Annotated in this window: 43 protein-coding genes, 1 tRNA gene, 1 pseudogene and 2 riboswitches (1 of these 47 running past the window's edge); of the genes and pseudogenes, 16 read left to right on the forward strand and 29 right to left on the reverse strand. The window is 64.2% G+C overall.

Features of this window, described 5'->3' with window-relative positions; translation table 11 throughout:
• The 5 genes and pseudogenes from BMI01S_RS06430 to BMI01S_RS42895 all read left to right on the forward strand — a co-directional run.
• The coding region (locus BMI01S_RS06430; RefSeq protein WP_218002754.1) for a hypothetical protein at positions 1 to 592 on the forward strand (592 nt) is incomplete at its 5' end.
• Between the two features lie 53 nt (positions 593 to 645).
• Complete coding sequence (locus BMI01S_RS06435) at positions 646 to 3,594, forward strand: DDE-type integrase/transposase/recombinase (protein ID WP_052408426.1); 2,949 nt, start codon at positions 646 to 648, stop codon at positions 3,592 to 3,594.
• Positions 3,591 to 4,676, forward strand: a complete 1,086-nt coding sequence (locus BMI01S_RS06440) for an ATP-binding protein (RefSeq protein ID WP_051381370.1) — start codon at positions 3,591 to 3,593, stop codon at positions 4,674 to 4,676. Before BMI01S_RS06435 ends, BMI01S_RS06440 begins: the two co-directional genes overlap by 4 nt.
• Positions 4,673 to 5,179 (forward strand): annotated as a pseudogene (locus tag BMI01S_RS44020) (TniQ family protein); the annotation flags it as partial. The gene BMI01S_RS06440 and the pseudogene BMI01S_RS44020, both read left to right, overlap by 4 nt.
• A 12-nt stretch (positions 5,180 to 5,191) precedes the next feature.
• The gene (locus BMI01S_RS42895; protein ID WP_244145321.1) at positions 5,192 to 6,076 is read left to right on the forward strand and encodes a hypothetical protein; all 885 of its coding nucleotides are present in this window, start codon (positions 5,192 to 5,194) and stop codon (positions 6,074 to 6,076) included.
• A 117-nt stretch (positions 6,077 to 6,193) separates the two neighbouring features.
• Here the strand turns inward: BMI01S_RS42895 and BMI01S_RS06445 are convergent.
• Positions 6,194 to 6,269 (reverse strand) — tRNA-Arg (locus tag BMI01S_RS06445).
• Between the two features lie 307 nt (positions 6,270 to 6,576).
• Between BMI01S_RS06445 and BMI01S_RS06450 the strand changes: the two genes are divergently transcribed.
• Positions 6,577 to 7,491 (forward strand): c-type cytochrome, encoded by a 915-nt coding sequence (locus tag BMI01S_RS06450; RefSeq protein WP_028213208.1) that lies wholly within the window; start codon positions 6,577 to 6,579, stop codon positions 7,489 to 7,491.
• Between the two features lie 92 nt (positions 7,492 to 7,583).
• On the opposite strand, the gene BMI01S_RS06455 is transcribed toward BMI01S_RS06450, so the two are convergent.
• Both BMI01S_RS06455 and BMI01S_RS06460 read right to left on the reverse strand, forming a co-directional pair.
• Positions 7,584 to 8,159 carry a hypothetical protein gene (locus BMI01S_RS06455; protein WP_028213209.1) on the reverse strand — a complete coding sequence of 192 codons (576 nt, stop codon included), beginning with the start codon at positions 8,157 to 8,159 and terminating at the stop codon, positions 7,584 to 7,586.
• A gap of 81 nt (positions 8,160 to 8,240) precedes the next feature.
• Positions 8,241 to 10,331: a UvrD-helicase domain-containing protein gene (locus BMI01S_RS06460; RefSeq protein WP_028213210.1), complete on the reverse strand. Its 2,091-nt coding sequence runs from the start codon at positions 10,329 to 10,331 to the stop codon at positions 8,241 to 8,243.
• Between the two features lie 345 nt (positions 10,332 to 10,676).
• Between BMI01S_RS06460 and BMI01S_RS06465 the strand changes: the two genes are divergently transcribed.
• The 7 genes from BMI01S_RS06465 to BMI01S_RS06495 all read left to right on the forward strand — a co-directional run bounded on the left by BMI01S_RS06465 (position 10,677) and on the right by BMI01S_RS06495 (position 21,555).
• Positions 10,677 to 11,738, forward strand: a complete 1,062-nt coding sequence (locus BMI01S_RS06465; protein ID WP_036019816.1) for an oxidoreductase — start codon at positions 10,677 to 10,679, stop codon at positions 11,736 to 11,738.
• Between the two features lie 199 nt (positions 11,739 to 11,937).
• Positions 11,938 to 12,038, forward strand: a riboswitch (glycine riboswitch).
• Positions 12,039 to 12,094: 56 nt separating this feature from the next.
• Positions 12,095 to 12,231: riboswitch (glycine riboswitch) on the forward strand.
• Between the two features lie 89 nt (positions 12,232 to 12,320).
• Complete coding sequence (gene gcvT, locus BMI01S_RS06470; RefSeq protein ID WP_028213212.1) at positions 12,321 to 13,439, forward strand: glycine cleavage system aminomethyltransferase GcvT; 1,119 nt, start codon at positions 12,321 to 12,323, stop codon at positions 13,437 to 13,439.
• Positions 13,440 to 13,526: 87 nt separating this feature from the next.
• The gene (gene gcvH / locus BMI01S_RS06475; protein ID WP_028213213.1) at positions 13,527 to 13,907 is read left to right on the forward strand and encodes a glycine cleavage system protein GcvH; all 381 of its coding nucleotides are present in this window, start codon (positions 13,527 to 13,529) and stop codon (positions 13,905 to 13,907) included.
• A gap of 67 nt (positions 13,908 to 13,974) precedes the next feature.
• Entirely contained in the window at positions 13,975 to 16,935 is a 2,961-nt protein-coding gene (gene gcvP / locus BMI01S_RS06480) for an aminomethyl-transferring glycine dehydrogenase (protein WP_028230511.1), read from the forward strand.
• Between the two features lie 340 nt (positions 16,936 to 17,275).
• Positions 17,276 to 18,277, forward strand: a complete 1,002-nt coding sequence (locus BMI01S_RS06485; RefSeq protein ID WP_238327965.1) for an alginate lyase family protein — start codon at positions 17,276 to 17,278, stop codon at positions 18,275 to 18,277.
• Positions 18,278 to 18,373: 96 nt separating this feature from the next.
• On the forward strand, positions 18,374 to 19,762 hold the full coding sequence (locus tag BMI01S_RS06490; RefSeq protein WP_028213216.1) for an L-serine ammonia-lyase: 1,389 nt from the start codon (positions 18,374 to 18,376) through the stop codon (positions 19,760 to 19,762).
• 86 nt (positions 19,763 to 19,848) lie between these two features.
• Positions 19,849 to 21,555, forward strand: a complete 1,707-nt coding sequence (locus BMI01S_RS06495; RefSeq protein WP_028230509.1) for a thiamine pyrophosphate-binding protein — start codon at positions 19,849 to 19,851, stop codon at positions 21,553 to 21,555.
• Positions 21,556 to 21,679: 124 nt separating this feature from the next.
• Here the strand turns inward: BMI01S_RS06495 and BMI01S_RS06500 are convergent, their stop codons facing one another.
• Together BMI01S_RS06500 and putA are read right to left on the reverse strand one after the other, a co-directional pair.
• Positions 21,680 to 22,828, reverse strand: coding sequence for a branched-chain amino acid ABC transporter substrate-binding protein (locus BMI01S_RS06500; protein WP_028213218.1), 1,149 nt, complete (start codon positions 22,826 to 22,828; stop codon positions 21,680 to 21,682).
• 96 nt (positions 22,829 to 22,924) lie between these two features.
• Positions 22,925 to 26,860 carry a trifunctional transcriptional regulator/proline dehydrogenase/L-glutamate gamma-semialdehyde dehydrogenase gene (putA, locus tag BMI01S_RS06505; protein ID WP_028213219.1) on the reverse strand — a complete coding sequence of 1,312 codons (3,936 nt, stop codon included), beginning with the start codon at positions 26,858 to 26,860 and terminating at the stop codon, positions 22,925 to 22,927.
• A gap of 290 nt (positions 26,861 to 27,150) precedes the next feature.
• Between putA and BMI01S_RS41860 the strand changes: the two genes are divergently transcribed.
• Positions 27,151 to 27,300, forward strand: coding sequence for a hypothetical protein (locus tag BMI01S_RS41860; protein WP_167334411.1), 150 nt, complete (start codon positions 27,151 to 27,153; stop codon positions 27,298 to 27,300).
• 198 nt (positions 27,301 to 27,498) lie between these two features.
• On the opposite strand, the gene BMI01S_RS06510 is transcribed toward BMI01S_RS41860, so the two are convergent.
• Both BMI01S_RS06510 and hemE read right to left on the reverse strand, forming a co-directional pair.
• Complete coding sequence (locus tag BMI01S_RS06510; protein ID WP_028213220.1) at positions 27,499 to 29,763, reverse strand: primosomal protein N'; 2,265 nt, start codon at positions 29,761 to 29,763, stop codon at positions 27,499 to 27,501.
• A gap of 417 nt (positions 29,764 to 30,180) precedes the next feature.
• Positions 30,181 to 31,272 (reverse strand): uroporphyrinogen decarboxylase, encoded by a 1,092-nt coding sequence (hemE, locus tag BMI01S_RS06515; protein WP_028230508.1) that lies wholly within the window; start codon positions 31,270 to 31,272, stop codon positions 30,181 to 30,183.
• A 222-nt stretch (positions 31,273 to 31,494) separates the two neighbouring features.
• On the opposite strand from hemE, the gene BMI01S_RS06520 reads away from it, so the two are divergent.
• Positions 31,495 to 32,292, forward strand: coding sequence for a transporter substrate-binding domain-containing protein (locus BMI01S_RS06520; RefSeq protein WP_028213222.1), 798 nt, complete (start codon positions 31,495 to 31,497; stop codon positions 32,290 to 32,292).
• A 780-nt stretch (positions 32,293 to 33,072) separates the two neighbouring features.
• On the opposite strand, the gene BMI01S_RS06525 is transcribed toward BMI01S_RS06520, so the two are convergent.
• From BMI01S_RS06525 to BMI01S_RS06615, 19 genes are all read right to left on the reverse strand, one after another.
• Entirely contained in the window at positions 33,073 to 34,833 is a 1,761-nt protein-coding gene (locus BMI01S_RS06525; RefSeq protein ID WP_042288686.1) for an AMP-binding protein, read from the reverse strand.
• 357 nt (positions 34,834 to 35,190) lie between these two features.
• The gene (locus BMI01S_RS06530; RefSeq protein ID WP_028213224.1) at positions 35,191 to 35,616 is read right to left on the reverse strand and encodes a F0F1 ATP synthase subunit epsilon; all 426 of its coding nucleotides are present in this window, start codon (positions 35,614 to 35,616) and stop codon (positions 35,191 to 35,193) included.
• A 131-nt stretch (positions 35,617 to 35,747) separates the two neighbouring features.
• The gene (atpD, locus tag BMI01S_RS06535) at positions 35,748 to 37,142 is read right to left on the reverse strand and encodes a F0F1 ATP synthase subunit beta (RefSeq protein ID WP_028213225.1); all 1,395 of its coding nucleotides are present in this window, start codon (positions 37,140 to 37,142) and stop codon (positions 35,748 to 35,750) included.
• A gap of 99 nt (positions 37,143 to 37,241) precedes the next feature.
• A complete protein-coding gene (gene atpG, locus BMI01S_RS06540) occupies positions 37,242 to 38,123 on the reverse strand; it encodes a F0F1 ATP synthase subunit gamma (protein ID WP_028213226.1) in 882 nt (293 codons plus the stop codon).
• An 83-nt stretch (positions 38,124 to 38,206) separates the two neighbouring features.
• Complete coding sequence (atpA, locus tag BMI01S_RS06545) at positions 38,207 to 39,748, reverse strand: F0F1 ATP synthase subunit alpha (protein ID WP_028213227.1); 1,542 nt, start codon at positions 39,746 to 39,748, stop codon at positions 38,207 to 38,209.
• A 68-nt stretch (positions 39,749 to 39,816) separates the two neighbouring features.
• Positions 39,817 to 40,356: a F0F1 ATP synthase subunit delta gene (locus tag BMI01S_RS06550; protein WP_028213228.1), complete on the reverse strand. Its 540-nt coding sequence runs from the start codon at positions 40,354 to 40,356 to the stop codon at positions 39,817 to 39,819.
• Positions 40,357 to 40,358: 2 nt separating this feature from the next.
• Positions 40,359 to 40,829 carry a F0F1 ATP synthase subunit B gene (locus BMI01S_RS06555; RefSeq protein WP_028213229.1) on the reverse strand — a complete coding sequence of 157 codons (471 nt, stop codon included), beginning with the start codon at positions 40,827 to 40,829 and terminating at the stop codon, positions 40,359 to 40,361.
• Positions 40,830 to 40,968: 139 nt separating this feature from the next.
• The gene (gene atpE / locus BMI01S_RS06560) at positions 40,969 to 41,238 is read right to left on the reverse strand and encodes a F0F1 ATP synthase subunit C (RefSeq protein WP_028203308.1); all 270 of its coding nucleotides are present in this window, start codon (positions 41,236 to 41,238) and stop codon (positions 40,969 to 40,971) included.
• Positions 41,239 to 41,304: 66 nt separating this feature from the next.
• Complete coding sequence (gene atpB, locus BMI01S_RS06565) at positions 41,305 to 42,156, reverse strand: F0F1 ATP synthase subunit A (RefSeq protein WP_028213230.1); 852 nt, start codon at positions 42,154 to 42,156, stop codon at positions 41,305 to 41,307.
• Positions 42,157 to 42,327: 171 nt separating this feature from the next.
• Positions 42,328 to 42,906, reverse strand: coding sequence for an ATP synthase subunit I (locus BMI01S_RS06570; protein ID WP_081716113.1), 579 nt, complete (start codon positions 42,904 to 42,906; stop codon positions 42,328 to 42,330).
• A gap of 273 nt (positions 42,907 to 43,179) precedes the next feature.
• Complete coding sequence (locus tag BMI01S_RS06575) at positions 43,180 to 44,328, reverse strand: SLC13 family permease (RefSeq protein WP_154671187.1); 1,149 nt, start codon at positions 44,326 to 44,328, stop codon at positions 43,180 to 43,182.
• 38 nt (positions 44,329 to 44,366) lie between these two features.
• A complete protein-coding gene (locus BMI01S_RS06580) occupies positions 44,367 to 45,254 on the reverse strand; it encodes a ParB/RepB/Spo0J family partition protein (RefSeq protein WP_028213232.1) in 888 nt (295 codons plus the stop codon).
• A 20-nt stretch (positions 45,255 to 45,274) separates the two neighbouring features.
• The gene (locus BMI01S_RS06585) at positions 45,275 to 46,045 is read right to left on the reverse strand and encodes a ParA family protein (RefSeq protein ID WP_028213233.1); all 771 of its coding nucleotides are present in this window, start codon (positions 46,043 to 46,045) and stop codon (positions 45,275 to 45,277) included.
• A gap of 97 nt (positions 46,046 to 46,142) precedes the next feature.
• Complete coding sequence (gene rsmG / locus BMI01S_RS06590) at positions 46,143 to 46,841, reverse strand: 16S rRNA (guanine(527)-N(7))-methyltransferase RsmG (protein ID WP_028213234.1); 699 nt, start codon at positions 46,839 to 46,841, stop codon at positions 46,143 to 46,145.
• The gene (mnmG, locus tag BMI01S_RS06595) at positions 46,838 to 48,805 is read right to left on the reverse strand and encodes a tRNA uridine-5-carboxymethylaminomethyl(34) synthesis enzyme MnmG (protein WP_028213235.1); all 1,968 of its coding nucleotides are present in this window, start codon (positions 48,803 to 48,805) and stop codon (positions 46,838 to 46,840) included. Before mnmG ends, rsmG begins: the two co-directional genes overlap by 4 nt.
• A 195-nt stretch (positions 48,806 to 49,000) precedes the next feature.
• Positions 49,001 to 49,750, reverse strand: coding sequence for an ABC transporter ATP-binding protein (locus tag BMI01S_RS06600; protein ID WP_028213236.1), 750 nt, complete (start codon positions 49,748 to 49,750; stop codon positions 49,001 to 49,003).
• Complete coding sequence (locus BMI01S_RS06605) at positions 49,747 to 51,534, reverse strand: branched-chain amino acid ABC transporter ATP-binding protein/permease (protein WP_051381369.1); 1,788 nt, start codon at positions 51,532 to 51,534, stop codon at positions 49,747 to 49,749. Before BMI01S_RS06605 ends, BMI01S_RS06600 begins: the two co-directional genes overlap by 4 nt.
• Before the next feature lie 4 nt (positions 51,535 to 51,538).
• The gene (locus tag BMI01S_RS06610) at positions 51,539 to 52,594 is read right to left on the reverse strand and encodes a branched-chain amino acid ABC transporter permease (RefSeq protein ID WP_028213238.1); all 1,056 of its coding nucleotides are present in this window, start codon (positions 52,592 to 52,594) and stop codon (positions 51,539 to 51,541) included.
• A gap of 247 nt (positions 52,595 to 52,841) precedes the next feature.
• The gene (locus BMI01S_RS06615; RefSeq protein WP_028213239.1) at positions 52,842 to 54,011 is read right to left on the reverse strand and encodes an ABC transporter substrate-binding protein; all 1,170 of its coding nucleotides are present in this window, start codon (positions 54,009 to 54,011) and stop codon (positions 52,842 to 52,844) included.
• A gap of 85 nt (positions 54,012 to 54,096) precedes the next feature.
• Here BMI01S_RS06615 and BMI01S_RS06620 point away from each other — a divergent pair, with 85 nt between their 5' ends.
• On the forward strand, positions 54,097 to 54,564 hold the full coding sequence (locus BMI01S_RS06620) for a hypothetical protein (protein ID WP_154671186.1): 468 nt from the start codon (positions 54,097 to 54,099) through the stop codon (positions 54,562 to 54,564).
• Between the two features lie 628 nt (positions 54,565 to 55,192).
• On the opposite strand, the gene BMI01S_RS06625 is transcribed toward BMI01S_RS06620, so the two are convergent.
• From BMI01S_RS06625 to BMI01S_RS06635, 3 genes are all read right to left on the reverse strand, one after another.
• Positions 55,193 to 56,164: a branched-chain amino acid ABC transporter permease gene (locus BMI01S_RS06625; RefSeq protein WP_028213241.1), complete on the reverse strand. Its 972-nt coding sequence runs from the start codon at positions 56,162 to 56,164 to the stop codon at positions 55,193 to 55,195.
• Positions 56,164 to 57,048: a branched-chain amino acid ABC transporter permease gene (locus BMI01S_RS06630; protein WP_028213242.1), complete on the reverse strand. Its 885-nt coding sequence runs from the start codon at positions 57,046 to 57,048 to the stop codon at positions 56,164 to 56,166. The genes BMI01S_RS06625 and BMI01S_RS06630 overlap by 1 nt, the downstream gene beginning before the upstream one ends.
• Before the next feature lie 114 nt (positions 57,049 to 57,162).
• A protein-coding gene (locus tag BMI01S_RS06635) for an ABC transporter substrate-binding protein (protein WP_028213243.1) crosses the window boundary here: on the reverse strand, positions 57,163 to 57,671 show its final stretch. The gene runs 709 nt beyond the window's last position; the window shows 509 of its 1,218 coding nt (coding positions 710–1,218); its start codon lies off the right edge, out of view — the gene reads right to left on this strand; it ends in the stop codon at positions 57,163 to 57,165.

Consider the following 57,671-nt stretch of genomic DNA (forward strand, 5'->3'; position numbering starts at 1 on the left):
CCGCCCACCAAATGTGCAAGTCGTCAAGCGCCAACGCCGGCAAATCGAGATTCCGATGAGCATTCGGCGGCTTTGCACGAAGAGCGTCATAGCCGCTCAGCTGGATGCGCCGGCGCCTGAAGATGCCCGAGCAATAGGGCCCTATGACGACTTCGACGGGAGTGAGCCTCTGCTCGTTCGACACGTCGAGACGGATACGGTATTCGAAGCCATTGTCGCTACGACGCCTTCGATTGCCAGCGGACTCTATCTCCGAGAGCCGGGAGACGAACTCAAGCTGTGGGCGCCCCTCTTTCGTCCCAATGGCCACTACCTGCTCGCGAGCTCGACGGAGAGCATTGAACGCGTAGTTGCTCATGTCAGGGCGCTGTCCCACGAGCAGTTGCAGGGCATCCTGGATACGTGGCTACACGCTTCACTCTGGCAGCTTCTCCGGCCATGGGACGACCAACGTGCGACGGAACTGAAAGCGCTTGTTCGCTACCGTTATACCGTCGGCGAGTTGCCGGTGCTCCTGCGCAGGCAACGCGAGCCGCGTCTAGATGCGCCGTCCACTGAGCACAACGGCAGACCTATCCTTCGGGCGCGTTGAATTCGTGTTCACTCGGCACAGTGAATCAGATTCGGTGATTCGAGGAGGTGCAAATGGAGAATCAGCATTTTCCCGCTGTACGTCTTCCAACTCAGGTTCCGGCACTCACGAGATGGCAACGCCTCGAAAGGCACTGGGCAGAGGAGGCTCCACTCGGAGCGCCAATTGGCCCGCTCAGTGACGATGAACTGATTCAAAGCTTCGTCAAATGGGGCACGCCGTCTGGCGGGCAAACCTATGTAAACGATGCGCGTGAGAACTCGCCCTCGCGCAAAGTGCAATCCAAAATCGGCAACGTCATCACACGCTACACCTCGCGGAAGATGAACCGAAGACTCGCGACCGAAAGCCGGCGTCCAGAGTTCGGCGCAGTGCTCCGCTACGATTTTGACGGCGTGACGCACGAGATTTACTGCCAACCGCCCGAGGTCCGCTTGAGCGTGCCGACAGAGCGCAAGCTGGCCGACGGCACCATCACTATCTACTCGGCGCCGCAAAAATACACCCCCGACATCCTCCGTCTCACCGCGTACGGGATATTTATAGACGAATGGAAGACTCCGCGCGACCTTGAGCTTCTACAAACAAAATATCCAGGTCGCTTTTTCCAGGAGAAAGACGGCACGTGGCGATGTCCCGAGCGTGAAGCTCACTTCGGCAGCCTCGGCATTACCTACTGCATGCGGTCTAGCGATGAAAACAATCCGACGTTCGTTTCGAACGTCGAGTTCCTGAGTGATTTCCTCTGCGACAGGGCAGCGCCCCTGACCGATTCAGCGTGGCGTGCGATAGAGACGATTACAGGCAAGAACTGCCCGATGACGCTTGGCCTTCTCCTGACTCAGGCGTACCCGGACCGCACACCATGGAACCAAGACATCATCGTCGACACGCCGCCGGGAGCATTCGTTGTCGATGACGTCTACAAAGCCATAGCCGAACAGCGGCTCTTCGTCGACCTTGATTTCGACGACCTATCTGAGACCGAAGACGTCATCGTCTGTTCGTCGCGTGCCCAGTTGGACGCAGTCGTCTTTAGCCGTGCTGCGCCAAGGGCGACGAGTGACGAAATTCTGCTCAATGTCGACATCGGCACGGAGTTTACGTTTCGAGACCGCACGGAGACTTTCGAGGTCTCGATGGTCAACGGCGAAACGGTTCACTTTTTTGACAAGCAATCGCGCGCTGGCACTCTGATGCCGGTCCACCTGTTCGAGCAAGCGCTGTATCGGCGCGACATTACTCTGCTTTCAACGACGCGTTCCATCGACGATGTGCTCGGTCATATCGAGGGGCTCACGGACATACAGATTATCGAAGGAAAGAATCGCCTTCTGATGGTAAAGGCAATTGAGGAAGGCAAGACTGTCCGTACCAATCTGAGCAAACGACAACGTCAACGCATAGTGAAGAGCGTGAGGGAGGCTGGCGACTCCATTGCCGCACAACGTTGGGCAGCAACACCGAAGCGGCGAAGTGGTGGGCGCGTTCAGATTTCAGAAAAGCAGCTCGCGCTCATTCGGAAGGTTATTGAAGAAGGGAACAACCCGACCAATGCGGGCGGTAGTGCCAACTACAAGCGATATGTCCGACTGAGTGGTGAGCAAGACGTTCATCCCGCTTCGCGGAAGACGTTCACGCTGCATGCGAAAGAATTTGTCGACAAGAAGGCGCGCCGTGGCAGCAGAGTCGTCTACGCCGAAGCTCCACTGGTTTGGTATCTGCACTTGACCGATAAGGTACACGGTGGCCGACCTTTCCATCGCGTGCACATTGACCACACCAAGCTGGACGTGTTCGTCACTATCCGAGGTCGCGGTGGCCGGATATTCCGGCGTCGACCGTGGCTAACCCTTGCAATCGACGCGGAGACACGCGCCGTATTAGGGTTCTACCTTTCCCTACATGCACCGAGCACGGTAAGTTGCATGATGGTCCTTAGGGCGATAGTGAAGGTACACAAACGAGTCCCTTTCTATATCGTCGTCGATAACGGCAAGGAATTTCACTCGTCCGCCTTCGACGCGCTGTGCGATTGGCTTGACGTTACCCTGCAGTTCCGCCCAGCGCACGAAGCACGGTTTGGGAATGTTATGGAGCGGCTCTTCGGGACTACAAACACCGAGCTTATCCACAACCTCGTAGGTAATACAAAAGCTCTCCAGAACGTGCGAACGGTGACCAAGTCGGTCAATCCGTTAAACGGCAAGCTCATGACGTTTCCGGAACTTCATGGCCTGCTCGACCACTACTTCTTCCAGGATTACAACCAGCGTGTGCATCCAGCTCATGACCACACCCCCATCGAATACATGAATCGCCGGCTCGGGCAAACGGGACGCCGCCTCGCTCGCCGCGTCCCATTTGATGGGCAGTTTTACATCCGAACGTGTATCGCTCCCTCGACGCATGGTTCCACACGAGTACTCGACAAGCAACGGGGAATCAAGATTGGGCACATCTGGTACACGTGCCGAGAGTTTGCGGACAGTTCGCTTCGCAACGGCCAAAAGCTCGGCGTGCTTGTCGACATGTGGGACGTCAGCATCGCCTACGCGAAGGTCAAGGGCGACTGGATTCGCTGTACCTCTCAATTGCTCATGAGATACCGAAGGCTGACGACGGTCGAATGGCGATATGTCATCTACGAAGTGCGTCTTCGTAGTCGAGGTGTGGACGATGAGGGAATGGAGCACGTGCTCCAGTCTGTCCTCCAAGACAATTGCGTGCCCGACGCCGCTGCATTGACCGAGGCCACACGGCAGGTTTATGGAGATGCACGGCTAATTGAAGACCAGTCCCAGCTCACCACCGACCAAATTATCTCGATGCCCGTCGCGCTCGCCATGGCCGAAGTGGCTGAAGACACGCCGGCGCCCGTTTTCCGCAATCCCGTGCCCGCCCCACGGCGGGATGCCGTCAATGCATCGCAGGATATTTTCAGCATTGACTACGACAAGTTGCCTACGAGAGGACGTATCCAAACCGGAGGAAGGGTATGAACAAGCGTCTTAGTTTGGAGGAAGCGCGTCTGCACGCACGAGCAGTGCGTGGGAGCCCCGACGACAAGTTCGAGTATTTGCGTTCGCTACGATTCACTCATCCAAATCTCGAAGCCGTACGAAAGCAAGTTCGCCAGAATACGACCCCGCACAGCGAGCTCTCGATAACGATTGTGACCGGACCTGCTGGTGTGGGAAAGTCAACCTTCGCGAACCTCTTGATGGAGGAGCTACTGAAAATCTACGAGGTTGAGATAAAAGAAGACCCCGGCTCGATACCTGTCGTCTACAACGAAATTGATGCTGCCGACGGCAAGCTGATTAATTGGCAGCTGTTCTACAAGAACTTGCTGCAAGACCTCCTTACGATAGTACCTGAGCCTCTACTCAATAAGGGGAGTTCAGCCCAAAGCACAAACACCGCAATCAAGAACAGCCGGATGCTGCTCGACGACGCACTCCGCAACCGGAAAGTTCGATACATCATCCTCGATGAGGTTGTCCACCTGACTGATAGCCGAACACCGCCTCTTCAGTACGGCAACCTGCTGAAATCTCTGGCGAACCGCGCGGGACTAAACCTTATCCTCGTCGGAGCCTACGGCTCTGAGCGACTCATGGAGGCAAGTGGTCAGTTGACGCGTCGGGTCGATGTGGTGCACTACGCGCGCTATCGTTCTACGAAGAAGGATTTCGCGGCATTCGCAACGTTCCTGAAGGAGTTTCAAAATTTCATCCCGCTTCCTTTCGAAATTCCCCTCAGTAAATACATTGAACCACTCTTTCGTGCTCATGTAGGACTGTCCGGCTACGCATCGCAGACCATAGCTAAGGCCGTCCGCACATGTGCGTACGAGGGAGCAAATCGATGGCACGACGACTATATGTGGAGTGCTTTTCCTGCCCCTGCCGCGCACGAGAAGATTGCATTGGAGACAATGGCAGGGGAAAAGGCCGTCGAACGGTATTTGAAATCGCCAGGCGAAAAAGCTTACCCGAGCGAAGCTGAAATGCTGGCAAGGCTCACCGCGGGACAAACAAAAGGTGGCTCGCGGTCGTCTCACGAAGGGAATCAAAGATGAGCCGCGTGCCGTCGCTTACTCGACCCGGTGGATGGCCGGAAGACTCCCCTCCCAGGTCCGTCCTATTCAACATCATCCCATACGGCTCCTGTGGAGCAGACCGGGAAGACCTCTGCAATTTTCTCTCTCGGTTAGCAGCCGAGCACCGAGTCAGTCGAGGCTCGCTGACGAGGCGCATTATCGGACCTGCCGCGTTCGAGCTTTTCAAGGTCCATCCAGACCAACTGACGTCCGAGATTGGTTGTACCAATTTTGCAGCCGGCGTCTGCGGAGTTACTGCCCAAGCGGCACGCTGGGCCCAGACTCTTAACCACCTCACACAACGTGAGGACCTTGAGTTATGCACCCTGCTCCCATTTAAAAACTTCGTATCGCCGTTCAAGCTGCAGGCTCTAAGCAGGAGGTGCTGCCCAGCTTGTTACGATGACGATATCTCGTCCGGTCGCACAATGTATGACCGACTATTGTGGCGCGTAGGCGCGGTCAATGCGTGTCCGGTTCACGGGCTTCAACTGATGCGGCTGCCAAAGCAACCCGTCGGCGTGAATCGGCCAGAGCAAGTAACTGACAATCGCGAAGTTACAGTACAAAGATTTCTCGAGTCGAGACCAACGAGAATCATCGCCTCGAAAGATGAAACCGACGACGCGCGGCTTGTTGCAAATCTTATCGACGACTCAGCATCGTTCCTAACGATGACGTATTCGCTGTCGTCACAGCGAGCGTTTCTGGAGCATGTCATCGACACCTTCTTCGAGGGCAAGTCTGCACATCTTGCTATGCAACTGGGCGTGGACAAGAGTCAACTTCACGGCTGGACGCATGGACGAGTGCGGATGAGCCTGCCTCGCTTAGTCTCGGTAGCCCGATGCTGTTGCTGCGAAATTGCCGACATACTGCTCGGTGAGCAAGTTGCAAAGCATTTTCACCCTCTACCCGAAGGCCAGCGCTCCCGAATTGTCAGTCAAGTACGTCGGGGCGCAGAAACGCCGTTAACCGAGATTAGGAAACGACTTCGAAAGCTAATTGAAACCAAAGAGGTTAGCGATGCGAGCGCAGCATCAAATGCACTCAATATTTCGCGGAAATTCTTGAGGAAGCATTTCCGCGAAGAAAATGCCCTGCTTGTCAAGCGAGGAGAGGAAACTCGGCGCGCATCTCGACGCGAGACAACTGAAGCGTTCGCTCGAGCATATCTGGTTGAGCACCAAGCCCTTGTCGATGACGGAATCTACCCAACACGACGTCTGGTCCTAGCGCGAGTCGACGTCGAAGTGCATGGTCGGCTCAAGCACCGAAAAGTACAGCTAGCCAAGCGGGAAGCACACTTGGCTACAGGCACGCCAATCGCGCTGCATGGCGATACGCCGATTTTGCGTCCACGTGTAGACAAAAAGTAGGAATCACTCCGGAACCGGACAATCTGTAACAGGTGCTATTACCTACTGCTGTCGTTAACGACATCTGTAGAGTAAAGCCACACAGAAGAAGAAATTCGCTGAAAGCCTTATCAGACTTGGCGCGCCCGGCTGGGATCGAACCAGCAACCCCTGCCTTCGGAGGGCAGTACTCTATCCATTGAGCTACGGGCGCCTTGACTTGCAGGCACGGCCATCGATCGAAGAACACGAGGAAGGCAGTGCCGGAGAGAGACCGAGAGAATAACCGGTTTCGGTCAAACCGTCCACCGCGCGGCTTATCCGGCGCCATATCGGCACGAAGCATGACAAGACACGCCATCAGGCCCTCGCGCTCCGGGTAAACGCCCGCTGAACTCCGCCCGCGGGCGCCCACCAGCCGCAAAACCTTCCGTCTATAATCGTCCGTGTTTGATCCGCCGCATGGCCATTGCCGTCCTGCTGTACCGCTCACCAAAAAACCAACGGGAGTCGAGACAAGCATGAGCGAAGCACCTCACGGAGCCCCGATCAAAACGCCCGGCCAGTTGATCGCCGCTGTCATCGCCGGGTTTGCCGTCCCCATCGTCATCATCATTTTGCTCGCCTATTACGTCGACAATACGACGCGCACCGGCGCGGGCACCGAAGAACTTTCCACCCAGCAGGTCGCCGCGCGCATCGCGCCGGTCGCCCAGGTGAACGTGCGCGACGCGAATGCGCCGCGCGTCTTCAAGACGGGCGAGCAGGTGTACCAGGCCGTCTGCTCGGCGTGTCACGCCTCGGGCACAGCCGGCGCGCCGAAGTTCGGCAACTCGGGCGATTGGGCCCCCCGCATCGCACAAGGCTACGACACGCTCTGGAAAACGGCGCTCTCCGGCAAGGGCGCAATGCCCCCGCGCGGCGGCACGAGCCCCGACGACTACAGCGATTACGAAATCGGCCTCGCCGTCGCCTATATGGCGAACCACGGCGGCGCAAACTTCCAGGATCCGCCCAAGCCCGCACCTGGCGCGGCCAATGCAGCGAACGCAGCTTCGGGCACGGCCGCCGCTGCCCCGGCCTCGGGCGCCGACGCAAACGCCGCCCAGGCCCAATCTGCCGCGGCGGCGATCGCTGCCATTCCGCAAGCCTCGTCCGCACCTGCGGCAGGCGGCGGCGAGCAGAGCGCGGACGCTTCGCAGGCCGGCAAGGCGCTCTATCAGCAGGTCTGCCAGGCGTGTCACGCGGCGGGCGTGCTCAATGCGCCGAAGTTCGGCAACAAGGCCGACTGGGCGCCGCGCCTCAAGGATCCGATGGACACGATCTACAACTACGCGCTGCACGGCAAGGGCACGATGCCGCCCAAGGGCGGTTCCAACGCATCCGACGCCGACGTGAAGGCCGCCGTCGATTACATGGTGAGCGCAGCGAAGTAAGTCGTCGCACGCGCCAGCACGCGTAAGATCCCCGCCCGTAGCGATACGCGCGGGGATTTTTTCATCCGTCGAGGGCAAGACAGTGTCGCGCGTCAGCCCACGGGACGCGCAAATTCGCGGACAAAGGCGAACGAACCTGAATCTTCCCCGGCGAGCGCACCGTAACGCGCGGCCAGATCGTCCGGGGCGAGCCACGGATAGCTCAAGCCTTCTTGCAGCCGCGCGAGCCGCTCTCCGTCCGGATCGTCGATGACATCCATCCGGGCAATGTGGATGTGGAACTGCGAAACGCGCGGCGCGAGATCGTTCTCATCGAACGTCCAGCGATACGTGCCGTGGCCGATCCGTAGGGCGCCCGCCGCGGCCTCGCGCATCACGACCAGCCACGGCAGTGTCTCGATCACGCCATGTTGCACGACGAGCGCGTCGGCTTCGCAGAGGTAGTACGTGCGGCAGCGCGAATAGCGCGCGCCAAAATCGCTGACCAGCGTCCTCGCGATCGCCTCGGCGCCATCGCTACGCGCAGGAAACGCGATGTTCGGCGTCGCTAGAGAGAACGTCAGCACGGCATCCGGCGCGAACGCTTCTTGGATGCGTACCGGCTTCGTGTTGTCCTTGGCGTCGATATAGACTTCAAGCGCGCGGCGATAGAGCGTTGTTTCGTTCATGGGTGGCGCAGAAAGATGAGGTCGTCCAATTTACCGCCCGGCCGATCTCAAAATTACAAACACCTCCCGGGCACGGGGGCATCAACCCTTCTGCAACAACGCCTTGAGACTCGCCAGCCGGTCCTTCGGCGTCATCGGCGCTTCCTCGGCCGTTGGAGGCGGCGCGTCGTCCAGCCCCATCTCCGGGATGAAGCGCGACGCTTCGCACACCACCGTCTCGCGCGCCCGCTTGCGCTTCTTGCACCAGTTCAGGTGCAGGCTGCGCTGCGCGCGCGTGATCGCCACGTACATGAGGCGGCGCTCTTCCTCGATGCGTGCGTCGTCGATGACGTCGTCCTCCGAGCCGCCGCGGTGCGGCATGATCCCCTCCTCGACGCCCACCAGGAACACGTGCGGATACTCCAGCCCCTTCGAGGCATGCACGGTCGAAAGACGAACCGCGTCCGGGTCGTCTTCCTTGCCTTCGAGCATCGACATCAGCGCTACGGTCTGGATAAGGCCCATGAGGTTCTTGCCGGTGTCCGCGAGGCCGTCGGCGTTGTCATAGCCGGTCGCTTCGCTGTCCTCGCCGGGCTCCTGCTCAGGCTTCGTGCCCTTGCGCTTGAGCCACTCCAGGAATTCGAGCACGTTCTGCCACTTCGACTGCGCCTGGCGCTCGTCGAAGGCGTCGTAGAGATATGCCTCGTAATGGATCGCGTCCATCAGATCGTCGAGCACGACGGTCGCCGGCTCCTTCAGCGCGCGCTCGGCGAGGCGCTGCATGAAGTCGCAGAACACGCGCATCGGCTCCACCTGGCGCGCCGAAAGCCGCGCCTCGATGCCGCCCATGTACACGGCCTCGAACAGCGACACCTTCGCCTGCCCCGCGAACGAGCCCAGCGCTTCGAGCGTGGTGTTGCCCACGCCGCGCCGCGGCGTGGTGATCGCACGGATGAACGCGGGGTCGTCGTCGTGGTTGGCGATCAGGCGCAGATACGCGCAGATGTCCTTGATCTCGGCCTTGTCGAAGAACGACTGGCCGCCCGAGAGCACATAGGGAATGCGCTCGCGGCGCAGCACCTGCTCGAATATGCGCGCCTGGAAGTTGCCGCGATAAAGGATCGCGTAGTCGCGAAACTGCGCGCGACGCTCGAACTTGTGCGCCGAGAGGCGAAACACGACCGATTCGGCTTCGTGCTCTTCGTCGTTGCAGGGCGTGACCGTGATCGTGTCGCCCATGCCGTGCTCGGACCACAGCTTCTTTTCGAACAGCTTCGGGTTGTTCGCAATGACGTTGTTCGCCGCCGTGAGAATCCGCACGGTCGAGCGGTAGTTCTGCTCGAGCTTGATGACGTGCAGCTTCGGGTAGTCCTTGCCGAGCTGCGCGAGATTCTCGATCGTGGCCCCGCGCCAGCCGTAGATCGCCTGGTCGTCGTCGCCCACGGCCGTGAACGCGGCGCGTGGGCCCGCCAGCAGCTTGAGCAGTTCGTACTGGCAGGTATTGGTGTCCTGGTACTCGTCGATCAGCAGATAGCGCAGCTTGTTCTGCCAGCGCTCGCGCACCGGCTCGTTTTTCGCGAACAGCTCGGTCGGCAGGCGGATCAGGTCGTCGAAATCGACGGCCTGGTAGGCGTGCAGCGTCGCTACGTAGTTGCGATAGACGATGGCGGCCTGGTGCTCGTCCTCGTTCGACGCGCTCGCGAGCGCCTGCTCCGGCATCACGAGGCCGTTCTTCCAGAGCGAAATGATCGACTGGATCTTGCGGATGAAACCCTTGTCGGTCGAACCCACCTGCTCCTGGATCATGGCGAAGCAGTCGTCCGAGTCCATGATCGAGAACTGGGGCTTGAGCCCCAGGTGCTCGGCTTCCTGGCGCAGGATCTGCACGCCCAGCGAGTGGAACGTGCAGACCGTCAGCTGGTTGGTCGGCACCTTGCGGCCTTCCTTGCCGGGCGTCGTGAGCGTCTTGCCTTCGAGCAGCTTGCCCACGCGCTCGCGCATTTCGGCGGCGGCCTTGTTGGTGAACGTGACGGCCGCGATATGGCGCGGCTCGAAGCCTTTCGCTTCGATGAGGTGCGCGATTTTTTGCGTGATGACGCGCGTCTTGCCGCTGCCCGCGCCGGCGAGCACGAGACAGGGACCGTCGAGATAGCGCACCGCTTCGCTTTGGGCGGGATTCAGGCCTGCGGACATCGTTGCTGGATTGGAAAAACGGGTGGTACGGCTGGGACGCGTGCGTATTTTCGTGGCGCTGCGGCGTCGGCTGAGAACGCCGACGCCCGGCAATCCGCACGGCGCGAGGCATGCGGACATCTCGCCCTCGCGCGGGAGGTGCGATGTTAACACGGCGCGGCGCTGCGCCGATGTCGCCCCCGATCTTCACGCGCCTCGTGGCTCATCCGTCCCTCGCCTCACCCCGCTCCCGCGGGCGCGCCGTGCCACAATAACGCCCTTCCGTCACCCACGGCCGTGGCTCGCGCCGCGCCGCTCATTCAGCGGGGCCCTCCGGTTCCGTCGCTGAAAAAGAGGAAGCGCCAAATGACTGCAACGCAGACTGCACCGCTGCAAATCGGCCTGATGGGCTACGGCTTCGCCGGCCAGACCTTCCACGCCCCCGTGATCGCCCATAGCGGCGCGGCGCAGCTTGCCGCCATCGCGACGAGCCAGGGCGAGCGCGCCCAGGCCGACTACCCCGGCGCCGCGATCGTCCCCGACCTCGACGCCCTGCTCTCGATCGACGCGATCGAGTGCGTCGTGATCGCCACGCCCAACGACACGCACTACGACCTCGCACGCCGCACGCTCGAGCGCGGCAAACATGTGCTCGTCGACAAGCCGGTCACGCTCACGGCCGAAGAAGCGCGCACGCTGGCGGCCATCGCGAAGCAGCGCGGCCTCGTGTTCGCGCCGTTCCACAACCGCCGCTGGGACGGCGATTTCCTCACCGTGCGCGAGTTGATCGCGAGCGGCAAGCTCGGGCGCGTCACGCACTACGAATCGCACTTCGACCGCTTCCGCCCGCAAGTGAAACAGCGCTGGCGCGAAGACGCCACGCGCGGCGGCGGCCTGCTCTACGACCTCGGGCCGCATCTGGTCGACCAGACGCTCGCGCTCTTCGGCGCGCCCGAATCGATCACCGCCTTCGTCCACACGCGCCGGGACAACGCGAGCGCGCCGGATTACGCGCACCTCGTGCTGCGCTACCCCCACCACGACGCCGTGCTGCACGCCAGCGCGCTCGCCGCGTACGCGCCGCGCTTCGCGATTCACGGCACACGCGGCAGCTATCTGAAGAACGGCCTCGACACCCAGGAGGATCAGCTCAAGGACGGGCTGCGCCCGGGGCAGCCGGGGTTCGGCGCGGGCAACGAGGCGGGCCGGCTGCACGTGCTGCGCGACGACGGCCAGGAAGCCGATCTCGAGGTGCCCAACGCGGCCGGCAACTACGCGGATCTGTACCGCGCGCTCGCCGCTGCGATTCGCGAGGGCAAGGCGTTCCCGGTGAGCCCTCAGGACGCCATCGACGTCATGGCGCTCATCGAGCTTGCAATGCAAAGCGCGCAAGAAGGCCGCACGCTAGCGTTCGTGCGCGAGTCCTGAGCGCCGCCGCGCGGGTCGAGACGCCGCCTCGCTCGCGTTCGGTTCGCCCCAGCCGGACCGCCCCCGTTTTTCGCCGCCGCCGCGCGGGTCGCACCGCCGATCTGCGCGAGCCAATGCCCGCAAAGCTTCCAGCGGTTTCGCCGCGCCGCGCGCCGAATTTTTCCGCATTGACACAGCCCCGACGCGTCGCGCACAATCGCTGCGCGCGCCGGGAGAGCGCGCCGTTTGCCTTCACTAGTGCAACCGGCGCCGCCGAAGGGGCAACCCACAAACTCTCAGGCAAAAGGACCGTGCGCGCCGGACCGCTGCTTCGCCGCTTCTGCGCTTTCTGCGCGAAGCCAACGAAGCAGCAGAAGGTCCGCAACTCTGGAGAGCGGCAGTAGAACGGGCGGTGGCGCAAAACTAACCGCCCCGCGTTCAGGCTGCCCACCGAAGGGGCGCGCGCCGCAATAAAGGGCGCAATCTCTCAGGTACCGAGGACAGAGGGGCCATGCAAGAATCGACCACGGGCATCGTGCCTGCGGCGCTTCCTGCATGGCCTTTTTCGTTTTCGCGCGATTTTTCGCGACTGCCCGAGGCCCCATGACCGAACTCAAACGCACCCCGCTGAACGACACTCACCGCGCGCTCAACGCCCGCATGGTCGATTTCGGCGGCTGGGACATGCCCGTCAACTACGGCTCGCAGATCGACGAGCATCGCGCCGTGCGCACCGACGCGGGCATGTTCGACGTCTCGCACATGTGCGTCGTCGACTTTTCGGGCCCGAAGGCACGCGAATTCTTCTCGCGCGTGCTCGCCAACAACGTCGCCAAACTCACCACGCCGGGCAAGGCGCTCTACTCCTGCATGCTGAACCCCGAAGGCGGCGTGATCGACGACCTGATCGTCTACTACTTCGCCGACGACCAGTTCCGCACCGTCGTGAACGCGGGCACGGCCGAAAAGGACATCGCCTGGTTCGAGAAGCTCAACGCCGAAGGCGGCTTCGGCCTCGCCATCACGCCGCGCCGCGATCTCGCGATCGTCGCCGTGCAGGGCCCGAACGCGCGCGAAAAGGTCTGGCAGGTCGCACCCTCCTCGCGCAGCGCCACGGAAGTTCTCAAACCCTTCAACGCCGCGAAGATCGAGGCGACGCCGTTCGGCCAGCTAATGATCGCGCGCACCGGTTACACCGGCGAAGACGGCTTCGAAGTCGTGCTGCCCGCCACCGCCGTGTGCGAGTTCTGGGACGCCCTCCAGCGCCAGGGCGTGAAGCCCTGCGGCCTCGGCGCGCGCGACACGCTGCGCCTCGAAGCGGGCATGAACCTCTACGGCCAGGACATGGACGACGCCGTCTCGCCGCTCGACGCGGGCCTCGCGTGGACCGTCGACATGAAAGAGCCGCGCGACTTCGTCGGCCGCCCGGCGCTGGAGGCGAACGGCTCGCGCATGGCCTTCGTCGGCCTGATCCTGCAGAAGGAAAACGGCAAGGCGGGCGGCGTGCTGCGCGCGCACCAGAAGGTGCTCACGCCGCACGGCGAGGGCGAGATCACGAGCGGCACGTTCTCGCCGACCATGCAGGAATCCATCGCCTTCGCGCGCGTGCCGAAGGGCGTGCAGCCGGGCGACGTCGTGCAGGTGCAGATCCGTGACAAGGCCCTTCCCGCAAGCGTGGTAAAACTGCCGTTCGTGCGCAACGGCAAGGTGCTCGTCGCCTGATCCGCAAGGATTTAAGCCGCGCACGCCCTCCCCTTTTTCAAGCAACAAGCGAACCAAAATTCGCCGAACCACGCACTGGAGCAACCCATGAGCATCCCGGCCGATCTGAAATACACCGAATCGCACGAGTGGATCCGCACCGAAGCCGACGGCACGCTGACCGTCGGCATTACCGACCATGCGCAGGAAGCGCTGGGCGACATCGTCTTCCTCGAGCTGCCTGACGCGGGCCGCGCGGTCGCCGCCGGCGACGCCGTCGCCGTGATCGAGTCGGTCAAGGCCGCCTCGGACATCTACGCGCCGGTCGCAGGCGAGATCATCGAGTCGAATACGTCGCTCGTCGATACGCCCGACCAGGTCAACGGTGCGCCGTACGAATCGTGGCTCTTCAAGATCAAGCCCGCCGCCGACGCCAAGCTCGATGCGCTGATCGACGCCGCAGCCTACGAAAAGGCCATCGGCGCTTAACTCCCGTAACCGCAACGGCGCGGCGGCGCGCTCGCCACGCGCACCGCCCGCGCCCGCAGGAACCCCCATGAAGCTCGAACACCCGGATCGTCTGATGAACTCCCCGCTCTCGCTTGCTGCGCTCGAAGCGCACGACGCTTTCGCCGCCCGCCACATCGGCCCTGACACGGCCGACCAGCAGGCGATGCTAGACGCGCTCGGCTTCGCCTCGCGCGCCGCGCTGATCGATGCGGTGATTCCGGCGAAGATCCGCCGCAACCAGACGCTCCCGCTCGGGCCGTTCTCGCAGCCGCGCTCGGAAGCCGAGGCGCTCGCCGCCCTGCGCGCGCTCGCGGACAAGAACCAGGTGTTCCGCTCGTACATCGGGCAGGGCTACTACGACACGCACACGCCGGCCGTCATCCTGCGCAACGTGCTCGAAAACCCGGCGTGGTACACCGCGTACACGCCGTACCAGCCGGAAATCTCGCAGGGCCGCCTCGAAGCCCTCCTGAACTTCCAGCAGATGATCACCGACCTCACGGGCCTCGCGATCTCGAACGCCTCGCTGCTCGACGAAGCCACCGCCGCCGCCGAAGCCATGACGCTCGTGCAGCGCGTGGGCAAGTCGAAGTCGAACGTGTTCTTCGTCGCCGACGACGTGCTGGCGCAGACGATCGAGGTCGTCAAGACGCGCGCGAAGCCGATCGGCATCGAGGTGAAGGTCGGTCCCGCCGCTGAGGCCCCCAGTGCAGGCGCCTTTGGCGTGCTGCTGCAATATCCGGGCGTGAACGGCGACGTGCGCGACTACCGCGCGCTCGCGCAAGCCGTGCATGCAGCCGGCGGCTCGGTGATCGCCGCCGCCGACCTGCTCGCCCTCACCGTGCTCACGCCCCCGGGCGAATGGGGCGCAGATGTGGCCGTGGGCAATTCGCAGCGTTTCGGCGTGCCGATGGGCTTCGGCGGCCCACACGCCGCGTATCTCGCGGTGAAGGACGAATTCAAGCGCCAGATGCCGGGGCGCCTCGTCGGCGTGACCGTCGATGCGCAAGGCAACCCGGCGCTGCGCCTCGCGCTGCAAACGCGCGAACAGCACATCCGCCGCGAGAAGGCCACCTCGAACGTCTGCACGGCGCAGGCGCTGCTCGCGATCATGGCGAGCATGTACGCCGTCTATCACGGCCCGCAAGGCCTCAAGCGCATCGCGCAGCGCGTGAACCGCGTCGCCGCGATCCTCGCCGCCGGTGCGAAGCAGCTGGGCTACACGCTCGTCAACGAGTCGTTCTTCGACACGCTCACGTTCGAAGCCGGCCCGCGCACCCAGGCGCTGCACGACGCCGCCCTCGCGCGCGGCATGAACCTGCGCCACGTGAGCGAGACGCGCGTGGGCGTGTCCGTCGACGAAACCACCACGCGCGCCGATCTCGCCGATCTGCTCGCCGTGTTCGCGCAAGGCGCGTTCGCGGAGGAAGCGCCCTCGATCGACAAGCTCGACGCCGAACTCGCCGCGAGCGCCACGGCAACGTTCCCGGCCGCGCTCGTGCGCGAAAGCGCATACCTCACGCATCCGGTCTTCAACCGTCATCATTCGGAAACGGAAATGCTGCGCTACCTGCGCAGCCTCTCCGACAAGGATCTCGCGCTCGACCGCTCGATGATCCCGCTCGGCTCGTGCACGATGAAGCTGAACGCGACCTCGGAAATGCTGCCGGTCACGTGGCCCGAGTTCGGCCGCATCCACCCGTTCGCGCCCGCCGAGCAGACCGTCGGCTACCGTGAGATGGTCGACCAGCTCGAACAGATGCTCGTGGCCGCGACCGGTTACGCCGCCGTCTCGCTGCAGCCCAACGCGGGCTCCCAGGGCGAGTACGCAGGCCTGCTCATCATCCATGCGTACCATGCCTCGCGCGGCGAAGGCGATCGCAACGTCTGCCTGATCCCCGCTTCGGCGCACGGCACGAACCCCGCATCGGCGCAAATGGCCGGCATGCAGGTCGTGGTCGTGGCGTGCGACGCACAAGGCAACATCGACCTCGCCGACCTCAAGGCCAAGGCCGAACAACACGCGGCGAAGCTCGCGGCGATCATGATCACGTACCCGTCCACGCACGGCGTGTTCGAAGAGAACGTCCGCGAAGTCTGCGAGATCGTGCACGCGCACGGCGGCCAGGTTTATGTCGACGGCGCGAACATGAACGCGATGGTCGGCCTCGCGGCCCCGGGCCAGTTCGGCGGCGACGTCTCGCACCTGAACCTGCACAAGACCTTCTGCATTCCGCACGGCGGCGGCGGCCCGGGCGTCGGTCCCGTTGCCGTGGGCGCGCACCTCGCGCAGTTCCTGCCGAACCAGCTTTCGTCGGGCTACAAGCGCGACGATCACGGCATCGGCGCGGTGAGCGCGGCGCCTTACGGCTCGGCCTCGATCCTGCCGATCTCGTGGATGTACATCGCGATGATGGGCGCGGCCAACCTCACCGCCGCGACCGAAAACGCGATCCTCAATGCGAACTACGTGGCGAAGAAGCTCGCGCCGCATTATCCGGTGCTCTACAGCGGCCCGGGCGGGCTCGTGGCGCACGAATGCATTCTCGATCTGCGCCCCATCAAGGATGCAAGCGGCATCACCGTGGACGACGTCGCCAAGCGCCTGATGGACTACGGTTTCCACGCGCCCACCATGAGCTTCCCGGTGCCGGGCACGCTGATGGTCGAGCCGACCGAGTCGGAGTCGAAGGAGGAGCTGGACCGCTTCGTCGACGCGATGGTTGCAATCCGTGAGGAAATTCGCGCCGTGGAAGAAGGCCGCGCGGACAAGGAGGACAACCCGCTGCGCCACGCGCCGCACACGGCCGCCGTCGTGGTCGCCGACGACTGGAAGCACGCCTACTCGCGCGAGCAGGCCGCCTACCCGGTCGCGTCGCTCGTCGCGCGCAAGTACTGGCCGCCGGTCGGCCGCGCCGACAACGCTTATGGCGACCGCAACCTGTTCTGCTCGTGCGTGCCAATGGCCGAATACGCGGATCAGGACAACCAGGCCGCCGGCGAATAAGCCACGCGAGGCCGCTGCGTGATCTTCCGGCTCACGCAGCGGCGGTCTTCCCCCTCACATTTGCCGCCGCAAACCGCTAACATCACACACCTGTCAGCCTTGAATCAGGGAGTCGCGCATGGCGCGGAAGGTGGGAATGGATTCACTGCGGGATTCACTGCGGGAGTCACGGCGGAAATCACTGCGGGACGCACTGCGGGTCTCGACGCGCAACGCGATCTGCCAGCCCGCGCGAACCACGAGCCGGCAGGCGCGCGGCCTCGCGCGTCGCGGCCCGCAGCGCCTCGCGGCCGCGCTGGCGCTCGCCTGCGCCACCTTCGGCGGCACGGCCCATGCGGCCATGAACTTCTGCGCGGCTCCCGCGCTGCAATCGAGCGAACGGACCAACGCCGACCCGGGCGTGAAGGCACTCGTGGCCGAGGTACTCGCGCATGTCAACGACGTGCCGCATCCGCCCGCGCGCCTGCATACCGAGGGCACGCTGCCGCACGAGGGCATCTACGACCAGAGCGTCGAGGCCGCGAAGGAGCTCGACCTCATGCGCAACGCGGCGCTCGCGTGGCGCGCGACGAGCGACGAGCGCTTCCTGAAGCTCGTGGACCGGTTTCTCTTTGCATGGGTCACCACCTACAAACCCAGCTTCAATCCCATCGACGAAACGCGCTTCGAGGGGCTGATCCTCGCCTACGACATGACCGCGAGCGCGCTGCCCGTGAAAACGCGCAACGCGACGATGCAATTCCTGAACAGCTTCGCGAACGGCTATATCGCGCAGATCGACGCGCAGCCGCGCCCGCTCAAGGGCAATTTCGCGAACAACTGGCAGAGCCATCGGGTCAAACTGGTAGCGATGATCGCGTTCACGCTCGACAACCGGAAGATGATCGCGACGGCGCAGCGGCTCTTCGTGGAGCATATCGGCGACAACGTGGCCCCCGACGGCTCCACGCTCGACTTCACCGAACGCGACGCGCTGCACTACGTGACCTACGATCTGCAGCCGCTCGTGACCGCCGCGCTCGCCGCACGGCGCCACAACCGCAACTGGCTGACCGAGCGCGCGGCCAACGGCGCCACGCTCGCCGCCGCGCTCGACTGGCTCACGCCTTTCGCGCTCGGCCAGAAAACGCACGAGGAATTCGTGCACTCGAACGTGCCGTTCGACGCGACGCGGCGCGAAGCGGGCCTGCCCGGCTACACCGGGGAGTGGGACCCGAAAAACGCCGCGGAACTCTTTCACCTGGCGGCGCGGCTCGACGGCCGCTTTGCACGAGTCGCCCTGCAACTCGCGCCCACGCCGCCCGCGTGGCTCGCCGTCTGTCTGCCGTTGCCGGCGCGCTAAACGCGCCCGAGGGCGGCGGCGGCGGCACGCAAGCAACGATGCCGCGATAGCGCCGCATCCTTACCAACCAACGTCAGACAAGCAGGAGCAGCACCCATGGCAGTAAGCGTTTTCGATCTGTTCAAAGTCGGCATCGGGCCTTCCAGCTCCCACACGGTCGGGCCCATGCGCGCGGCATTGATGTTCGCCGAAGGACTCGAGCGCGACGGACTGCTCGCGAGCACCGCCGCCGTGAAAGTCGAGCTGTACGGCTCGCTCGGCGCCACCGGCAAGGGCCACGGCACCGACCGCGGCGTCATGCTCGGCCTGATGGGCGATGCGCCCGACACCGTCGATCCCGACACCATCAACGAGCGCCTCGAAGCCGTGCGCAGCTCGCGCCAGCTCGCGCTACTCGGGCGCCACCCCATTGCGTTCGTGCCGAAGGAGCACGTGGCGTTCTATCGCCAGGCGCTGCCCGAGCACCCCAACGGCATGAAGCTGCGCGCGCTGGACGCCGGCGGCGAAACCCTGCGCGAAAGCACCTATCTCTCGGTGGGCGGCGGCTTCGTCGTCACGGCCGGCGCGCCGAACACCAAGGTGCTCGCCGCCGCGCAGCAACTGCCACATCCGTTCCGCACGGGCGCGGAAATGCTCGCGCAGTGCGCCGCGACGGGCAAGAGCATCGCCCAGATGATGCTCGAAAACGAGCGCGTCTGGCACAGCGACGAGCAGATTCGCTCCGGTCTCCTGCGCATCTGGGACGTGATGCAGTCGTGCGTCTCGCGTGGTTGCGGCATCAACAATCCCGACGCCGACGGCACCTTGCCCGGCCCGTTCGCCGTGAAGCGCCGCGCGTCGCAGCTCTATCGCGCGCTCACCGGCAACCCCGAGCGCGCGCTGCAGGACCCGCTCTCGATGATCGACTGGATCAACCTCTATGCGATCGCCGTGAACGAGGAGAACGCCGCAGGCGGGCGCGTCGTGACCGCGCCGACCAACGGCGCGGCCGGCATCATCCCCGCCGTGCTCCACTACTACGTGCGCTTCACGCCCGGCGCGAACGAGCAAGGTGTGATCGACTTCCTGCTCACCGCCGCCGCCATCGGCATTCTCTATAAGCTCAACGCGTCGATTTCCGGCGCGGAAGTGGGCTGCCAGGGCGAAGTGGGCGTGGCCTGCTCGATGGCCGCGGGCGCGCTCGCCGCCGTGCTGGGCGGCACGCCCCAGCAGGTCGAGAACGCCGCCGAAATCGGCATGGAGCACAACCTCGGCCTCACCTGCGACCCCGTGGGCGGCATGGTGCAGATTCCCTGCATCGAGCGCAACGCCATGGCCTCGGTGAAGGCCGTGAACGCCGCGCGCATGGCGCTGCGCGGCGACGGCGCGCACTATGTTTCGCTCGACTCCGTCATCAAGACGATGCGCGAGACTGGCGCCGACATGAAGACGAAGTACAAGGAGACCTCGCGCGGCGGCCTCGCGGTGAATATCGTGGAGTGCTGATCGTTTGATGCGGTGTCGCCTTGCCCGACGCGTTGCCCGAAGTATCCGGACGGACTCACGTAACGATTGAAGGAGACTTGAACGCCATGCAGCAGCCGAACGATTCCGCCACCACCACCGGGGCTCGCCTCCTCGTCGATACGCTCGTTGCCAATGGCGTCGAGCGCGTTTTCTGCGTACCCGGCGAGAGCTATCTCGCTGTGCTCGATTCGTTGTCCGACGAAACCGCGCGCATCGAGACCGTGGTCTGCCGTCACGAAGCGGCCGCGGCGAACATGGCGGAGGCGATCGGCAAACTCACGGGCAAGCCCGGCATCGCGCTCGTCACGCGCGGGCCGGGCGCCACCCACGCGTCGATCGGCGTGCACACGGCGTTCCAGGACTCCACGCCGATGATCCTGCTGATCGGCCAGGTCGCGCGCGACCAGACGGACCGCGAGGCGTTCCAGGAGATCGACTATCGCCGCATGTTCGGCCAGATGGCGAAGTGGGTCGCGCAGATCGACGATGCGCGCCGCGTGCCGGAGTACATGAGCCACGCGTTCCACGTCGCAATGTCGGGCCGGCCGGGTCCGGTCGTGCTCGCGCTGCCCGAGGACATGCTGAGCGGCGCGATTCCCGCAGCCGAAGCGCAGCCCATCGCGCCACCCGCGCAGCGTGTGCAGGCCTCGCCTTCCACGGCCCAGATGGCGCGGCTGCGCGAACTGCTCGCGGGCGCGAAGAAGCCGTTCGTGATCGCGGGCGGAAACGGCTGGAACACCCAGGCCTGCGCGGACTTTCAGCGCTTCGTCGAAAACTGGCAATTGCCCGTGGGTCTCGCGTTCCGCTTTCAGGACACGCTCAACAACGACCACCCGAACTACGCGGGCGACGTGGGCCTCGGCGTGAATCCCGCGTTGGCCAAACGCATTCGCGAAGCCGATGTGCTGCTCGCGCTCGGGCCGCGTCTGGGCGAAGCCACGACGGGCGGCTACACGCTCCTGGACATCCCCAAAACGAAACAGACGCTCATTCACGTGCACCAGGGCGCGGAAGAACTGGGGCGCGTGTATGCGGCCGACCTGCCCATCGTCTCCGGTCTCGCGGAAATCGCGGCGCTGCTCGCCGGGCTTCCCGCACCCGCCCAACCTGCGTGGGCCGGGAGCGCCGCGCAGGCGCACGAGGCGTGGCAGGCATGGCGCAAGCCGCTGCCGATGCCCGGCGACGTGCAACTGGGCGAAGTGATGGAGCAACTGCGCGCCCGTTTGCCCGACGACGCGATCGTCACGAACGGCGCAGGCAACTACGCGATCTGGCTGCACCGGCACTTCGCGTACCGCCACTTCCGCTCGCAGCTCGCGCCCACGAGCGGCGCCATGGGCTACGGCGTGCCCTCCGCGATCGCCGCGAAGTCGCTCTATCCGTCGCGCACCGTGGTCGCGCTCGCGGGCGACGGCTGTTTCATGATGGCCTCATCGGAACTCGCGACGGCGATGCGGTACGGCCTCAATGTCGTTTTTATCGTCGTGAACAACGCGCACTACGGCACGATCCGCATGCACCAGGAGCGCCACTATCCGAACCGCGTGCACGGCACACAGCTCACGAATCCCGACTTCGCGGCGTTTGCGCAGTCGTTCGGCGCGCACGGCGAAGTCGTCACCGCCACGGCACAGTTCGCGCCTGCGCTGGAGCGCGCGCTCACGGCTGGAAAGCCGGCGCTGATCGAGATTCGCGTGACGAAGGAAGCGAGCACGCCCGCGGCGACGCTCGAACAGGTTCGTGAAGCGGGCCGGAAGATGCGCGGAGCGTGACTGAAGAGGAATCCTGAAGAAGCTCACCTTTGGCCCTGTGGGCGATGGCAAGCGTGCAAACAAACAAAAAGCCCCGCAGGCTCGACACCCGCGGGGCTTTTCTACTCCTTGCAGCGTCAGGCGCTTACTTGCCGCCCACGCTCTGCAGCGTCGTCCACTTGCCGTCGACGACCTTGTACAGCGTGATGCCGCCGTTCTTCAGGTCGCCGCGCGTGTCGTACGCGAGGTCCGACGTCGTGACAGCCGGCATGCTGGTCTTCGCGAGGAACGGCAGATACTTCGCCGGATCCGTCGAGTTGGCCTTCTTCATTGCCGTGAACATCGCCATCGCGCCGTCATAGGCGTACGGCGAGTACGTCTGCACGTCTTCGCCGAAGCGCTTCTTGTACTTCTCGACGTAGTCCTTGCCACCCGGCATCTGGTCGAGCGGCAGGCCCGCGAGCGAAGCCACCGTGCCGTTCGCCGCGTCACCGGCGATCTGCAGGAAAGTCGGCGTGTGCACCATTTCGCCGCCCATCAGCGGAGCCTTGATGCCCAGCGACTTCATCTGCTTGACCATCGGCGCGGCCTGCGAATCGGCGCCGCCGAAGTAGACGAGGTCGGGGTTCATCGCCTTCGCCTTCGTCAGGACCGACTTGAAGTCGACGGCCTTGTCGTTGGTGTACTCGCGATCGATGATGTTGCCGCCGGCCGCCTTCGCTGCCTTCGAGAACTCGTCGGCGAGACCCTGGCCGTAGGCCGTGCGGTCATCGATCACGACGATCTTCTTCATGCCGAGGTTCTTCACCGCGAACGTGCCTGCCACCGAACCTTGCTGCGTGTCCGAGGTCATCATGCGGAACGTCGTCTTGAAGCCTTGCTGCGTGTACTCAGGCGCGGTCGCCATGGCGATCTGCGGGATGCCCGCGTTCGCGTAGATGCGCGAAGCCGGAATCGTCGTGCCCGAGTTGAAGTGACCGAGCATGCCCTTGATGCCGTCGTCGACGAGCTTCTGCGCGACCGTCGTGCCCGTGCGCGGGTCGGCCTGGTCGTCGGCCGAGTCGAGCACGAAGCGCACCGGCTTGCCGCCGATCACGGGCTTCGTCGCGTTGATGTCCTCGACGGCGAGCGTGATGCCGTTCTGGAAATCCTTGCCGTAGTGCGCCTGGGCGCCCGTCATCGGGCCGGCGAAACCCACCTTCACTTCTTCGACTTGCTGTGCGTGCGCAGTCCCCACCAGCGACACGGCCGCAACGAGCGTTGCACCTGCCAGCTGCTTCATCGTGTGTTGCATTGCTTCTCCTTGGTACCAGGTATCAAACGAGCGGCTTCGGATTGAATGAGCCTTGCCGCTTCCTTGTCTTGAGACGACCGACAGTATGGCTGCTGCTTAGCCGATCGTCATCAAATTCGCGTTACCGCCTGCTGCGGCCGTATTCACGCTGACCGAACGTTCCGCGAGCAGACGTTCGAGCGCGTAATCCTCATCGCCGTTGGCGAGCGCGTGCGCCGCCACGCCCTGGACCGAAACGATCGGGCCGGGACGTTTTGCCACGTCCTTCACGAGCGCGAGCAGCTCGTCGCTGTCGCCTTCGAAGAGGACGGCGTCGAAGTCGGCGTCCGCCGTCTTCCTGATCGCCACGTGCGCCTTCAGTGGCGCCGGGAGCGCGTTCACCAGCGCCTCGCCCGCCGCGCCCTGGAACAGCGCGCGGTTGCCCGTTGCGAGCGCAACGGCCAGTTGCGCGCGTGCGCCGGTTGCCGTCGAGGGCACGCACAGCACCGTGCCGCGCGCCGAAAGCGTGTACGTGTTGCGCTCGCCCGTCGGGCCCGGCAGAACGGCCGTGGCGCCCGCGAGCACGTATTCGAGGTAGCCTTCGCAGCGTGCCGCGAGTGCGGGCTGGCGCTCGGCAATGAGCCAGTCGCGCAGCGTCGTGAGCGCCGATTGTGCCGACTGCGGTGCGCTCTCACCTTGCGGTACGTCGACCACGAGTGCATCGGCGAGCGACTTCGGCAGGCCGGCCGGACGCTTCGCGAGCAGGCGCGAGAGATACAGCGCGCCACCGGCCTTCGGACCCGTGCCCGAAAGCCCTTCGCCGCCGAACGGCTGCACGCCCACCACCGCGCCGATCACGTTGCGGTTCACGTAGATGTTGCCCACGTGCGCGCGGCCGACCACGTGCGCGATCGTTTCGTCGATGCGTGTGTGAATGCCGAGCGTGAGGCCATAGCCCGTCGCGCGGATCTGTTCGAGCAGGCGGTCGAGCTGGCTGCGGCGATAACGCACCACGTGCAGCACCGGGCCGAACACTTCGCGCTTGAGTTCGTCGAGGCTGTCGAGCTCGATGAGCGTCGGCGGCACGAACGTGCCTTGCGCGCAGCTCTCGGGCATCGGCATCTGCTGGACCGTGCGCCCCTTTTCACGCATGGCGGCGACGTGCGCATCGATGCCGCGCTTCGCGTCGACGTCGATCACAGGGCCAACGTCAGTCGAGAGGCGGTCGGGGTTGCCCACCGCGAGCTCCTTCATCGCGCCCGTGAGCATCTCGAGCGTGCGGTCGGCCACGTCGTCCTGCAGGCACAGCACGCGCAGCGCCGAGCAGCGCTGGCCCGCCGAATCGAACGCGCTTTGCAGCACGTCGGCCACCACCTGCTCTGCGAGCGCCGACGAATCGACGATCATCGCGTTCTGGCCGCCGGTTTCGGCGATCAGCGGAATCGGGCGGCCTTCCGAATCGAGGCGCTCGGAGAGCGTCTTGTTGATGAGGCGCGCGACTTCGGTCGAGCCCGTGAACATGACGGCGCGCGTGCGCGCATCGGCGACCAGCGCCGCACCCACGGTTTCGCCGTTGCCCGGCAGCAATTGCACCGCGCCCGCCGGCACGCCGGCTTCGCGCAGAATGCGCACCGCTTGCGCCGCGATCAGCGGCGTTTGTTCTGCGGGCTTCGCGAGCACCGTATTGCCAGCGGCGAGGGCGGCAGCCACCTGGCCCATGAAGATCGCGAGCGGGAAGTTCCACGGGCTGATACACACCACGGGACCGAGCGGGCGATGTGTGTCGTTCGAGAACTCCTGGCGGATCTGCGTGGAGTAGTAGCGCAGAAAATCGATCGCTTCGCGAATCTCGGCCACGGCGTTCGGCAGCGACTTGCCCGCTTCGCGCACGATCAGGCCCATGAGCGTGTGCATCTGCGCTTCGAGCAGGTCGGCGGCGCGTGCGAGGCAGTCGGCGCGCGCTTCGACGGGCGTTGCCTGCCAGATCGGCGCGGCGGCCACGGCGTGCGAGAGCGCGGCGCTCACGTGCTCGCTCGTTGCCTCCACAACGGTGCCGACGAGATCGCGATGATCGGCCGGATTGCGCACGTCGCGCGCGACGCCCGCGATGATTTCGTGGCCTTCGAGCATCGGCGCGGCGCGCCACGGATGATGCGCGCTCGCGAGCAGCGCCGACGAAAGCGACGCGAGGCGATGTTCGTTCGAGAGGTCGAGGCCCATCGAGTTGAAGCGCTCCTTGCCGTACAGCTCGCGCGGCAGCGGAATCTTCGCGTGCGGCGCGCCCAGCGGCACGACCTTCGCAGCTTCGTCGATGGGGTTCGCGACCAGCTCGGCGACGGGCACGCTTTCATCGGCGATGCGGTTCACGAACGACGTGTTCGCCCCGTTTTCGAGCAGGCGGCGCACGAGGTACGCGAGCAGCGTTTCATGCGTGCCGACCGGCGCGTAGACGCGGCACGGACGGTTGAGCTTGCCCTGCGAGAGCGGGCCCGTGACTTCTTCGTACAGCGGCTCGCCCATGCCGTGCAGGCACTGGAATTCGTACTGGCCGGGATAGTAGTTCTGCCCCGCGAGGTGATAGATCGCCGAGAGCGTGTACGCGTTGTGCGTGGCGAACTGCGGATACACCGCGTCCGGCGCGCCGAGCAGCTTCTTCGCGCAGGCGAGGTACGACACATCGGTGTAGATCTTGCGCGTGTACACGGGGTAGCCTTCGAGGCCATCGACCTGTGCGCGCTTGATTTCCGTATCCCAGTACGCGCCCTTCACGAGGCGCACCATGATGCGGTGACGGCTGCGGCGCGCGAGATCGACGATGTAGTCGATCACGAACGGGCAGCGCTTCTGGTAAGCCTGCACCACGAAGCCAATGCCGTTCCAGCCCGCGAGTTCCGGGTCGAAACACAGCGCTTCGAGCAGGTCGAGCGAGAGTTCGAGGCGGTCGGCTTCTTCGGCGTCGATATTGAGGCCGATGTCATAGCGACGCGCCAGCACGGCGAGCGCGCGCACGCGCGGCAGCAGCTCGTTCATCGTGCGTTCCTGCTGCGCGCGCGAATAGCGCGGATGCAGCGCGGAGAGCTTGATCGAGATGCCGGGGCCTTCGTAGATGCCGCGGCCGCCCGCGGCCTTGCCGATGGCGTGGATCGCCTGCTCGTACGATGCGTAGTAGCGCTGAGCATCGGCTTCCGTCGTCGCGGCTTCGCCGAGCATGTCGTACGAGTAGCGGAACCCGCGCGCTTCGAACTTGCGGCTGTTGGCGAGGGCTTCGGAGATCGTCTCGCCCGTGACGAACTGCTCGCCCATCAAGCGCATCGCCATATCGACGCCCTTGCGGATCAGCGGCTCGCCGCCCTTGCCGATCATGCGCGTGAGCGCCGACGAAAGGCCGGCTTCGCTGTTCGTCGTGACGAGCTTGCCGGTGATCATGAGGCCCCACGTCGCGGCGTTCACGAACAGCGACGGCGCATGGCCGACGTGCGACTTCCAGTCGCCCTTGCTGATCTTGTCGCGAATGAGCGCGTCGCGCGTGGCGCGGTCGGGAATACGCAGCAGCGCCTCGGCGAGGCACATCAGCGCGACGCCTTCCTGGCTCGAAAGCGAGAACTCGTGGATCAGGCCTTCCACGCCCCCGCCCGAGCGCTTAGCGCGCAGCGTTTCCACGAGACGCGTGGCGAGCTTCGTCACGTCGCCGGTGAGGTTGGCCGGCAGGCGCGCCTCGCCGATCAGGAATGGCACGCATTCCGGCTCCGGGCGGCGGTACGCGGCCGTGATGGCCGCGCGCAGCACCGACTGCGGTTGCACGTTCTGCGCGAATTCGAGGAACGGGTGCGAGGCGGCTTCGTCGTCGTCGGAGTTAGCGCCATCGGCGAGATCGGTTGCGCCGACGTGGCCATTGAGTTCCGGCGGCAACTGACCGTGCTCGATTTTCTCGAGATAGGCAAAGATGGCTTGCTTGATGAGCCAGTGCGGCGTGCGCTCGAGCCGCGTGGCGGCGTCCTTCAGGCGGGAGCGGAGGAGATCGTCGACCTTGACGCCAAGTGTGGTGCTAGCCATGGTTCCTTCGTATGCCGGCTCAACGCACCGGCGGTGACTAAAAAGTTGGCGAATCGTAACCCTACAATTAAAAAGGTGCAACCACTCTCCGAGTATGGTTGCACCCTCTGCGAAGCCTTGCGGAGCCTGGCTTCGCGGCTGATGGCCGTCCGCTGGGCCGCCCCGGTTGCGCTCGGTATTTTCCCTGGTCGCGCAACACGCTGGACAACCCTAATCGATTCCGCAGCCGTGCCGTTATACAAACAGAGCGGGGGTTGTTGGTCACAAGAAATAGCGTAGGGACCGGAAAAATGGAAAAGCTGCTGGTGATTGCGGGAATCTGGACCATGTGCGCCCTGTGCGCCGTGTTTTTCATCCGCGGCGCGACAGCGCCCGACGAGCGCCGCATGAACTTGAAGCGAGCGGCGCGCAGCGAGGTGGCAGATACGGTCGGCAACTGAAGTAGCACGGCGGGTTGTTTCGATGCCCCGTGGCCGCGGTTTTGGGCCATGGCGGCTTCGTCTGCGCTCGCGCGTTGCGGGGCCCGCGGCCCGACCTGGCGCGGCGGGACTGATCGCGGCTCGTCTGATCGTGGCCCGACCGATCGCGGCCGGACTTGGCGCGGCCGGACCGAGCGCGGCCCGACGGATCGCGGCCCGCTAGATATCCAGCGGGTCGACTTCGAGATTCCAGCGCAGCACGCCACGCAATGCGCGCAGCGCGGGTTGCCACGCGTGCAGCGTTGCCTGTAGCGCGGCCCGCGACTGGCTCTCCACCAGGAGTTGCGCGCGATGCACGTTCATCACCTTCACGATGGTGAGCGGCACCGCATCGTAAGCCGTCACGCGCTGCGCGGCGGGAATCGCCGCGAGCGCGTCGGCAGCCTGGGCCAGGAACGCCAGCGCGGCCTCCAGCGTGCGCCCTTCGGCGCGCAACAGCGCCTGATACACGAACGGCGGCAGGTGCGCATCGCGCCGCTCGCCTAGCTGCGCATTCGCAAAACCCACATAGTCCTGGCGTGCCAGCGCGTGATAGAGCGCATGGCGCGGATAGCGCGTTTGCACGAGCACCTCGCCCGGCAGGCCCGCGCGCCCGGCCCGGCCGCTCACCTGCATCAGCTGCGCGAACAGCCGCTCGCTCGCCCGGAAATCGTGCGAAAAGAGCGCATTGTCGGCGTTCAGCACGCCAACGAGCGACACGCGCTGGAAGTCGTGCCCCTTGGCGATCATCTGCGTGCCGACCAGGATATCGACGTCGCCCGCGTGCACGTCGGAGAACAGCGCCTGCGCACTGCCCTTGCGGCGCGTGCTGTCGGCGTCGATGCGCAGGACGCGCGCGCCCGGCACCGCGCTCGCGAGCGCTTCCTCGATGCGCTGCGTGCCGCGCCCCATCGGCGCAATGTCGACGTTGCCGCACTCGGGGCACGAACGTGGAATACGCGATTCCCAGCCGCAGTGGTGGCAACGCAGCGCGCGCTCCGGCTTGTGGAGCACGACGTAGGCGCTGCAACGCGGGCAGCCTGCCACCCACCCGCAGGCGTCGCAGGCGAGCGTGGGTGCATAGCCGCGCCGGTTCAGGAACACGAGACTTTGCTCGCCACGCTCGAGACGCGCCTTCATCGCCGCGACCAGCGGCCCGGAAAGCCCTTCGAACGAGGCGCGCCCGCGCCGCCGCTCCTCTTCGAGATCGATGAGCTTGACGGTCGGCAGCACCGCGTCGGCAATCGCGCGGCGCGACAGTGTAAGCCGCGTGTAGCGGCCCTGCTCGGCCTGCCACCAGCTTTCGAGCGACGGCGTGGCCGAGCCCAGTACGACCGGCACGCCGAGCTGCTTCGCGCGCCAAACGGCCAGGTCTCGGGCCGAATAGCGCAGCCCCTCCTGCTGCTTGTACGCGGGGTCGTGCTCCTCATCGATCACGAGCATCGCGAGGCGCGGCAGCGAAGCGAGCACCGCGAGCCGCGTGCCGAGCACGATGCGCGCGCGGCCCGTGTGCGCCGCGAGCCAGTTGCGGGCGCGCTCGCCTTCGGCCAGCCCGCTGTGGAGCGTGACGATCGCATCGTCGGCCAGCGTGGCGGCGAAGCGCGTGCGAAAGGCGGCCTCGAACTGCGGCGTCAGATTGATCTCGGGCACGAGCACGAGCGCCTGGGCTCCCGGGTCGCGTTCGAGCAGCGCCGCGAGCGCGCGCAGATACACCTCGGTCTTGCCGCTGCCCGTCACCCCATGCAGCAGGAACGGCGCAAAGCCGCTCGCCGCGCCGATGGCGTCGACGGCTTCGGCCTGCTCGTCGCTCAGACGGGGCACGTCGGCGCCTGCATCGTCCGAAATGCGGCGCGGCTCGTTGCGGGGCACACTTGCGTCCGCGCCGAATTCGATGCGCTGGTGCTCTACCCAGCCCGACTCGCACCAGGCGTCGAGTGTCGCTATCGCCTTGGGGTGCAGCGAACGCGCCTCGGCCGCGTCGAGTTCGCCCGCCTCGACGAGCGCCTCGGCGAGCCTGCGCAGCGCCTGGGCGCGCGCGGGCAAGGCTTCGGGCAGCGCGGCGCGCCCTTCTGGCAACAAGCGGTAGCGCTCTTCGGGCGCCAGGAGGCGCGCCCAGCGCGAGGGATCACGGAGCGCCTGCGGCAGCGCCGGCAACGCGACTTCGCCGAGTCCGCGCTGATAGTAGTCGGCGGCAAAGCCAGCCAGCGCGAGCCATTGCGCCGAAAGCGGCGGGCAGGCGGCGCATACCGCGCTCACGTCGCGCAGCTTGTTGGCCGGCACGTCGCTGTGAGCATTCACTTCGCAGATGAGGCCCACCGCGTCGCGCCGCCCGAACGGCACCCGCACGAGCATGCCCGGTTCGGGCGTGCTGTCGAGCCCGTAGCGATAGTCGTAGAGCGCATCCAGCGGATGATCCAACGCCACCCGCACGTACCGTCCCGTCATCCCCGACTCCCAGGGAAGTTCCGTACGCCACCGCACAGATACGCCAACCTAAAGTAATACTTTAAATTTCGCGCTAAGTTTTGGATTCCGCAGAACAATCGCGCCCCCGAATCTGCGCCTGTGGATAACTTTGTTGAGAACTCGCCGGGCGCCGCCGCGGTGCGCCGGCGCGGGGCCGTTATGTGCGATACCGCACAGAGCGCCGTGGAGCGGCGAAAGCCTTGTCTGTCAAGGGTCTGATTGATCCAGCCCAAGGCTGGGCGACCACCTGCGACAACCTTTCGCTCTTGCGCGCCGCAACGTGGCAAGTGTGCATAAGTCAAGTCTTGACAGGACCGCAATGGCGTCTGGATGGACTCCGGGGGCCGGTCTTACCCTGATGCCGGGAGCCCAGCCCGCTGCAGCGCAACAAAACCGTCATGCGCAGGCCGCGCGAATCGCGCGGCTGTGCCGGTGCACTTCGTCCACGAGTTCGGCCACATTTTCGGGAGGCGTGAACTGCGAGATGCCATGGCCGAGGTTGAACACATGGCCGGGGTGCGCGCCAAAGCTGTCCAGGACCGCGCGCGCCTGCTCGCGAATCGCAGCCGGCGAGGCGAAGAGCACCGTCGGATCCAGGTTGCCCTGGAGCGCCACGCGATTGCCCACGCGCTCGCGCGCACGGCCCAGATTGACGGTCCAGTCGAGACCGACCGCATCCACGCCCGTATTCGCGATTTCGTCGAGCCAGAGCCCCCCGCCCTTCGTGAACGTGATCACGGGCACGCGCTCGCCGTCGTGCTCGCGCTTGAGTTGCGCCACGACATGCGCGATGTACGCGAGCGAAAAGCGCTGGTAGGCACCGTCGGCGAGCGCGCCGCCCCAGGTGTCGAAAATCATCACGGCCTGCGCGCCGGCTTCGATCTGCGCGTTCAGGTAGGCCGCCACGGCCTGCGCGTTGACTTCGAGAATGCGCTGCATGAGGTCCGGCCGCGCGTACATCATCGATTTGACCGTACGGAAGTCGTCCGAGCCGCCGCCCTCGACCATGTAGCAGGCGAGCGTCCACGGGCTGCCGGAGAAACCGATGAGTGGCACGCGCTGGCGTCCATCCGCGTTGGTCAGCGCGCGGCGGATCTCGCGCACCGCGTCCGTCACGTAGCCGAGCGTCTCGCCGATATCGGGCACCGCGAGACGCGCCACGTCTTCTTCGGTGCGCACGGGATGCGCGAACTTCGGCCCTTCGCCGGCCTGGAACGAGAGGCCGAGGCCCATCGCATCGGGAACGGTGAGGATGTCGGAGAACAGGATTGCGGCGTCGAGCGGATAGCGCTCGAGCGGCTGCAGCGTGACCTCGGTCGCGTAGTCGGGATGCTTCGCGAGACCGAGGAAGCTGCCCGCGCGGCTGCGCGTGGCGTTGTACTCCGGCAGATAACGGCCAGCCTGGCGCATCAGCCAGATCGGCGTGTACTCGGTCGGCTGGCGCAGCAACGCGCGCAGGAAAGTGTCGTTCAGGAGAGTGTGGGCCACGGGCGGATTGCGCGAAGTCGCGCCAAGGTTCGGAAGCAAGCGGCCATTTTACCGGAGCGGCCGCGGCGCCACGCCGCCGACGCGCGCAATCGGCAAGCGAAACGCCACTGAACGATAGAACCTGCATACCCAGGTAAGACCGGGCTTATCCACAGCGTATGCGAAGGCTATGATCGGACGGCTTTCAAAACATTGGATCAATCGAACCCAACTGGAGATACGATGAAAAACGCCGCCCTCGGCCTGACGATCGCGAGCGCCGTGCTGCTGAGCGCATGCGCCGCCGCCCCGTCCGCCGGAGCACCGGCCGCCGCCGCCCCTTCGCGACTCGACGATATCCTCGCGCGCGGCACGCTGCGCGCCTGCACGACCGGCGACTACAAGCCCTACTCGTTCTACAGGCAGGACGGCACGTTCGAAGGCATCGACATCGACATGACGGAATCGCTCGCGAAGTCGCTCGGCGTGAAGGCCGAGTTCGTGAAAACCTCGTGGCCGAACCTCATGAACGACTTCCTCGCGAAGTGCGATGTCGCCGTGGGCGGCGTCTCCACGACGCTCGATCGCCAGAAGCGCGCGTTCTTCACAGAGGCCTATCAGGTCGACGGCAAGACGCCGATCGTGCGATGCGCCGACGTCGACAAGTACCAGACCGTCGCGCAGATCGACAGGCCTTCGGTACGCGTGATCGTGAATCCCGGCGGCACGAACGAGCGCTTTGCCAAACAGTTCCTGCAGCATGCGACGCTCGTCCCTTATCCGGACAACGTCACGATCTTCAAGCAGATCCTCGCGGGCAAGGCCGACGTGATGGTCACCGACGCTTCCGAAACCATGCTGCAGCAGAAGCTCAATCCGGGGCTGTGCTCGGTGCATCCCGACAAGCCTTTCCAGTACGGCGAGAAAGCGTGGATGGTGCCGCGCGGCGACGTGGTGTTCCAGCAGTACGTCGATCAGTGGCTGCACCTGTCGCGCGCGAGCGGCGAGTATCAGGCAACCTCCGACAAGTGGCTCAAGTGAAGTGCTTGGCGACCGTGCGCGCCTTCCGTTGGCGGCAATGTTATGGCCCTTCGAATTGCTACCATCAGTTGCACGATGCGCCGCGGCGAGAGGCGCGCAAAGTTTGCATTCCATGCATGCGCGCCTCTTCGACGCATTGCGCATGTGCGCAGTCGGTAATTCCGTACCCATCGCATCGCCCGCTAACAACCGGGGCAACGGGCCTCCGTCCATGCGCCACGAATTCGCGCCTGCAAAGCCGTGATGAGCGCTGTCAGATAGCGTCCGACAAACCGGTAAGAATGACTGCCACCAAACGCTCAGGAATGCAAATAAGCCGCCAAAGCCTTATCTGACGGGCGTTACAACCTGAAACACTTTGTTACCGCGAACGCCAGTTAATTCGCCCACAATGCCTTCAACGGTTTCAACACGGATGTGGTTCGGTGCAAGTGTGAGCGGACACAAAGCACTCAGCCGGTCGGCACTGCGCCGAAGCCCTCTCGAGGGGCATCCTTGCTGGAGCCGTGACCGGCGTCGACGACGTTTCATGACCCGGCTCCTCCTTTGGTCTCCTCGCGCTAACCCCGTAGCGTGTGGTTTTTAGCGGGCTCCAGGCCCGCTTTTTTTTCGTCCTCATTTTCCTCGATGCTTGCTGAGTTCGCCGTGTATTCCACTGCGCGAGCCCTGTTGCGCCGCGAGATAATCATTCGGCATCCCGATTAATTCCGTGCGCTCGAGTAAAAACGCCGCGGCGTGGTGATCCGTTCGCCGCGGCCGTCGTGCTTCGGCGCGAAACCCTCAAGCGGTCCTCTGCTCGCTGATCTTCAATTCGTCGATCATGCGTGCGCGCATCACGAACTTCTGGACTTTGCCTGTTACCGTCATCGGCAGTTCGTCGACAAAGCGGATGTACTTCGGAATCTTGTAGTGGGCAATCTGCCCCTGGCAGAACGCCTGGATCTCCTCGGCCGTGGCCGTTTCGCCCGGACGCAGCACGATCCACGCACAGACTTCCTCGCCGTACTTCGCATCGGGCACGCCGAACACCTGGGCCGACTGCACCTTCGGATGGCGGAACAGGAACTCCTCGATCTCGCGCGGATAGATATTCTCGCCACCGCGAATGAGCATGTCCTTCAGGCGGCCGACGATGTTGCAGTATCCTTCGGCGTCGATCGTCGCGAGATCGCCCGTGTGCATCCAGCCGTCGACGATCGACTCTGCCGTTTTGGCCTCGTCTCCCCAGTAGCCCAGCATCACCGAATATCCCTTCGTGCAAAGTTCGCCCGTTTCGCCCACCGGCACGATATTGCCGAGCGCATCGACGATCTTCACTTCGAGATGCGGCTGGATACGGCCCACCGTGGTCGTGCGCTTGTCGAGCGGATCGGTGGTCGAGCTCTGGAACGACACGGGGCTCGTTTCCGTCATGCCGTAGGCGATCGTGATCTCGGCGAGATGCATTTTCGAAACGACGCGCTTCATCGTCTCGATCGGACACGGCGAGCCGGCCATGATGCCTGTGCGCAGCTTCGAGAGATCGAAGCGCGCGAACTCGGGATGATCGAGCTCGGCGATGAACATCGTGGGCACCCCGTGCAATGCCGTGCAGCCCTCTTCCGAGACGGCCTCGAGCGTCGCGCGCGGATCGAAGGCCTCGCCCGGGAAGACCATGTTCGCGCCCACCGAAACGCACGCGAGCACCGCGAGCACCATGCCGAAGCAGTGATAGAGCGGCACGGGAATGCAGAGCGAGTCCGCTTCGGTGAGGCGCATCGCCTGCGCAATGAAACGCCCGTTGTTGAGCACGTTGCGGTGCGTGAGCGTCGCGCCCTTCGGATTGCCGGTCGTGCCGCTCGTGAACTGGATGTTGATCGGGTCGCCCGACGATAGCGTCGCGTCGATGGCGTCGAGCCATGATGTGCCGTCACGGGCAATGCGCTCGCGGCCGAGTTCCACGATTTCGCTGAAGCACAGCATGCCGGGTGTCGACGTATCGCACATGCGGATGACCGCACGCAGCTCGGGCAGGCGCGCCGCCTGCAGCTGGCCTGGCGCCGCGGTCGCGAGCTCGGGTGCGAGCGTCTGCAGCATCTCCAGATACTTCGACGTCTTGAAGCTCTCCGCGCAGACGATCGCCTTGCAGCCGACCTTGTTCAACGCGTATTCGAGTTCGGCGAGTCGATAGGCGGGATTGATATTGACGAGCACCGCGCCGATGCGCGCCGTCGCGAACTGGGTCAGCAGCCATTCGACACGGTTGGGCGACCAGATGCCGACCCGGTCGCCCTTGACGATGCCCAGTTCGGCGAAACCGGCTGCGAGCACATCGACCTCAGCGGCGAACTCGCGCCAGGTCCAGCGGATGCCCTGCTCACGGAACACCACGGCAGGACGCTCGGGAAACCGGTTGGCCGTGTCCTGCAGGAAGGTTCCGAGCGTCGCGTCGCTGAGCGGCACCTCGGTCGTGCCTCGCACGTACGAAAGCCCGTCTTTGGGCGCGATGAGCGGCTCAGGTACACCGTGCGCGGGGCGCGCGGCTGCTGCGTCGATTGCCATGATGGCTGTCTCCTGGGGAGCGTCACTCCCACTCTTGAAATCGATGTGAAAACCATTGCGCCACCGGCTTTCCTGGCGGCGGCATCAAGTCTTGCTCGCAGTGACTTCCGTCGAACGCGGCCACGCCTTCCGAGCCGGCCGCGAACGCATGATTTGGCATTACCTTTCCGTAAACGTCAAGTATGTCAGAGCATTCTTGTCGACCACTCCGGCTCACGCCCTTTATGCCGTGTTTTTCATCGCGATGCCATCGGGCCGTGCCCGTTGATCGGCGCCGAAATGCAAAAAGGGCTCCCCGGTTGGGGAGCCCTTTTCGCTTCGGCCGTCGCGCCGCGAAGGCGCGCGTACGAGAACCAATTAGTGCTGGTTCATCTTGCGCAGGCGCTGGATCGCCGCGAGCTGCGCGACCGCGTAGGCCAGTTCGGCCTGAGCGGTGGCGTACTCGAGGTTCGAGCCCGCGTTCTGCAGCGTCTCTTCGGCGCGCTTGCGCGCTTCCGTCGCCTTCGCCTCGTCGAGATCCTTGCCGCGGATCGCCGTGTCGGCGAGCACCGTGACGGCGCCCGGCTGCACTTCGAGAATGCCGCCTGCGACGAACACGAACTCCTCGTCGCCGTCTTCCGCCACGATGCGCACGGCACCCGGACGAATGCGCGTGATGAGCGGCGTGTGGCCCGGCAGAATGCCCAGCTCGCCCGCCTCGCCCGGAAGCGCGACGAACTTCGCCTGGCCGTCGAAGATGCTCTCTTCGGCGCTGACGACGTCTACCTTGATGGTTGCTGCCATATGTGTCGACTCCTGTCGATCGGAGTGGGCGCTTGCGCGCTTGTTCCGATCCCATGCATGGCTCGGATCAAACAGTTGCGGCGGCGGGCATGCGCCAGGCGCTACCCGCCTTGTTGCCGGCAACGTGATCCTTACTGGATCTTCTTGGCCTTTTCGAAGGCTTCGTCGATCGTGCCGACCATGTAGAACGCCTGCTCCGGCAGGTGATCGCACTCGCCGCCAACGATCATCTTGAAGCCGCGGATCGTTTCCTTCAGCGGCACGTACTTGCCCGGCGAGCCCGTGAAGACTTCCGCGACGTGGAACGGCTGCGACAGGAAACGCTGGATCTTGCGCGCGCGTGCCACCGTCAGCTTGTCTTCCGGCGACAGTTCGTCCATGCCAAGAATCGCGATGATGTCGCGCAGTTCCTTGTAGCGCTGCAGCGTCTGCTGCACGCCGCGCGTGATCGAGTAGTGCTCTTCGCCGATCACGTTCGGGTCGATCTGGCGCGAGGTCGAATCGAGCGGGTCGACTGCCGGGTAGATACCCAGCGAGGCGATGTCACGCGACAGCACGACGGTTGCGTCCAGGTGGCCGAAGGTCGTAGCCGGCGACGGGTCGGTCAGGTCGTCCGCAGGGACGTACACGGCCTGAACCGACGTAATCGAGCCCTTCTTGGTCGACGTGATGCGCTCTTGCAGCTTGCCCATTTCTTCGGCCAGCGTCGGCTGATAGCCCACTGCCGAAGGCATACGGCCGAGCAGTGCCGACACTTCCGTGCCAGCCAGCGTGAAACGGTAGATGTTGTCGACGAAGAACAGCACGTCGAGGCCTTCGTCACGGAAGTGCTCGGCCATCGTGAGGCCCGTCAGCGCGACGCGCAGACGGTTGCCCGGCGGCTCGTTCATCTGGCCGTACACCAGCGCGACCTTGTCGAGAACGTTCGAGTCCTTCATTTCGTGGTAGAAGTCGTTGCCCTCACGGGTACGCTCGCCCACGCCCGCGAACACGGAGAAGCCACCGTGCTCCTTCGCGATGTTGTTGATGAGCTCCATCATGTTGACGGTCTTGCCCACGCCAGCACCGCCGAACAGACCGACCTTGCCGCCCTTCGCGAACGGGCAGATCAGATCGATAACCTTGATGCCGGTTTCGAGCAGTTCCGCCGACGGCGACAGCTCGTCGAACGCCGGAGCCTTCTGGTGGATCGCACGCGTCGTTTCGCTGACGATCGGGCCTGCTTCGTCGATCGGGCGGCCGAGCACGTCCATGATGCGGCCGAGCGTCGGCTTGCCGACCGGAACGCTGATGGGGTTGCCCGTGTTCTTGACCACGGTGCCGCGGCGCAGGCCGTCGGAAGCACCCAGACAGATGGTGCGGACAACGCCGTCGCCCAGCTGTTGCTGCACTTCCAGGGTCAGGTCCGACCCTTCGAGAATCAGCGCGTCGTAGATCTTCGGCATGGTCTCGCGCGGGAATTCCACGTCGATCACCGCGCCGATGCACTGTACGATCTTGCCTTCTACCAAAGCAGTTGTACTCATCGATTTTCCTTTAGATACCTGAATTCTTCACTCGCCCACCGGTTCGGCACCGGCGCGGCACCGACGCGGTTTCGCAATCGGTTCGCGCTTGTCGCTCGATCAAACAGCGGCTGCGCCGCCGACGATTTCCGAAAGTTCCTTCGTAATCGCGGCCTGGCGGCTCTTGTTGTACGAGAGCTGCAGCTCGTTGATGACCGTCTTCGCGTTGTCCGACGCCGCCTTCATCGCCACCATGCGGGCCGACTGCTCCGATGCCATGTTTTCCGCCACGGCCTGATAGACCAGGGCTTCGACATAGCGCACCAGCAGTTCGTCCACGACGGTTTGCGCGTCCGGCTCGTAGATGTAGTCCCACGCCGACTTCGGCGTCGTGCCGTCGTCATTCGCTTCGAGGCGCTCGGCAGACAGCGGCAGCAACTGCTCGATCACCGGCTCCTGCTTCATCGTGTTGACGAAGCGCGTGTACGCGAGGTACACGGCGGAGAGCTTGCCTTCCGCGTACTGGTCGAGCTGCACCTTCACGGCGCCGATCAGTTTTTCGAGGTGCGGCGTGTCGCCGAGTTGCACGACGTTCGAAACGACCTTCGCGCGCAGTCGGTTCAGGAAACCGAGGCCCTTGCTGCCGATCGCGGTTGCTTCGATCGACTTGCCGGAGGCTTCGAGATCCTTGAACTTCTGCAGTGTCGCGCGCAGCACGTTGGTGTTCATCCCGCCGCACAGACCCTTGTCGGTCGTGACGAGAATCACGCCGGCGACCTTCGAATCGTTGTTTTCCGTCATGAACGGATGACGATACTCGGGGTTCGCACGGCTCATGTGCGCAGCGATGTCGCGGACCTTGTCGGCATACGGGCGGGCGGCGCGCATGCGCTCCTGGGCACGGCGCATTTTCGACGCCGCGACCATTTCCATCGCCTTGGTGATCTTGCGCGTGTTTTGCACGCTCTTGATCTTGCCGCGAATTTCCTTCATTCCAGCCATAGCTTGCTCCTTTGTCGGCCCGAGCTAGCGCGAAAGCGCCAACTCGGGCCCAGTCCGTTTATCGTGGTTGATTCCCGGACGGATCAATATGCGCCGGACTTCTTGAAGTCCTTGAGAGCCGCATGCAGCGCGTTCTCGTCGTCCTTCGCCAGGTCCTTCTTGTCCTCGATGCGCCCGATCAGGTCGGCCTGCTTCGACTTCAGGTATTCGCGCAGGCCCTTTTCGAACGGCAGGACGTCCTTCACGTCGATGTCGTCGAGATAGCCGTTGTTCGCCGCGAACAGCGCAACAGCCAGTTCCCACACCTGCAGCGGCTGATACTGCGGCTGCTTGAGCAGTTCCGTCACGCGGCGGCCGCGCTCGAGCTGCTTGCGGGTCGCTTCGTCGAGGTCCGATGCGAACTGGGCGAATGCAGCCAGTTCACGGTACTGCGCGAGGTCGGTACGGATACCGCCCGACAGCTTCTTCACGACCTTGGTCTGTGCCGCGCCACCCACGCGCGACACCGAAACGCCGGCGTTGATTGCCGGGCGGATGCCTGCGTTGAAGAGGTCGGTTTCCAGGAAGATCTGGCCGTCGGTAATCGAGATCACGTTCGTCGGAACGAACGCGGTCACGTCGCCGGCTTGCGTTTCGATGATCGGCAGTGCGGTGAGCGAACCGGTCTTGCCCTTCACTTCGCCGTTCGTGAACTTCTCGACGTAGTCGGCCGACACGCGCGCGGCGCGCTCGAGCAGACGCGAGTGCAGATAGAACACGTCGCCGGGGTAAGCTTCACGGCCCGGCGGACGGCGCAGCAGCAGCGAGATCTGACGGTATGCCCAGGCTTGCTTGGTCAAGTCGTCATAGATGATGAGGGCGTCTTGACCGCGGTCGCGGAAGTATTCGCCCATCGTGCAGCCGGCGTACGGCGCGAGGTACTGCAGCGCGGCCGATTCCGAAGCCGAAGCGGCAACGACGATCGTGTACTCGATCGCGCCCGTTTCTTCGAGCTTGCGCAGCACGTTCTGGATCGACGAAGCCTTCTGGCCGATGGCGACGTAGATACAGATGAGGTCCTTGCCCTTCTGGTTGATGATCGTGTCGACGGCCACCGCGGTCTTGCCGCACTGACGGTCGCCGATGATCAGCTCGCGCTGGCCACGGCCGATCGGCACCATCGAGTCGATCGACTTCAGACCCGTTTGCACCGGCTGCGAAACGCCTTCACGCCAGATCACGCCCGGAGCGATCTTTTCGATCGCGTCGGTCATCTTCGCGTTGACCGGGCCCTTGCCGTCGATCGGGTTGCCGAGCGGATCGACCACGCGGCCGATCAGTTCCGGGCCGACCGGCACTTCGAGAATGCGGCCCGTCGTCTTGACGATGTCGCCTTCCGAGATGTGCTCGTACTCGCCCAGAATCACGGCGCCGACCGAGTCACGCTCGAGGTTCAGCGCGAGACCGAAGGTGTTGCCCGGGAATTCGAGCATTTCGCCCTGCATCACGTCCGACAGGCCGTGGATACGCACGATACCGTCGGTCACGGAGATCACGGTACCTTGATTGCGAACGTCTGCGCTCGCTTCAAGGCCCTGGATCCGGCTCTTGATCAGCTCGCTGATCTCAGAGGGATTGAGTTGCATTATTCGCTCCTGATGTTCAATTCTGTTGCGTGCCAGCCGCCGCGCCCTTGGTCGGGGCGCTCAGGCGCTCAGGCTGTAAGCGCCGCCTGCATGCTGGCGAGCCGCGCGCGGACCGAGGTATCGAGCACTTCGTCGCCGACCGTGACGCGCACGCCGCCGATGAGCGACTTGTCGATTTCGACGGCCGGGTTCAGCTTGCATTTGAACCTGCGTTCGAGGCTGGCGACGAGATCGTTCAACTGCGCGCCTTCCAGCGGGAACGCGCTGACGATAATCGCGTCTGCGGCCCCTGCTTTGGCGTTCTTGAGCGCTTCGAACTGCGACTGGATTTCCGGCAGCAGTGCCAGGCGGTGATTTTCGATCAGCATCCGCACGAGGTTTTTGGCCTCGGCCGACTCCTTGACCGGCGACTTCACCGCCGCGAGCAGCAGCTCGGCGACCTGGGGCTGACTCACCTTCGGGCTCGTCGCGACCGACTGCACCTCGGGCAAGGCCGCAACCTGTGCCAGCTCCGCGACGAGCGTGGACCAGGCGGCGGTGTCACCAGCTTCGGCCACGCCAAACAATGCTTCTGCGTACGGGCGGGCGATGGTTGCAAGTTCGGCCATGATCAGAGCTCGGCTTTCAGTTGATTCAGCAGTTCGGCGTGGGCCGACTGATCGACTTCGCGCTTCAGGATCTGCTCGGCGCCTTGCACAGCGAGGGCCGCGACTTCGGCGCGCAGGGCTTCGCGTGCCTTCACGACCTGCTGGTCGGCGTCGGCCTTCGCTTGAGCGATGATGCGTGCCGCTTCGGCGTGTGCCTGGGCCTTGATTTCTTCTGCGACGGCCAGCGCGCGCTTTTCAGCGTCGGCGATACGGCTTTGACCCTCGTTACGGGCGGTAGCGAGCTCTTCGCCGACGCGCTTGTGCGCCGCTTCGAGTTCCGCCTTGCCCTTTTCCGCAGCGGCGAGGCCGTCTGCGATCTTCTTCGAGCGCTCGTCGAGGGCGTTGATCAACGGCGGCCACACGAACTTCATCGTGAACCACGCGAGGATCAGGAACACGACCATTTGCGCAAACAGGGTTGCGTTGAGATTCACGGTGTTTCCTTAATCGTTGCTATTCCGGGGAATTGAAACGGCAAGGCGCTCATCGGTTGTGAACTCGATCAGCGCCTCGTCTCCCGTTCCGCCATGCGCCCACTACCCGTTATAGGTCAGGCGCAACCTTCCAGGGAACTTAGCCCGCGAGCTTCGAGAGCAGCGGGTTAGCGAACGCGAACAGCATTGCAACACCCACGCCGATCAGGAACGCTGCATCGATCAGACCAGCCAGCAGGAACATCTTCGTCTGCAGCGGGTTCATCAGTTCAGGCTGACGTGCGCAGGCTTCGATGTACTTGCCGCCCATCAGGCCGATACCGATACAGGCGCCGATTGCACCCAGGCCGATGATGATGCCGATACCGATGGCCGTGAAACCCTGGATGTTGGCGATGAAAGCTTGCATGATCACTCCTTTGTGAGATTTTTTGGAACTGGGGATTTAAAACTGCAATTCTGGTTCGACGCGCACTTAGTGCTTGTCGTGTGCCTGGCCGATGTACACCAGCGTCAGCATCATGAAAATGAACGCCTGCAGCAGAACGATCAGGATGTGGAAGATCGCCCAGACGCTGCCCGCAATCACGTGGCCGATGAAGCCAAGCACCGTCGTGTCCGCGCCGAAGCTCCACAGACCGCCCAGCAGCGCGATCAGCAGGAACAGCAGCTCGCCTGCATACATGTTGCCGAACAACCGCAGGGCGAGCGAAACCGTCTTGGCGACGAACTCGATGATGTTCAGTGCAAGGTTCGGGATCCACAGGAGCGGATGCGCGCCGAACGGGGCCGAGAGCAGCTCGTGTGCGAAGCCGCCGGGACCCTTGATCTTGAGGTTGTAGTAGATCATCAGCACGAACACGCCGAGCGCGATGCCGAACGTGCCGTTGAGGTCCGCCGTCGGGACGATGCGATGATGGGGCAGCACTTCGGACAGGCCGAGCCAGCCGATCACGCGGCCCGGCAGGTCGACGGGGATGAAGTCGAGGGAGTTCATGAGGCCGACCCAGATGAACACGGTCAGCGCGAGCGGTGCAATGAAAGTGCGATTGCCGTGGACGATGGACTTGGACTGGTCCTCGACCATTTCGACCAGCATTTCGATAGCGCACTGGAAGCGGCCCGGCACGCCCGGGGTCGCCTTGCGCGCAGCCAGACGCAGGATGAGTAGGGTCACGACACCGCAAAAAATCGACCAGAACAACGTGTCGAGGTTCCAGACGCGGAAGTCGACGATCGACGTCTGGTGCGAGGTCGCAAAGTTCTGCAAGTGGTGAGCAATGTACTCGGACGGACCCGGAGCGCTCGTGCCTTCGCTAGCTGCCATATTGTTAAAGCCACCCAAATTGTCGAAAAACGTTTTCGGCCGCTCCCGCCGCAATTCTGTGTTGCGGGAACGCGCCGCCGTGGATCGTGTCTTATCTGCTTCGCATCGGCCAGCCGACTTCCACCTGCATCGCCTCGACGCCTTGAGTTCAGGCGGCGCGATGTGGGCGGGTCAGCGCCACGCGAGCGCGATCCAGTATGTCTTCAGTGCGATCAGGTAGGTGACGAGCAAAGGAATCCACTGCACGTCGCGATACCAGAACGCGATGGCGACGAACATCGCAATCGTCGCCCCCATCTTGAATGCTTCACCGAGCATCCAGTTAAACACGGTGCCGGCTTGGCTCAACTGCTTCAGGCGCGCTGCGAACAGTGCACCGGGGAACCAGCAGATCGCTCCGCCGAGGAACGCAGACAGCGCAGCATCGGCAGGCTGCTTATAAAACAGCCACCACACCAGCGTTGCAACCAGGGACAAAACCACTTGCGCCGCCACGACGCGAAACGGCGTGACGCGCGATGGGCGACTCACCTGTGCGCCGAAGAGCTGCTCGGCTTCGCCACGGGTGAGCGGAACGATGTCGTTGTTATCTTGCTGGCTGGCGTCCAGTTCATCCCAGCGCGCGTTGTGATCGATGCGCGCGGAACTAGCCGCTGCATCCCGCCCCCGGCCGGATGCTCCGACTGCACCCGGTGGAACATCGAGCCCTTCATGCGCCTCTGGCGCTTTGCCTGGCCTCTGACCCACCATCGCCTTATTCCGGATATTCGCCGTGCGCGCGCTTTATTACAGCGTGCCTACAGCATCGCCAACCAAATAAATCGGGGCGATTGTAAGCGATAGTTGCAGGCAATTCAAGACTTTAGGCCGTTCAATAAACCCCGTGAAACGCGACTTCATGATGCGGAAAACGCGGGGCCGCAAAGATGCGACCGGTAACTGTAAGGGAGCGAACAGTCATCAGGACAACCAGGCAAATGGCGGCCGGACGTCGCGCAGTCGGCGATCCGGGAAGCGCTGGCGTCAGAGCAGACGCAACAGCAACGCGCCGCCCAGGAAGGCCGCGATCCAGAACGGCACCGCGATCAGGTGAAACGGCAGCCAAACGCCTCGTTCGCCGGACAAACGCACGGCAATCAGATTCGCGAGCGAGCCGATGGCGAATCCAAAGCCCCCCACGCTCACGCCGAACGCCAGCGCGCGCCAGTCGTGCGTGAAACCCGCCAGAACGATGGCAGCCGGCACGTTGCTGATGACCTGTGACAGCAGGGCCCCTGCGGCAAAAGCACGCATGGGCGTCTGCAGCGAGAGCGCGGTCAACGCGTCATGAATCGTGGGCAACGCGGCAACGCTGCGCAGAACGATGAACATTAGCACGAAGATCAGCAACAGCAGCCAGTCGATCTTGAGCACGATCCGTATGCGCCAGATCACGAATCCCGCGCCGACCGCGGCCAGCGCGACGCCTGCGTGGTGCGCATCGGCGAGCAGCACGAATGCGACGAACAGGACGGCCGCGACAGTCGCCAGTGCGCCATCGACACGCTGCGGCGCGCTGTCTTTCGAAAAATCCAGCGGTGTGGCCTTGAATAGAAATGCGGCCAGCAGGATGAGCATTGTCATCAGAAACGCGCACAGGGGTGCAAGTTCGATGATGAAGCGCGCGAACGACACGCCGCTCACCTGCCACAGAAACAGATTCTGCGGGTTGCCGATCGGCGTTAGCACCGAACCGGCGTTCACGGCAATCGCGATGACGATCACGAGGCGCTTGAGCGGCAATGGCGCGAGCTTGTGGAGCGAAAGCACGAGCGGCACCACGACAAAAAGCGCGACGTCATTGGTCACGATCATCGATAGTGCTGCGGCCAGCCCGACGAGCAGCAACGCGAGCCCGCGCTCGGAGTGAATATGGTGGACGAGCTTGTGTGCGAGCCACGTCAGCAGTCCTGAATATTCGATGGCCTTGGTCAGGATGAGCAGCCCGGCGAGGGTCATCACCGTTTGCCAGTCGACCAGCGCAGGCAGTGTGGCGATAGGCCGCGGCGCGAGAACCTGCAGCGCCACGAACGCGACGACGAGGATCGCGAGCACCGGCTCGGACGCGGCGATCGCGCCGAGACGGCGCAGCTGGTTCCAGGGCCGCCGTGCGCCCCGCTGTGATTCGCTCACCGTTTATACGCCGAGGTGCGCGTTTGCCGAAGCGCGCGTCATGCCGCCGTTTCGCCGCGCAGTCGTAGCAGGATGCCGTCGAGCGCGTCGAGATCGCCGAAATCGACCGTGAGCTGCCCTCGCCCCCGGCGGCCAAGCTTGATCCTCACCGAGGCGGCGAGCAGGTCCGAAAGCTCTTCTTCGAGGCGGCGCGTATCGCGGCCACCGTCGTGCGCCGCCTTCGCCTTCACTGCGGGCGTGGCCTTGGTCGTCGCCGAGACGAGCTTCTCCGTTTCCCGCACCGACATCCGCTTGTTGACCACCTGGTTCGCGAGCGTGATTTGCGTCGCGGCATCCACGGCGAGGAGCGCGCGCGCGTGACCCATGTCGAGGTCGCCCGCGAGCAGCATGGTCTGCACCGGCGTCGCGAGATTGAGCAGACGCAGCAGATTCGAGACGGCGCTGCGCGAACGTCCCACCGACTCCGCCGCCTGCTCGTGCGTGAAATTGAACTCGTCGAGCAGGCGCTGGATGCCCTGCGCCTCTTCCAGCGGATTCAGGTCCTCGCGCTGGATGTTCTCGATCAGCGCCATCGCCGCGGCCGCCTGATCGGGCACGTCCTTCACGAGCACGGGCACTTCGGTCAGCCCGGCGATATGCGCCGCACGGAAGCGTCGCTCGCCCGCAATGATCTCGTAGCGCCCCGTCGCAACCGGACGCACGAGAATGGGCTGCATCAGGCCTTGCGCGCGGATGCTCGCGGCCAGTTCCTGAAGCGCGCCCTCGTCCATGCGCGTGCGCGGCTGGTACTTGCCCGCCTGCATCTGCGTGAGCGGCAGCGTGTTGGGCGCGCCGTCGATCTTCACCGCCTCGGTGATGTCCGCGCTGCCGCCGAGCAATGCTTCCAGCCCTCGGCCCAGCCCCTTCTTCCGTGCTACTGCGTTCATCGTGCTTCCCCAGTCTCTCTTCAGAGTGCGCGTACGCGCTCGATCATTTCCGCGCCGAACTGCACATAGGCCTGTGCGCCGCGCGAGGCGCGATCGAACACCACGCCCGGCAAGCCGTAGCTCGGCGCCTCGGCGAGGCGGACGTTGCGCGGGATCACGGCGTCGAAGACCTTGTCGCCGAAGTGTTCCTTCAACTGCTCGGAAACCTGCTGTTGCAGCGTGATGCGCGGATCGAACATCACGCGCAGAAGACCAATCACCTTGAGGTCGCGATTCATGTTCGCGTGGACCTGCTTGATCGTATTGACGAGATCGGACAGCCCTTCCAGCGCGAAATATTCGCACTGCATCGGAATCACCACGCCATGCGCCGCGCACAAACCGTTGAGCGTGAGCAGCGACAACGCCGGCGGGCAATCGATCAGCACGAAATCGTACTCGGCGTCGACTTCGGCGAGCGCGGTCTTCAACCGCCGCTCGCGCTGCTCGACCGGGACCAGCTCGACTTCGGCGCCCGCGAGCTCGCGGTTGGCGGGCACGACGTCGTAGCCGACCTGCTCCGGCCGCGTACGCGCAGCGTTCACCGCTACCCCATCGACGAGCACCTCGTAGACCGTGTTCTCGCACGCGGCCTTGTCGATGCCGCTGCCCATCGTGGCGTTGCCCTGCGGATCGAGGTCGATGAGAAGGACACGCTGTCCCTGCGATGCGAGGCTCGCGGCGAGATTGACCGTTGTCGTCGTCTTGCCGACGCCGCCCTTCTGGTTCGCAACGCAGAAGATTTTTGCCATCGTTTGGGTGTCCCTTTTACTACCTTGAGAAGTTTGCTTACGTTACGCGCGATCGGCGGGTGCGCCGTCCGGTCGACTGGCCATCGCCGGGGCCGCCTCAGGCTGCGGCAACCGGTTCAACCGACACCTCGATCAGATGACGCTCCGCATCGAGCATCGGCACGCTCAAGCGGATGGTGTTCAACACTTTCGTGCCGCCGGGCAAGCGCTCGATCTCACCTTCCGGACGCACACCCTTCATGGCCCAGATCGCGCCGCCGTCCGCAACGAGATGACGGGCCAGTGTAACGAAATCGGCGAGATCCGCGAATGCCCGAGAGACGATCATGTCAAATTTTTTCGGCACCTCGACGCCAGGACGTAGCGATTCGACGCGACCGGTGACCACCGAGAGGTTCGACAGACCGAGCTGAGCCTTCGCCTGCGCCTGGAACGCGGACTTCTTCTGCACGATATCGTTGAGCGTGACCTGCCAGCCCGGCCGCACGATCGCGAGCACGATGCCGGGCAGACCGCCGCCCGAGCCGACGTCGAGCACGGTCGCGTCGGCGCGCGCCGGCAGATGCGGCACGATCGAAAGCGAATCGAGAATATGCTGGATCAGCATCTGGCGCGGGTCGCGGATCGCCGTGAGGTTATACACGGCGTTCCACTTCGCGAGCAGCGCGACGTAATCGAGCAGCTGTTCGTGCTGGCGCTCGGTCAGCTCCACGCCCAGCGCCTCAGCGCCCTCTTTCAGCAGGCATGCGAGTGCTTCGCGGTCCGCGATGCCGGGTTGCCTTGCGCGGCCCGTCATTGCGCCACCGGCGTCGTGTCGGTGCCTGCGTCGTCAGCGGCCCCCGTGCTCTGGCGACGGCGGCCCAAGCCACGCTTGAGGTGCACCATCAGCAGTGAGATCGCTGCGGGCGTGATGCCTGAAATGCGCGACGCCTGACCGATGGTCTCGGGACGGAACTGGTTCAGCTTCTGGCGCGCCTCAAAAGAGAGTCCGCGCACTTCCGCGTAGTCGATGCCTTCCGGCAGGCGCGTATTTTCCTGCGCGCCATTGCGCTCGATCTCGTCCGCTTGACGGTCGATGTAACCCTGATATTTGATGCCGATTTCAATCTGCTCCTTGATCTGGGCAAGCAGAATCTCGTCGTCGGCAAGCGGGGTTTCCGGTGCGCAGGCGCCCGCGCGTAGGCCACAGACGCCGTCGTAGCTCACGCCGGGACGGCGCAGCAGATCCGCCAGGTTGTATTCGCGGTCGATCGACTTGCCGAGCAGCGCGGTCGCTTCCTCAGACGAAAGCGTCTTCGGGTTCACCCACGTCGATTTCAGGCGCTCTGTTTCACGTGAAACAGCGTCGCGCTTGCGGCAGAACGCGTCCCAGCGGACATCGTCGATAACGCCGAGCTCGCGACCGATCTCCGTCAGACGCATATCCGCGTTGTCTTCGCGGAGGCTCAAGCGGTATTCAGCGCGGCTCGTGAACATGCGGTAAGGCTCGGAGACACCGCGCGTGACCAGATCGTCGACGAGCACGCCAAGGTAAGCCTGGTCGCGACGCGGGCACCAGGCATCCTTGCCCTGCACTTGCAGCCCCGCGTTCATACCTGCGAGCAGACCTTGCGCAGCGGCTTCCTCATAGCCCGTCGTGCCATTGATCTGGCCCGCAAAGAACAAGCCGTTGATGGCCTTGGTTTCGAGCGAAGCCTTGAGTCCGCGCGGATCGAAATAGTCGTATTCGATCGCGTAGCCGGGCCGCAGGATGTGCGCGTGCTCGAGGCCGCGCATCGAATGCACCAGTTCCAGCTGCACGTCGAACGGCAGGCTCGTCGAGATGCCGTTCGGGTAGAACTCGTTCGTCGTCAGGCCTTCCGGTTCGAGGAAGATCTGATGCGATTCCTTCGAGGCGAAGCGGTGAATCTTGTCTTCGATAGACGGGCAATAGCGCGGCCCCACCCCTTCGATCACGCCCGTGTACATGGGCGAGCGGTCGAGGCCGCCACGGATGATGTCGTGCGTGCGCTCGTTCGTGTGCGTGACCCAGCACGGAATCTGGCGCGGATGCTGATCCGCACGGCCGAGGAACGAGAATACCGGCACGGGATCGAGATCGCCGGGCTGCTCTTCGAGCACCGAGAAGTCGATCGTCCGGCCGTCGATGCGCGGCGGCGTACCCGTCTTGAGGCGCCCCTGCGGCAGCTTCAGCTCCTTCAGGCGCGACGACAGGGTCACCGCAGCGGGATCGCCCGCGCGGCCGCCTGTGTAGTTGTTCAGGCCCACGTGGATCTTGCCGTCGAGGAAGGTTCCCGCTGTCAGCACCACCGCACGGCCACGGAAGCGAATGCCAACCTGCGTCACCGCGCCGACCACGCGGTCGCCTTCGACCATCAGGTCTTCCACGGCCTGCTGGAACAGCCAGAGATTGGGCTGATTTTCGAGACGCCGGCGGATCGCCGCCTTATAGAGAATACGGTCTGCCTGCGCGCGTGTCGCCCTGACCGCGGGCCCCTTTGACGAATTGAGGATGCGGAACTGAATCCCGCCCTCGTCCGTCGCCGCAGCCATGGCGCCGCCGAGCGCATCGACTTCCTTGACCAGATGGCCCTTGCCAATGCCGCCGATCGACGGATTGCAGCTCATCTGGCCGAGCGTTTCGATGTTATGCGTGAGCAAGAGCGTCTTTACGCCCATGCGGGCGGCGGCAAGTGCAGCCTCGGTACCGGCGTGACCGCCGCCGACGACGATTACGTCAAACTCTGTGGGAAAAAGCATGGGGGAACCTCACGCATGGACGGATATGACCGCGCGAGCCTTCTCAGAAAAAGTGGTATCCACGAATTATAACGGTTTCGGGTTTTAGGCCGTTCACACCCGAATAATGTTCCGTCCCGGTCAGCCCTTCCCCGAAAAGAAAAGCGGCGTGTTTCACGTGAAACACGCCGCCCATTTCTACAGCCATAGACGAAGTCAGACCGGTTTCTTCGCGAGGCCGAGATAGGTTTCGATCACGCGCGGGTTATGTGCCAACGCGTCCGCCGAGCCCTCAAGCGCGAGGTCGCCGGTCTCGAGCACGTATCCGTAGTCGGAGATCTGCAGCGCGGCGCGCGCGTTCTGCTCGATGAGGAGCGTGGCAACCCCCGTCTGCCGCAGCGCACTGATGATGTGGAAGATTTCCTTCACGATCAGCGGTGCGAGACCGAGGCTCGGTTCGTCCAGCATCAACAGATCGGGCTTGCCCATCAATGCGCGGCCGACAGCGAGCATCTGGCGTTCACCGCCCGAGAGCGTGCCAGCCGCCTGCGCGCGGCGTTCCTTCAAGCGCGGAAACAGCGCGAACACCGGATCGAGCTGATCGAGAAAATTACGCTCACCGGCGCGTTTGCGGCGGTAGGCGCCGAGCACGAGGTTGTCCTCCACCGTCATCGAGGCGAAGAGTTCGCGCTTTTCCGGCACCAGACACATGCCGCGGGCCACGCGCCGCTCGATGGGCAGCGCGCCGATCTCTTCGCCCATATAAGCGATGCGACCGCTCGCGTACCCGGTCTGGGGCAGCGCACCCATGATGGCGTTGAGGAGCGTGGACTTGCCCGCGCCGTTCGGCCCGATCACCGAGACGATCTGCCCCGCGCCTACCTTGATCGCCGCTTTGTGGAGCGCCTCGATCTTGCCGTAGCGAACCGCGAGTCCGGATACTTCCAGTACGGGAGTCGTCATCATTCCACCCCGCCGAGATACGCTTCCAGCACCGCCGGGTCCTTCTGCACCGCTTCCGGCAACCCTTCCGCGATGCGCGTGCCGAATTCCATCACCACCAGCCGATCGGTGAGATTCATCACGAAATCCATGTCGTGTTCGACCAGCAGCACACTCATCCCCTCTTCCCGTAGTTTGCGCAGCAATGCGGCCAACTGTTGCTTTTCCTGGTAACGCAGGCCGGCAGCAGGCTCGTCGAGCAGCAGCAACGTCGGATCGCAGCAAAGCGCGCGTGCAATTTCGAGGATCCGTTGCTGGCCGAGCGCGAGGCTGCCCGCTTCGTCATACATATGCTGCTCGAGCCCGACGCGGCGAATCTGGGTTGCCGCCTCTTTCATCAGCCGCCCCTCCTCCGCCGCGTTGAGCTTTGCGACGCTGCGCAGCACGCCTGCATGGCCTCGCAGATGCGCGCCGATGGCCACGTTCTCGAGCACGGTCATCGTCGGCAGCAGCTTGACGTGCTGGAACGTGCGGCCAATCCCGCGCGCGACGATTTCACGTGAAGTGAGGCGGTCGATGCGCTCGCCGCGGAACGTGATCTCGCCGCTGGTCGGCTGAAGCACGCCGGTGACGAGGTTGAAAGTCGTCGACTTGCCCGCGCCGTTGGGGCCGATCAGGCCGATGATCTGGCCGGCCTTCACCTCGAAGCTCACGTCGTTCACGGCCACGAGGCCGCCGAACTGCTTGCGCGCCTTGTTCACCGTGAGGAGCATTTCGCCCGCGGCCGGCTTGCTGCGCTGAGGCAAAACCTCGGCCTGCTCGGGCACGTGCGCCCGCGGGCCGCGCGGGAAGAAGCGTGCCACGAACGGCCAGACGCCGCGCCGCGCGTATTGCAGCAGCAGCACCATCAGGACGCCGAACACGATGATCTCGAAGTTGCCGTTCTCGCCGAGCAGCTTCGGCAGCAGCGTCTGCAGCCAGTCCTGCAGCACGGTGAGGATGGCTGCGCCCAGCACCGCACCCCAGACGTGCGCCACGCCGCCCACCACGGCCATGAACAGGTACTCGATGCCGTGATTCAGACCGAACGGCGTCGGGTTCACCGCACGCTGCAAATGCGCGTACAGGAAGCCCGAAACGGCCGCGAGCACGGCTGCATAGACGAAGATCACTACGCGCATCCAGCCGGTGTTCACGCCCATTGCCTCGGCCATCATGCCGCCGCCGCGCAGCGCGCGAATCGCCCGGCCCATGCGACTATTAAGCAGATTCTGAACGGACACCACCGAGGCGAGGACCACGACCCAGATCAGGTAATAGATGTGGCGGCCCGACACCAGATCGATACCCAGCACGTTCAGCACGGGAATGCCGTTGATGCCGTCGTACTTGCCGAGCATGTCGAGGTTGCCGAACAGGAAGAACAGCGCGAGGCCCCAGGCGATCGTGCCGAGTGGCAGGAAGTGGCCCGACAGACGCATCGTGACGAGCCCGAGGACGAGCGCCACGAGCCCCGTGATCACGACGCCGACGATCAGTGCAAGCCATGGCGAGACGCCGTACTGCGTCGTCAGATACGCGGTTGCATAGGCGCCGAGCCCGACGAACGCGGCCTGCCCGAAGCTCGTCATCCCGCCGATGCCGGTGAGCAGCACGAGGCCGATCGCGACGATCGAATAGAGACCGATGTAATTGAGCAGCGTGATCCAGTACTCGGGGACGCGCAGCGGGTGCGGCAGCACCGGCAGCGCGAACATCACCACGAGGAACAGCCAGAAGAAGCGGTTGTGCATGACGAATCGTTTCATCGCATCACTCCTCTTCCTCTTCGGCGTGCGGCGTCGAGAGCGAACGCCAGAGCAGCACGGGGATGATCAGCGTGAACACGATCACTTCCTTGTAAGAGCTCGCCCAGAACGACGAGTACGACTCCAGCAGTCCCACGAACACGGAACCTGCCGCAGCCAGCGGATAGCTCACCAGGCCGCCGATAATGGCGCCTACGAAGCCCTTGAGGCCAATCAGGAAGCCCGAGTCGTAGTAGATGGTGGTGAGCGGCGAAACGAGAATGCCGCACAGTGCGCCGAGGCCCGCGGCCAGCGTGAACGCGAGGCGTCCGGCCTGCGTGGTGCCGATGCCGACGAGCCGCGCGCCAAGCCGGTTCACCGAGGTCGCGCGCAGCGCCTTGCCCGAAATCGTGCGATCGAAATAGAGATACAGCGCGACGATCAGCACGGCGGCCGTGCCGATCACCCAGAGGCTCTGGCCCGAGATCGACAGGCTGCCGATGTTGAGCGCGGCGTCGGAGAACGCGTTGGTGCGCGAGCCTTCCGCACCGAACATCACGAGCCCGAGGCCCACCATCGCGAAGTGCACGGCCACGGAGACGATCAGCAGCAGCAGCGTGGTCGCCTCGGCGATGGGCTCATACGCGAGGCGATAGATGAACGGCCCCATCGGCACCACGATCGCAAGCGTGAGCGCAATCTGTACGAGCAGCGGCAACGGCTGGCTCGCTACGCCGCGCGTGATCGCGTAGAGCGCGATGGGAAAGAGCAGATACTTGCCCGCGAGCGTGACGAGCGTGCGCGCCGCGTGGCGGCGCCGCTCGGCGTGGCGCACGAGTGCGACCGTCTCGACCACGAAGCACCCCGCGCCGAGCGCGACGAGCAGCCAGCAGGTGGCCGGAAACTTCTGCGCTTGCAGCGCGGCGAGCGTGAGCGCGCCATAAGAAACGAATTCGCCCTGCGGAATGAAGATCACCCGCGTGACGGAGAACACCAGCACCAGGGCGAGCGCAAGCAGCGCATAGATCGCACCGGTGGTGATGCCGTCCTGCGCGAGGATCGTGGCGATCGATAAATCCATACTCCCCTCTTCCTGAAACCTGATGGAGCCCGCAAAGAATCCGGAATAACAGCGCGGAATAACAGCGACGTCGAAATACGGCAATGCGGGAAGAACCGGCGAATGCCAGCCTGGGCTTCGCGTGTGAGAAGCCGGTGCGCCGCACTGAAGCCGCACACCGGACATGATTTTCAGTGGCCAGAATGACGCTGCGGTACGTGCGTGTATTTCACGGGAAAGCGCGCCGCGCTCTCCCGTGCCTCGCGCGTCACTCGCTCTGCAGCTTCCACTTGTTGTTGACGATCTCGACGATCACGCGCCCGCGCTGGTCGAGGCCCGCATGATCCGTCGCGCTCATGTTGAAGATGCCATGCGCGCCGGCCACGTCCTGCGAGTTTTCGAGCGCGGCGCGCAGCGCCACACGGAACGCCTCGGTGCCGGGCTGGCCCGCCTTCAGCGCGACCGGAATCGCGTGCTGGAGCAACTGGGCGGCATCCCATGCATGACCGCCGAAGGTCGCCACCGTGCCAACGCCGTAGGCCTTCTCATAGGCTGCCTTGTAGGCCAACGCCGACTTCTTCACGGGGTTCGAATCGGGCAGCTGGTCGGCCACGAGGATCGGCCCGGCGGGCAGCAGTTCGCCTTCGCAGTCCTTGCCGCAAACGCGCAGGAAGTCGTTGTTCGCGACGCCGTGGGTCTGATAGATCTTGCCCTTGTAGCCGCGCTCCTTGAGCGTTGTCGCCGGCAACGCGGCGGGCGTGCCCGACCCGGCGATCAGGATGGCATCGGGGTTCGCCGACATGAGCTTGAGCACCTGGCCCGTCACCGAAGAATCGGTGCGGTTATAGCGCTCGCTCGCCGCGATCTTGAGGTTGTGCTTCGCGGCCGCGTTGCCGAACTCTTTGTACCAGCTGTCGCCATAGGCGTCGGTGAAGCCGATGAAGCCCACCGTCTTCACGCCCTGCTTCTCCATGTAGCCCGCGAGCGCATCTGCCATCAGGCTGTCGTTCTGCGGCGTCTTGAAGGCCCACTGGCGCTTGGCGTCCATTGGACTGACGATCGCGGCCGAGGCGGCGAGCGAGATCATCGGCGTCTTGCCCTGCATGACGACGTCGAGCATCGCGAGCGAGTTCGGCGTGACCGAGGAGCCGATGATGGCGTCCACGTGGTCTTCGTCGATCAGCTTGTGCGTGTTCTGCACGGCCTTGCTCGTGTCCGAGGCGTCGTCGAGCACGATGTACTGCACGCTCTTGCCCGCGATCTCCTTGGGCAGCAGCGCGATGGTGTTCTTCTCGGGAATGCCGAGCGACGCCGCCGGCCCCGTTGCCGAGAGCGTCACGCCGATTTTCACTTGGGCGGCGGCAAGACCTGCCGTACCCATCAGTGCCGCTGCGAGTCCGGCACTCATCGACCTCAAAACCCACTTCTTCGTTTTCATTGCGCGTCTCCAAACGCCTTCTGCGTGTTGTCTCTGTTGATCCTGCACCGCTTACCGCGAAATCACTACGATCTACGTAAATTCGGTGCCGGCCCTTGAGTGTAGTAATCGGGACCGCGCCTGTAATGCATGGTTTTCCCTGCCTGCGGCGCTGCACAAGCCGCCAGACGCTCTCCGCTTTATCGACTCCTTGCTGCCCCTGCCTTGCTCGCTGCCTTGCCGCCTGCCCCGCGAAGCCATTGCGAGCGCAACAAAAAAGGCACTGCAATGCGTGCCTTTCTGGTGTTCCGTGTGGCGTTCAACCGACGACCACTCGCCGGCGAGCCGCCTGCCGCCGACGATTTCCAGCATCGCCTTCGGCAACAGCGCGACCGTGTTCCTCTGCGGAATGCCGAGCGAATGCGGCCGGCCCGGTGGCCAAAACCCCGGTCGCGACGCCCGCCGCCCCGATCCAACGCCGAACCAATTGCATCTGCACTCCTTCGATACTCGTTTTTTGCAAAGCATTGTGTGGCGCATGGCCGCCGATTACGCCCCGGGTAAATCCGGGTGAATCGATAAGCGTTGCGGGAGATCAATGCGAAATCGCTGACCGCGCGGTCGGTGATTGGCGAGTGTAGCGGTCTGCGCATTCAGATGGCAAGTGCTTTCTATCTGCTTACAACACAAGGAAGCAGGCGCTCGTTTTGCGTAACGCGCAAACGCTTGTGCAGCGGGCAAACGATGCCTCGCGGCTCGACTATGCGTAATTCGGGAGGCGAAATGCCGGCTTATGAGAGAGTGAAAAGCGCGTGTCGAGCGGCACGCGACGGCGGGGGAAAGACAACCGAATCGACGTCGAAAGCACGCGCAGAAATGTAAAAAGCGCTGTTGGATTCTCATCCAACAGCGCTTCTTTGTCCGGGCACTTGGTGCCTCAGTTGTCTCCTCGTTCTCCACCTGCAAATTCGGTGCATCAGAACTAGGTGCAACTTTAAACTTCGACCCCTTGACCGGCAACTAGCATTTACCCTAGTGGTGCAGTGCGGCACCGAAATGGGGCGGATTGCCACGAGTTTGTCGCACGGCGGGGCGCTCCGGTATGCCGCAACGCCGCACGCTTATGCGAATCGCCGGCATTTTATCGCAGTGCGAACCGGCACTGCGAACCGTCTGCCACGAGGCGGCGCGGCGCCGTAGCGTCACGCCCGCAACGGGCGCACGCGCGCGACGATCTCGCCGACGATGCCGCGCCGGAACGCCAGCACGCAGGCGATAAAGATAATGCCCGTGACGATCGTCGTGGACTCACCGAGCGAGCGGAACCACTCCACGCCTGTGCCTCGCGCGAGCGCCGTGCCGATGTCGCCCAGCCGGTCCTCCAGCGCGACGATCAACGCCGCGCCGAGCAGCGGCCCGAACAGCGTTCCCATGCCGCCCACGAGCGTCATGAGGATCACGAGGCCGGACATGGTCCAGTACGCGTCGCCGAGCGTTTCGAAGCCGAGCACCAGCACCTTGAGCGCGCCGGCAAGGCCCGCGAGCCCCGCCGAAAGCACGAAGGCGAGCAGCTTGAAGCGATCGGTGTCATAGCCGAGCGAAACCGCCCGCGGCTCGTTCTCCTTGATCGCAATGAGCACCTGCCCGAACGGCGAATGCACGATGCGCACGATCAGCATGAACGCGAGCACCATCACCACGAGCACGACGTAGTAGAGCGCGAGATCCGAATTGAGCCCGAGCAAGCCGAAGAGCTTGCCGCGCGGCACGCCCTGGAGGCCGTCTTCACCATGCGTGAACGGCGCCTGGAGAAACACGAAGTAGACCATCTGCGCGAGCGCGAGCGTGACCATCGAGAAGTAGATGCCCTGCCGACGGATCGCGAAGAGCCCCACGACGAGCCCGAGAACCGTAGCCACCGCCGTGCCCGCGATCACGCCCAGCTCGGGCGTGAACCCGAGCGACTGGATCGCAAACCCCGCCGTATAGCCCGCGCTCGCAAGGAACATCGCGTGGCCAAACGAGAGCAGCCCCGTATAGCCGATCAGCAGATTGAAGGCGGCGGCAAACAGCGCGAAGCACAGCACCTTCATGACGAAGAGCGGATAGGCGCCAATGAACGGCGCGGCGATCAGCCCGATCAGCAACAAACCATAAAGCGCTTTTCTTTGCATCATCGTTCCTTGCCGAAGAGGCCAGCGGGGCGAATCAGCAGCACGATCGCCATGATCACGAACACCACCGTTGCGGAGGCCTCGGGCCAGAAGACGCGCGTGAAGCCCTCGATCACGCCAAGCAGCAGGCCCGTGAGGATCGAGCCCATGATCGAGCCCATGCCGCCGATCACGACCACGGCGAACACGGTGATGATCATCGGCTGGCCCATGAGCGGCGACACCTGGATCACGGGCGCCGCGAGCACGCCCGCGAACGCCGCGAGCGCGACGCCGAGGCCGTACGTGAGCGTGATCATGAGCGGCACGTTGATGCCGAACGCCTCGACGAGCTTCGGGTTCTCCGTGCCCGCGCGCAAATAGGCGCCAAGACGTGTCTTTTCGATCACGAACCATGTGGTGAAACACACGGCGAGCGATGCCACCACCACCCACGCGCGATAGTTGGGCAGATACATGAAGCCGAGGTTGGTCGCGCCCGCGAGCAGGTCGGGCACGTCATAGGGCAGCCCCGACGACCCGTAGATCGAACGGAACACGCCCTCCACCACGAGCGTGAGACCGAAAGTGAGCAGGAGTCCATACAGATGATCGAGCCGGTAGAGCCAGCGCAGCATGGAGCGCTCGATCACGACGCCGAATACGCCCACCACCAACGGGGCGACGACGAGCATCGCCCAGTACGGAAGACCGAAGTACGCGAGCCCCATCCAGGTCAGCATTGCGCCCAGCATGAACAACGCGCCGTGGGCGAAGTTGATCACGTTGAGCATGCCGAAGATCACCGCGAGGCCAAGACTCAGGATCGCGTAGAACGAGCCGTTCACGAGCCCTAGAAGCAACTGGCTCAGCATTGCCGGAAGCGGAATGCCAAAAATCGTCATGAAAGCCGCCCATTGACGCATTAACGCATTAACGGAATACGCATTCATGCCGCGCCCCGCGCGCGAACCCGGCGCGAGACGCGGCATGCGACTGCCGCAGTTACGCGAGCGCGCTTACTTCCACAGCGCGCACTTCGATTCCTGCTTGGTCGTGTACGCCTGCTCGCCCGGGATCGTCTGCACCACCTTGTAGTAGTCCCACGGCTTCTTCGATTCCGACGGCTTCTTCACCTCGACCAGATACATGTCGTGGATCAGCACGCCGTCCTGGCGGATATAGCCGCCCTTCGTATAGAAGTCGTTGATCTTCGTCTTCTTCAGCTGCTCCATGACCTTGTCGGCGTCCGTCGTGCCGGCGGCCTGCACGGCCTTCAGGTAGTTGGTCGCCGCCGAATAGTCGGCCGCCTGCAGTTCCGAAGGCATCTTCTTCGTCTGGTCGAAATAGCGCTGCGCCCACTTGCGGGTGTCGTCGTTCTGATCCCAGTACCAGCCCGTCGTCAGCACGAGGCCCTGGGTCGTGTCGAGCCCGAGGCTGTGGATGTCGGGCAGGAACATCAGCAGTGCCGCCGTCTTCATCGTCTTGTTGATGCCGAATTCCTTCGCGGCCTTGATCGCGTTGACCG

The sequence above is a fragment of the Paraburkholderia mimosarum LMG 23256 = NBRC 106338 genome (genome assembly GCF_000739815.1).
In the GTDB taxonomy this organism is placed as follows: Bacteria; Pseudomonadota; Gammaproteobacteria; order Burkholderiales; family Burkholderiaceae; genus Paraburkholderia; species Paraburkholderia mimosarum.

Coding starts and splice junctions, on each gene's coding strand:
- BMI01S_RS06435 (WP_052408426.1), top strand. CDS start 646: ATGGAGAATCAGCATTTTCCCGCTGTACGTCTTCCAACTCAGGTTCCG.
- BMI01S_RS06440 (WP_051381370.1), top strand. CDS start 3,591: ATGAACAAGCGTCTTAGTTTGGAGGAAGCGCGTCTGCACGCACGAGCA.
- BMI01S_RS42895 (WP_244145321.1), top strand. CDS start 5,192: ATGCGGCTGCCAAAGCAACCCGTCGGCGTGAATCGGCCAGAGCAAGTA.
- BMI01S_RS06450 (WP_028213208.1), top strand. CDS start 6,577: ATGAGCGAAGCACCTCACGGAGCCCCGATCAAAACGCCCGGCCAGTTG.
- BMI01S_RS06455 (WP_028213209.1), bottom strand. CDS start 8,159: ATGAACGAAACAACGCTCTATCGCCGCGCGCTTGAAGTCTATATCGAC.
- BMI01S_RS06460 (WP_028213210.1), bottom strand. CDS start 10,331: ATGTCCGCAGGCCTGAATCCCGCCCAAAGCGAAGCGGTGCGCTATCTC.
- BMI01S_RS06465 (WP_036019816.1), top strand. CDS start 10,677: ATGACTGCAACGCAGACTGCACCGCTGCAAATCGGCCTGATGGGCTAC.
- gcvT (WP_028213212.1), top strand. CDS start 12,321: ATGACCGAACTCAAACGCACCCCGCTGAACGACACTCACCGCGCGCTC.
- gcvH (WP_028213213.1), top strand. CDS start 13,527: ATGAGCATCCCGGCCGATCTGAAATACACCGAATCGCACGAGTGGATC.
- gcvP (WP_028230511.1), top strand. CDS start 13,975: ATGAAGCTCGAACACCCGGATCGTCTGATGAACTCCCCGCTCTCGCTT.
- BMI01S_RS06485 (WP_238327965.1), top strand. CDS start 17,276: ATGAACTTCTGCGCGGCTCCCGCGCTGCAATCGAGCGAACGGACCAAC.
- BMI01S_RS06490 (WP_028213216.1), top strand. CDS start 18,374: ATGGCAGTAAGCGTTTTCGATCTGTTCAAAGTCGGCATCGGGCCTTCC.
- BMI01S_RS06495 (WP_028230509.1), top strand. CDS start 19,849: ATGCAGCAGCCGAACGATTCCGCCACCACCACCGGGGCTCGCCTCCTC.
- BMI01S_RS06500 (WP_028213218.1), bottom strand. CDS start 22,828: ATGCAACACACGATGAAGCAGCTGGCAGGTGCAACGCTCGTTGCGGCC.
- putA (WP_028213219.1), bottom strand. CDS start 26,860: ATGGCTAGCACCACACTTGGCGTCAAGGTCGACGATCTCCTCCGCTCC.
- BMI01S_RS41860 (WP_167334411.1), top strand. CDS start 27,151: ATGGAAAAGCTGCTGGTGATTGCGGGAATCTGGACCATGTGCGCCCTG.
- BMI01S_RS06510 (WP_028213220.1), bottom strand. CDS start 29,763: ATGACGGGACGGTACGTGCGGGTGGCGTTGGATCATCCGCTGGATGCG.
- BMI01S_RS06520 (WP_028213222.1), top strand. CDS start 31,495: ATGAAAAACGCCGCCCTCGGCCTGACGATCGCGAGCGCCGTGCTGCTG.
- BMI01S_RS06525 (WP_042288686.1), bottom strand. CDS start 34,833: ATGGCAATCGACGCAGCAGCCGCGCGCCCCGCGCACGGTGTACCTGAG.
- BMI01S_RS06530 (WP_028213224.1), bottom strand. CDS start 35,616: ATGGCAGCAACCATCAAGGTAGACGTCGTCAGCGCCGAAGAGAGCATC.
- atpD (WP_028213225.1), bottom strand. CDS start 37,142: ATGAGTACAACTGCTTTGGTAGAAGGCAAGATCGTACAGTGCATCGGC.
- atpG (WP_028213226.1), bottom strand. CDS start 38,123: ATGGCTGGAATGAAGGAAATTCGCGGCAAGATCAAGAGCGTGCAAAAC.
- atpA (WP_028213227.1), bottom strand. CDS start 39,748: ATGCAACTCAATCCCTCTGAGATCAGCGAGCTGATCAAGAGCCGGATC.
- BMI01S_RS06550 (WP_028213228.1), bottom strand. CDS start 40,356: ATGGCCGAACTTGCAACCATCGCCCGCCCGTACGCAGAAGCATTGTTT.
- atpE (WP_028203308.1), bottom strand. CDS start 41,238: ATGCAAGCTTTCATCGCCAACATCCAGGGTTTCACGGCCATCGGTATC.
- atpB (WP_028213230.1), bottom strand. CDS start 42,156: ATGGCAGCTAGCGAAGGCACGAGCGCTCCGGGTCCGTCCGAGTACATT.
- BMI01S_RS06570 (WP_081716113.1), bottom strand. CDS start 42,906: ATGGTGGGTCAGAGGCCAGGCAAAGCGCCAGAGGCGCATGAAGGGCTC.
- BMI01S_RS06580 (WP_028213232.1), bottom strand. CDS start 45,254: ATGAACGCAGTAGCACGGAAGAAGGGGCTGGGCCGAGGGCTGGAAGCA.
- BMI01S_RS06585 (WP_028213233.1), bottom strand. CDS start 46,045: ATGGCAAAAATCTTCTGCGTTGCGAACCAGAAGGGCGGCGTCGGCAAG.
- rsmG (WP_028213234.1), bottom strand. CDS start 46,841: ATGACGGGCCGCGCAAGGCAACCCGGCATCGCGGACCGCGAAGCACTC.
- mnmG (WP_028213235.1), bottom strand. CDS start 48,805: ATGCTTTTTCCCACAGAGTTTGACGTAATCGTCGTCGGCGGCGGTCAC.
- BMI01S_RS06600 (WP_028213236.1), bottom strand. CDS start 49,750: ATGATGACGACTCCCGTACTGGAAGTATCCGGACTCGCGGTTCGCTAC.
- BMI01S_RS06605 (WP_051381369.1), bottom strand. CDS start 51,534: ATGAAACGATTCGTCATGCACAACCGCTTCTTCTGGCTGTTCCTCGTG.
- BMI01S_RS06610 (WP_028213238.1), bottom strand. CDS start 52,594: ATGGATTTATCGATCGCCACGATCCTCGCGCAGGACGGCATCACCACC.
- BMI01S_RS06615 (WP_028213239.1), bottom strand. CDS start 54,011: ATGAAAACGAAGAAGTGGGTTTTGAGGTCGATGAGTGCCGGACTCGCA.
- BMI01S_RS06625 (WP_028213241.1), bottom strand. CDS start 56,164: ATGCAAAGAAAAGCGCTTTATGGTTTGTTGCTGATCGGGCTGATCGCC.
- BMI01S_RS06630 (WP_028213242.1), bottom strand. CDS start 57,048: ATGACGATTTTTGGCATTCCGCTTCCGGCAATGCTGAGCCAGTTGCTT.